Raw genomic sequence first — 56,768 nt, 5'->3', positions numbered from 1 at the left:
AGGAGAAGGGACTGCTCTCCCACCTGGGCACCCTCGACGTGGCCCGCGACCTCGACCGCATCCGCGAGGCGCTGGGGGAGAAGCGGCTGAACTACCTCGGCTACTCCTACGGCACGGTCATCGGCCAGATGTACGCCCAGCTGTTCCCCACCCGTATCCGCACGATGGTGCTCGACGGGGTGGTCGACACCCAGCAGACCGGTCTGCAGGCCGCCGACGGCCAGGCGGTCGGCTTCGAAGACGCACTGCAGGCCTACCTGCGCTCCTACCCCGCCTCGCCGGTCACCCAGCTCATCGCGAAGGCCGAGGCCCAGCCGATCCCGGCGGCCTCGGAGGACCGGCCGGCCACTCCCGGAGTGGTGCAGCTCGCCATCGGCGCAGCCCTGTACAGCAAGGGATCCTGGCCGACCCTGAGCCAGGCGATCGACGACGGCATGCAGGGCGACGGCAGCGGTCTCGTCGAGCTCGCCGACAGCTACCTCGACCGTCAGCCCGACGGCAGCTACGGCAACGGCTTCGACATCTACTTCGCCGTGAGCTGCCTCGACAGCGCCTGGCCGACGAAGCCGTCGACGGTGTTCGCCAACGCCAAGGCGATCGCCGCGAAGGCCCCGGTCCTCGGCGAGGGACTGGTCAACGACTACGTGCGGTGCGCGCTGTGGCCGGTCAAGCCGCAGCCGCTGCCGCGTCTGACGGCGACGGGATCGCCGCCCATCGTCGTCGTCAGCACCACCGGCGACCCGGCCACGCCCTACGCCGCCGGCGTCAAGGTCGCGAACCGGCTGCCGCAGGGCGTGCTGATCACCAACGTCGGCGACGGCCACACCGTGTTCGGCCAGGGGAAGGCGTGTGTGGACGACGCGGTCGCGCGCTACCTAGTGGACGCCACGCCCCCGCAGGACGGGTTGCGCTGCCCCTGAGAAACCGACAGGGTCGGGAGAGTTCTCACTCGGGAGGAGACCCTGATGTCCCGTCTTGCCACCAGCCATGTGGTCGGCCCTGCGCTGGCGCTGACGCTGTCGGTCTCCGGAGCCGCGCTGGCTCCGGCGTTCGGCGATGCCCACGACCGATCCGGGCAGCAGCGGCGTCACCACCCGCACTACAACGTCAAGACGGCCAAGCAGGTCGGCACCGGGGGAGCGGTCAGCTCGGTCGACCCGGAGGCCTCCAAGATCGGCCGCCAGGTGCTGCGGCAGGGCGGCAACGCCACCGACGCGATCATCGCGATGGCCGCAGCGCTCGGCGTCACCGAGCCCTACAGCTCCGGCATCGGCGGCGGCGGCTACCTGGTGGTCTACGACGCCAAGCACAAGAAGACCCACGTCATCGACGGTCGCGAGACGGCGCCCCGCACGATGCCGACCGACGCGTTCGTCGACCCCAGCACCGGCAAGCCCTACAACTTCACCCCCGAGCTGGTCACCAGCGGCGTCTCGGTCGGCACGCCCGGGACGCCGGCCACGTGGGCCACGGCGCTGCGCAAGTGGGGCACGCTCAGCTTCGGCCAGGCGCTGCGGCCGGCGATCAAGCTCGCGCGTCGCGGGTTCGTCGTCGACTCGACGTTCCACCAGCAGACCGAGGAGAACAAGGCGCGCTTCTCGGCCTTCGACTCCACTCGCGAGCTGTACCTGCCCAACGGCGACGCCCGCCCGGTCGGTGCGGTCCAGAAGAACCCCGACCTGGCGCGCACCTACCGGCTGCTGGCCCGCAAGGGCGTCGAGGCGTTCTACCGCGGCCCGCTGGCCCGGCAGATCGCCCGCACCGCGCAGAACCCGCCGAAGCGGGCCGACACCACGCTGCCGGTGCCGAAGGGCTACCTGAGCGCCGGCGACCTCAAGCGCTACCGCGTGCTGGTCAAGAAGCCGACGCACGTGAAGTACCGCGGACTCGACGTCTACGGCGCCCCGCCGTCGACGTCGGGCGGCACCACGGTCGGCGAGGCGCTGCAGATCCTGCGCAACTTCGACCTGGGCAAGGAACCCCGCGTCCAGGCGCTCCACGACTACCTGGAGGCTAGCGCGCTGGCGTTCGCCGACCGCGGCGCCTACGTGGGCGACCCGCGCTACGTGAACGTGCCGGTCAAGCGGCTGCTCTCGCGTTCGTTCGGCCGCTCCCGTGCCTGCGCGATCGACCAGACGAAGGCCTTCACCACCCCGACCGCCGCCGGCGACCTCGGCGCCACCGGCTGCAGCACCGCGTCGACCGGCCGCACGGCTCCTGACACCGAGAACCTCAACACCACCAACCTCACCGCGGTCGACCGGCACGGCAACATCGCCGAGTACACGCTCACGATCGAGCAGACCGGCGGCTCCGGCATCGTCGTGCCCGGGCGCGGGTTCCTGCTCAACAACGAGCTGACCGACTTCACCAACGCCTACGACCCGACCGACCCGAACCGCATCCAGGGCGGCAAGCGGCCCCGGTCGTCGATCTCGCCGACCATCGTGATGAAGAAGGGCCGGCCGTGGCTCGCGCTGGGCTCGCCCGGCGGTGCCACGATCATCACCACCGTGCTGCAGACGCTGGTGAACCGGATCGACTTCGGAATGCCGATCGAGAAGGCCCTGGCCGCGCCCCGCGCCTCGCAGCGCAACACCGCCTCGACCCAGGCCGAGCAGGCGTTCATCGACACCTACGGCACCGCCCTGGGCGCGTTCGGCCACAGCTTCGCGGTGCCGGGCGCCCCCGGCACCAGCGCCGCGGAGATCGGCGCCGCGACCGCCGTCGAGCTGCGAGCCAACGGCACCCTCATCGCCGTCTCCGAACCCACCCGCCGAGGCGGCGGCTCCGCCCTGGTGGTCAAGCGCCGCTAGGGCGGCCGGCCGAGGAAGTCCCGCAGCGACCGTCTCGAAACCCGCGAACGGTCGGGCAGGGGCTTGGCTTCGAGACGGTGCTGGCGCACCTTCTCAGCCAGCCCGGCGGCCCATCCGGGCCAGCAGCCTGGTCTGCCGGTCGGCGCCGTCGGGGGCCTCGAGCGGGTCGTGGCAGGCGCCCTGGGTGTAGAGCATGTCGCCGAGGGCGTCCAAGTTGGCCTCGACGCTGTCCAGCTCGGCGCCGGTGAGCTCGACGTCGAGGCCCGCGGCGCGGCCCAGGTCCCAGCGGTGGACGGCCTGGTCGAAGCCGTAGAAGGAGGCCAGCTGCTTCTCCGGCGTCGTGGGGCCCATGAAGCCGTCGTACTCCCTGCGTGCGAAGCCCTCGTCGGCGAGCACCGAGCCGGCCTGCTCGACGTGGGCGTGCCAGCGCTCGGCCGGTCCGTCGCCGGGCAGTTCCGCCAGGTCGGCGCCTTGCTCGCGCAGGAACTTCTGCTCACCGCTCACGACGTGCTCGACGACGTCGGCGGCGGTCCACTCCTCGCACGGGCTCGGCGCGGACCAGTCCGTCACCGCGTCGACGACGTCGGTGAACCGCCGGCAGGTGGCCAGGTACTGCTCGGTCAGCTCGCTCATGCCCGCCAGCCTTCCGCGCGGCGGCGAGGGCCGCTAGAAGGAACGCGTCAGGGGCGGACGGCCTGCTCCAGCGTCCGCGCCGGGTGGCCGCCGACCCGCTCGACGTCGTCGCTCACCCGTGCCACCTCGCCGTCGCGGATGGCGGTGTAGGTGCTCACCCATGCGTCGAGCTGCCACTGCTCGCTCGACCAGCGGCGGCGGCTCTCGTAGGCCTCGGTCAGGCTCTCGTCGCGGAACGAGAACGGCCGGCCCAGCGCCTCGGTGAGCCGCTGCGCCGCCTCGGTCAGCGTGAGCGCCTCCGGGCCGGTGAGCTCGTACGTCGCGCCGACGTGGTCCGCGGGCGAGCGCAGGACGACGGTCGCGACGTCGGCGACGTCGGCCCGGGCGACGGCGGCCACCCGGCCCCCGCCCGCGGGACCGGCGATGACTCCGTCGGTGGCGAACAGCGGCAGCACGTCGGCGTAGAAGTTGTCGCGCAGGAAGGTGAACTCCATCCCGCTGGCACGGATGGCCTGCTCGGCGTCGTGGTGGTCGCGGCCGAGCGTGAACAGCGCGTCGGGCGACGCTCCGGCGAAGCTGGTGTAGACGACGTGGCGCACGCCCGCCCCGGCGGCCGCCTCGATGGCGGTGCGGTGCTCCTCGCGACGAGTGGCCGACTCGGCCGCCGAGACGAGCAGCAGCACGTCGACCCCGTCGAAGGCACGCAGGCACGCCTCGCGGTCGCCGTATGTCGCCTCCACCACCTCGGCACCCTGCCGCGGCGCCCGCGAGGCATCGCGCACCACGAGCCGGTCGACCTCGGGCCCCAGAGCCGTCGCCACCAGCCCGCCCAGCGCCCCGGTGGCGCCGGTGAGGGCGAGCATCAGGTGCCCTTGCGACCCTCGCCGCGCTCGTCGGGCGCGGAGGGGTAGCCGTGCAGCCGGCTGTCGTGCCGCTTGTTCGGCGGGTCGGGCGGGTTCTCGTCGAGGTGGGTGTGTGCGGCGGACTGCTCCGGCGCGGCGTCGGGGGAGGGGGCGTCGTCGGTGAAGGTCGGGACCTCTCCCGACGTCGCCGGCTCCTGGGAGCCACGCACCTTGCCCACGCGCTCGCTGCTGGTGCCCATGCCGCCGGAGAGGTCCTCGCTGAGGTGCTCGGTCACCTCGGGCTCGTCATCGCTCATACCCACAGCAAATCACTGTGCTCCGCCGCCGTGCCCGCCTAGGCTGGCTCACGTATGACGAACGCACCCGACGACTTCAGCCTCGCCACCGAGCTCGCCGCCACCGACGCCTGGGACGACCAGCCCGACCTGACCACCGGTGAGCTCGACCTGGCCGAGCGCCACGAGCTGCGCCGCGCGGCCGGCCTGCGCACCGAGCTGCAGGACATCACCGAGGTCGAGTACCGCCAGCTGCGGCTCGAGCGCGTGGTCCTCGTCGGGGTGTGGACCGAGGGCAGCATCGCGGACGCGGAGAACTCCATGGCCGAGCTCGCGCTGCTCGCCGAGACCGCCGGCTCGGAGGTGCTCGACGCCCTCTACCAGCGTCGCGACCGTCCCGACCCGGCCACCTACGTCGGTCGCGGCAAGGTCGAGGGGCTGCGCGAGGTGGTGGCGGCCACGGGCGCCGACACCGTGATCTGCGACGGTGAGCTCGCCCCCGGTCAGCTGCGCAACCTGGAGGACCGGCTCAAGGTCAAGGTCGTCGACCGCACCGCGCTGATCCTCGACATCTTCGCCCAGCACGCGAAGTCCAAGGAGGGCCAGGCGCAGGTCGAGCTGGCGCAGCTGAACTACATGAAGCAGCGGCTGCGCGGCTGGGGCGGCAACCTGTCCCGCCAGGCCGGCGGCCGGGTCGCCGGCGGCGCGGGCATCGGCGGCCGCGGGCCCGGTGAGACCAAGATCGAGACCGACCGGCGGCGCATCAACACCCGCATCGCCAAGCTGCGCCGCGAGCTCTCCCACCTCAAGACCACCCGGCAGACCCAGCGCTCGGAGCGTCGTCGCAACGCCGTCCCGAGCGTCGCCATCGCCGGCTACACCAACGCCGGCAAGTCCTCGCTGCTCAACCGGCTCACCGACGCCGGGGTGCTGGTCGAGGACGCGCTGTTCGCCACCTTGGACCCCACCACCCGTCGCACCACCACCGGCGACGGGCGCGTCTACACCCTCTCCGACACCGTCGGGTTCGTGCGCCACCTGCCCCACCAGCTGGTCGAGGCCTTCCGCTCGACGCTGGAGGAGGTGGCCGACGCCGACCTCGTGCTGCACGTCGTCGACGGCTCCCACCCCGACCCCGAGGGCCAGCTCGCCGCCGTGCGCGAGGTGCTCGGCGAGATCGGGGCCCAGCAGGTGCCGGAGCTGGTCGTGGTCAACAAGACCGACGCCGCCGACCCGCTGGTGGTCTCGCGGCTGCTCTCCCGCGAGCCGCACAGCGTCCCGGTCAGTGCGCGCACGGGCGAGGGCGTCGACAAGGTGCTGGCCGCGATCGAGGCGGACCTGCCCCGTCCCGCGGTCGAGCTGACCGCGCTCGTGCCGTACTCGCGCGGCGACCTGGTCAACCGGATCCACGAGCACGGCGAGGTGCTCTCGCTCGACCACACCGCCGACGGCACCCTCGTTCACGCGCGCGTGAACGAGGGACTGGCCCAGGCGCTGGCGGCGTTCGTGGGTGTGGGGGACGCCACGAACCGGTAGCGTCGCGCCCATGAAGCGCCTGGTCGGGTCGGTGCTGGGGCTCGCCGTGGTGGTGCTGCTCGTTATCGCGCCCGCGCTGTTCAACGCCGACGGCGGCAGCAGCGACGCCACCTCCACGACGGACCCGGCGACGATCTCGAACTACCAGGCCCAGTTCCAGGTCGACCGCGACGGCACGCTGCGGGCCACCGAGACCCTGCTGGTCAACTTCTCGACCCCGCGTCACGGCATCTTCCGGTTCTTCGACACCGTCGACGCCGCGAACGACCGCGTCCGGCTGGTGCCGCACGACATCCGCGTCACCCGCGACGGCGAGGCCGACGGCCTGGAGCTCAGCCACGAGGACGGCGGTCGCTACGTCGTGGCCAAGATCGGCGACGCCGACCAGACGCTGACCGGTCAGCACACCTACGTCATCACCTACGAGGTGCCGAAGGTGCTGGCCGACGACGGCGACGCCTCGCAGTTCTACTGGAACCTGATCCCCAGCGGCTGGCAGATGTCGATCGGCGCCAGCCAGCTCACGGCGACGCTGCCGGCCGCACCCCAGCAGGTGCAGTGCGCGCGAGGCGTGGGCGCGTCGCAGGGATGCACCGCCACCGTCAGCGGCCGGACGCTGCGCGTGACGACGAGCTCGCTCGCACCGCACACCCCGGTCACGATCAAGACCACCGTCGCCGTGGCGCCGCCCGGGCAGGACACCCTGCCGTGGTCGCGTCGGCTCGAGCCGGTCCTCGGCCACTCGGTGGTCGCGCTGGTCCTCGTGCTGCTGCTGGCCGCAGCAGCGTTGGCGGCCGGGCTGGCGATGGGTCGCACGGCGCACGAGGACGACCCGGCGTTCCCGCTGATGTACGCCCCGCCGGAGGGCATCGGTCCGGCCGAGGGCGCCTACCTGCTGACCGAGAAGGTCACCGACGACATGTACGCGGCCTCGATCCTGCAGCTGGGTGAGAAGGGGCTGGTCAGTCTCGACGGCCGCGACGACGGTTGGACCATCACGGGCACCAAGGGCGGCGACTGGTCGAAGGCCGACGTCCTCACCCAGCAGGTCGCCGGCGCGCTCGGCATCACCGGGCAGGGCTCCACCTTCACCGCCCACAAGAAGGACACCGACGCCGGGGAGACGCTCAAGGCGGCCCGCCGCGGGTTCAACGGCGCGGTGAGCGGCTGGGCCATCAGCAACGGGCTCATGGTCCGCAGGGGCGTGGTGCAGCTCGGTGCCGTGCTGAGCCTCGTCGCCTTCGTGGTGCTGCTCTTCATGTGCTTCGCCAACCCCTTCGAGATGTCCGCGGTCGGCCTGCCGTTCGGTGCCTTCGCGGTGGCCGCGGCGCCGCTGCGTCGCACCGGTGCCTCCACGATCCGCACCGCCGAGGGCCGCGACGTCTGGTCGAAGGTGGGCGGCTTCCGTCGTGTGATCGGCACCCCGTCGAGCGAGCAGCGCTTCGACTTCTCCGGGCGCAAGGAGCTCTACACCCAGTACATCCCCTGGGCCGTCGCGTTCGGCGTCGCCGACGTGTGGGCCGAGAAGTACCGGGTGGAGATGCAGGCCGACCCGCCGGTGCCGGGCTACTTCCTGGGCGGCTACTACGCCGGCAGCGCCGGCGGGTTCTCCGGCGCCTCGTTCAGCGACAGCTTCAACAGCTCGATGCAGTCCGCGATCTCCTCCTACGAGGCCACCCAGAGCAGCTCGTCGGGTGGCGGCGGGTTCGGTGGCGGCGGCTTCAGCGGCGGCGGGGGCGGCGGCGGAGGCGGTGGTGGTTCATGGTGAGTCCGACGAAAGGTTCCCGATGGGTGCAGCAGTGATCGTCTTGATCGTGGTGGTGGTGATCGTCGTCGCGCTGGTCGCGTTCGGCGTCTCCGGCTTCAACAAGCTCCGCAAGTCCGACATCGCGGCCCAGGAGGCGCTCGGCGGGATCGACGTGCAGCTGCAGCGGCGCGCCGACCTGATCCCGAACCTGGTCAACACGGTGAAGGGCTACGCCGCGCACGAGGCCGGCGTGTTCGAGGCCGTCACGGCCGCCCGGGCGCGGGTGGCCCAGGCGGCCAAGGGCAACGACGTGCCCGAGAAGGCGGCCGCCGACCAGCAGCTGAGCAACGCGCTGGTCAACGTCATGGCCGTCGCCGAGGCGTACCCGGACCTCAAGGCCAGCGCCAACTTCGCCGACCTGCAAAAGCAGCTGGCCGACACCGAGAACCAGATCTCCTTCGCGCGGCAGTACTACAACGACGCCGTCACGCAGCTCAACAACGCCGTCTCGACCATCCCGACGATGTTCTTCGCCGGCGTCGCGGGCGTCTCGAAGCGGGAGTTCTACAAGGCCCCCGAGGGCGTCGAGGCCGCGCCGCAGGTCAGCTTCGACCCGCCGGCGCCACAGGTCGGCACCACGCCGGCCGCACCCCCGGCGGTCGAGCAGCCGCCGGCCGCGCCGCAGGTGGGTTCTCCACAGGCCGAGCCGCCGGCGTCCGGAGGGACCCCGCCCACCCAGTAGCGTCGCCTGCGTGCCGGAGCTGCTCGACGTCCTCGCCGCGGCTGTGGCCGCCCTGGGCGGCGAGGAGCGCCCGGGGCAGGTGCAGATGGCCGAGGCGGTCGCCGAGGCCTTCGAGCGACGCCGGCACCTCCTGGTGCAGGCCGGCACCGGCACCGGCAAGTCGTTGGCCTACCTGGTGCCGGCACTGCTGCACCGCGACCGGGTGGTGGTTGCCACCGCCACCTTGGCGCTGCAGCACCAGCTGGTCGAGCGCGACCTGCCCGCGCTGGTCGAGGCCACCACCGAGGTGCTGCCCGAGCCGCCGTCGTTCGCGGTCTTGAAGGGCCGCTCGAACTACGCCTGCCTGCACCGGGTGCGCGAGGGCGTGCCCGACGACCAGGGCACGCTGGTCGACCTGCCCGAAGGCTCGATCGGCGCCGAGGTCGTCGCGCTGCGCGAGTGGGTGGAGGGCGAGGCCGAGGCTCAGGGCACCGGCGAGCGCGACCACGCCCCGCGCCACACCGACCGCGTGTGGCGGCAGGTCTCGGTCTCCCACCGTGAGTGCCTGGGCGCTGCTCGCTGCCCCTACGGCACCGAGTGCTTCGCCGAGCGGGCCAAGGAGCGCGCGGCGCGCTCGCAGGTCGTGGTCACCAACCACTCGCTGCTGGCCATCGACGCCGTCGAGGGCATCCCGATGATCCCCGAGTACGACGCCGTCGTGGTCGACGAGGCCCACGAGCTGGTCGCGCGCGTCACCCAGGCCGCCACCGACGAGCTCTCGGCCGGCGAGGTCGACCGGGTGGCGCGACGCGGCGTCCGCCACGCCGAGGGGACCCAGGGCGAGGACCTGGCCGATGCCGGTGACGCCCTGCGCGCCGCCGTCGATGCCGCCCCCGCGGGCCGGCTCGACCGGGTCCCAGACGACCTCGCCGACGCGCTCGTCTTGGTGCGCGACGCCGCTCGCGCGCTGGTCTCGGCCCTGCCCAAGGAGAGCGACGACGCCGGCCTCACCCAGGTCCGGGGCTGGGCGCAGGAGGTGTTCGCCACCGCCGAGCGCATGGCTGCGGGCTCCGACGCCGACGTCTTGTGGGTCGCCCAACGAGACGAGCGGCGCGGCGGCAACCACCTGTGCGTGGCGCCGCTGTCGGTGTGGGCGCAGATGCGCGACCACCTGCTCACCGACAAGACCGCCGTCCTGACCTCGGCCACGCTCAAGCTCGGCGGCGACTTCGACGTCGTCGCCAGCTCGCTCGGGCTCAAGCACGCCGAGCGCGAGGACGGTTCGGCCGAGGTCGAGCGCACCGAGTCCGTGCTGCCGTGGGCCGGGCTCGACGTGGGCTCGCCCTTCGACTACCGCAGCCAGGGCATCCTCTACCTGGCGCGGAGGATGCCGCCGCCGAGCCGCGACGGGCTGGGGCAGGCCCAGCTGGACGAGATCGTCGACCTGGTCGACGCCCTCGAGGGCCGCACTCTCGGACTGTTCTCGTCGCGCCGAGCCGCCGAGGCCGCGGCCGAGCACGTCCGCGAGCGGCTGCCGCACCTGACGACCCTGGCCCAGGGCGATGCCCAGCTGCCGGAGCTGGCGCGACAGTTCGTCGGCGACCCGCACACCTGCCTGTTCGGCACCTTGTCGCTGTGGCAGGGCCTCGACGTGCCCGGCGACACCTGCCAGCTGGTGATCATCGACCGGATCCCGTTCCCACGACCCGACGACCCGCTGATGTCGGCGCGGCAGCGGGCCGCCGACGCCGCCGGCGGCAACGGCTTCATGCAGGTCGCGGCCACCCACGCCGCACTCCTGCTGGCCCAGGGCAGCGGCCGGTTGATCCGCTCGGTCACCGACCGCGGCGTGGTGGCCGTGCTCGACCCACGCCTGGCCACCGCCCGCTACGGCTCGTTCCTGCGCTCCAGCCTGCCGCCGATGTGGACCACCGAGGACCCCGAGGTGGTCCGCAAGGCGCTCAGGCGCCTCGCAGCCGGCTGAGCTCGGCCGCCACCTGCGCGCCCACGTGGGCGTTGTGGCGCACCAGCGCGACATTGGTGCGCAGGCTCTCCCCGCCGGTGATCTCCACGATCCGGCCGAGCAGGTACGGCGTGATGTCCTTGCCGCGGACCCCCAGCCGGTCGGCGTCGCCGAGCGCCTGGTCGATGACGGCGTCGATGCGCTCGGCGGGGATCTCGTCGCTCACCGGCACCGGGTTGGCCACCACCATCCCCGCCGTGATGCCCAGCGCCTGCTGGGCGTGCGCCATCGCCGCGACCTCGGCGGGCGAGTCGACCCGCAGCGGCACCGAGAAACCGCTGCGGCGGGTGTAGAACGCCGGGAACTCCTCGGCGCCCAGTCCCACCACCGGCACGCCGAGCGTCTCCAGCATCTCCAGGGTCAGCCCGATGTCGAGGATGGACTTCACCCCGGCGCAGACCACCGTCACCGGGGTCCGGGAGAGCTCGGTGAGGTCGGCGCTGACGTCGTAGCTGCTGCTGGCGCCGCGGTGCACCCCGCCGAGGCCACCCGTGGTGAAGACGCCGATGCCGGCCAGGTGGGCCAGCCGCATCGTCGCGGCCACCGTGGTCGCGCCGTGCTCGCCGCGCGAGACCACGTAGCCCAGGTCGCGCATGCTCACCTTGCGCACCCCGGGGTCGGAGGCCAGCAGCTCCAGCTGGGCCTCGTCCAGCCCGGCCAGCGGGACGCCGTCGAGCACCGCGACGGTGGCCGGCACGACGCCGTGGTCGCGGGCGATCTGCTCCACCTCGCGCGCCATCGCCACGTTGTCGGGATAGGGCATGCCGTGGCTGATGATGGTGCTCTCCAGCGCCAGCACGGGACGCCCCTCGGCCAGCGCGTCGGCGACCTCGGGACTGGTGCGCACGGGGGTGCTCGGCGGGGGGTTCAACGGCTCTCCTCCAGCGTCAGCGCGATCAGCTCGCGGGACAGGTCGGGTCGTACGGTCACCGGTGAGGCCACCGTGAGCGCGGCCGCGGCGGCGCCGCTCCACGCGGCGTGCACCAGGTCGGCCCCCTGCCACAGTGCGTCGACGTAGGCGGCGAGCATGGCGTCGCCGGCCCCGGTCACGTCGACCGCGCTCACCGGCGGCAGCCGTACCGTCTCGGGCGCGTGGCCGCGCCGGTACAGGGTGCTGCCCGCCTCGCCGCGTCGCAGCCACACCACCTCGACGTCGCGCTCGAGCAGCCACGCGGCGGCGGCGTCGGGGTCGTCGGGGTTGTCGGTGCCGTCGGTGCCGTCGGTGCCGGCCAGCGCGGTGAGCTCGTCGAGTGTGGGGGTCAGGGTATGGATCCGGCTCTGCCCGAGCAGCGGCCGCACCAGCGCCGCCTTCGGCGCGCTGACCGGGTCGAGCACGACCGGGATCTGCCAGGACTCCGCCAGCCGTAGCGCGTGGGCGAGTGTCGCGGCCGTCAGGTTGCCGTCGAGCACCAGCCAGGCGCAGTCGGCCAGCCAGCGGCGCGGCACGTGGTCGAGGGAGATGGACTCGGTGGCCGCCATGTCGGCCACGCCGGCCAGCAGGCTGCCGTCCTGGTCGAGGATCGCGGTGTAGCTGCCGGTCGGGCCGCGCCAGGGCACCTCGACCGTCTCCACGCCGGCGGCCTGGGTGAGGTCGAGGATCCGGGCGCCGGCAGCGTCGTCGCCGACCGCAGCGACCAGCCGCGTGTGCGCACCGAGTCGGGCCAGGTTCTCGGCCACGTTGCGCCCCACGCCGCCGGCGGTCTCCATCGCCGTGCCCGGGTTGCTCGTGCCCTGCTGCAGCGGCCCGGTGGTACGGGCCAGGCGGTCGAGGTTCGCCCCGCCGATGACCAGGACCGCGCCCGCGCTTCTCGCCACGGGAGAGGTTCTACACCTTGCGCAGCACCGCCGTGACGACGCCCAGCACCGTGGCCTGGTCGCCGTTGATGGGCTGGTAGCGCTCGGTGTCGGAGTTGTGGGGCAGCAGCCAGACGTGTCCGTCCTTGCGCTGCAGCGTCTTGACCGTGGCCTCGCCGTCGATCATCGCCGCGATGATCTCGCCGTTGCTGGCGGTCTGCTCCTGGCGGACCACGACGTAGTCGCCGTCGCAGATGGCGGCATCGACCATCGAGTCGCCCTTGACCTCCAACATGAACAAGGTGCCCTCACCGACCAGCGTGCGCGGCAGCGGCATGACCTCCTGCACCTGCTCCTCGGCCAGGATGGGGGCGCCGGCGGCGATGGTGCCCACCAGCGGCACGTGGGCCGGGGCGGGCATCGTGTTGCCGATGTCGGTGGCGTCGACCGACTCGTCGGGGTCGGCCGCGGAGATGGCGCGTCGGGCGGCCATCAGCTCGGGGATGAACACCTCGACCGCGCGGGGACGGTTGGGGTCGCGCCGGATGAAGCCCTTGGACTCCAGCTCGCGCAGCTGGTAGGCGACCGAGGAGGAGGAGGCCAGCCCGACTTTCTCGCCGATCTCGCGGATGCTCGGCGGGTAGCCGCGCTTCTCGATCGACTCCTTGAGGTAGCCGAGCACCTTCTGCTGGCGGGCCGTGAGCCCGGTGGCGTCGGGCGGGGCGTCGGGCAGCTCGCTGACCTTGCTGCGCCGGCCGGTGCTGCGCGTCGACTTCTTCGTCCCGGGCGTGGTGGGGGGCATCGGTGGCCTTTCTCGCGGTTCCCTCGGTGTTGCAGGGCAAACCTAGGCCACGTCGCCGGCTACTTCAAACACGTGTTCGAGCGTGTCGCAGCCGGACCGGGGCTCACCGCACCCGGATGCGCACCGCCGACCTGCTGCTGGCGTAGGCCCCGTAGGGCTTGAAGACCGCGCGGACCCGCTTGTTGCCCGGCGTGTCGAAGGCCAGCCGCAGGACGCGGGTGGACCGGCTGCTCGCCCGGAGCACGAAGGTGCGGACCTTGTGGCGCCCGACGTAGATCACGAAGCGTCCCGAGACGGCCTGGCCGTTGCTGGCCACGGCGCCCAGGCGCACGCCGACGTGGCGGTGGCGGCGCACCTTGTGGTGACTGACCGAGATCACGGTCCGGGTGGTCGTGCGGCCGGCGACGCCGCCGTCGGCGGGCAGCACCAGGTCCTGGGGTGCGGCGGTGGGGTCGAAGAGCCGCACGTAGTAGGTGTAGCTGGAGGCGGCGGCGCCGGAGATGCCGCTGACCGTGACGGTGTAGGTCGACGGGCTGCTCGAGCTGGTGCCCGCGACGCCCGAGACGTCCCAGGTCAAGGTGTTGTCGGCGTAGCCGTTCTCCGGTGCGTACTGGTGCACGGCGAGTGCGTTGCCGCCGGGGCCGGTCACCGAGACGTGGGCGTTGGCGAAGCTGCCGCCGCTGCTGGTCGAGAGCGACCAGCGACCCGCCGGCTCGAGCTGGGTCGGGAAGAACCCGGCGCTGGGCCAGGCGTAGAACGCCTTGGCCGGCGCGGCCGCGTTGTCGTCGCCGAAGGTGAAGACGTAGATGGAGTTGCCGAACCAGCTGCCGCTCTGGGCGTTGCCGCTGCCCATCGTGGTCGCCTCCGGGCGCAGCAGCCAGCGGCGGTGGCCGACGGCGGTGTTGGAGGCATCGGAGTCGTCGAGGTACAGCTTGGCCGTGCGTGCGGCCGAGGGGTTGTGCGTGCTGTCGATGAGGATGTTGGAGCGGCCCGCGGCGTCCTTGCCGGCCTGGGTCCAGCAGCTGAAGCTGCTGTCCGGGCTGTGCGAGAGCCGGCCGCTGGCCGCCATGATGAGGGCCGAGGACGCCGCGGCGGAGTTGTACCCGGCCTGCAGGCTGACGCCGTTCTCCCCGGCCAGGCCGCGGGCGAAGTTGATCGCGTTCTGGGTCGCGCTCTGGGCGGCGGCCGAGGTGGTGAACGTGGTGCAGCTGGAGGTGGAGCCGCCGGTCGGCACGATCGACGTGCTCGCGGCGGAGGCCCACAGCTGCTGGTAGGCGGTGCGGACGGCCGCCTCGGACGTGGTGTCGATCGGACCGGTGGGCGAGGCGACGGCGCTGCTGCGGACCAGCGGCGCGCCGACGGCGGCGGCGGTCGAACCCGGGACGACGCCGGGCAGCAGCCCGGCCAGGAGCAGAGCAGGCAGGCCGATCGTGGCCACCCGAGAACGTGCTGCAACGCGCATTGGATCCCCCGTTGAATCCCCCGTGCACCCGATGTGGCGAGTGCTTCCGAGAACAGATTGCGGGGCGACTTGAGGGTTTTGGGCCGTAATGCGAAGTTCAGGCGGTTCGGCGGGGGCGGCCTAGTTCGAACGGACCATGACGAGGTGGCCCGCGAGGGCCGGGTCCCCTTGCGGCGTTCGAACAGGTGCTCTATTCTCGTACGCGTGTTCGATTCGCGTGGCGGTCTCGCAGCGTCTGGGCGAGAACTGTCGGTGGGGCCGCGTAGACATCGGACATGACCAGCACGAGGCGCCGCGTCCCCTCCGGCGGACCGGCTCACCCGTCGCCCGTCAGCACCCTTCCCCCGCTCCCAGCACCGACCCCCAGGAGGCCCTCGATGAGCACCCTCTCCCTCTCGCCCAGCTTCGTGCGCACCCCCGCGACCGTCACCGCCCAGCCCGACCGCCAGCCCGGCCGCCGGCCGCGTCGCCGAGCCGCCTCGGCCCGACTGACCCGGCTGACCCGGCGGGGTCGCGTGGTCGTGGTGCTGAGCTTCCTGCTCGCCGCCCTCGTCCTCACCACGGCGCTCGGTGGCTGGGCGGCCGCCACCCACGACGTGGTCGGCGGCCACACCCACGCGGTGCGCGTCGTCACCGTCCAGCCCGGCGACACCCTCTACGACATCGCCGGCCGCGTCGCGCGGCCCGGGCAGGTCGCCGACATGGTGCACCGGATCCAGGAGCTGAACGCGCTGCCCGGCTCCACGGTGCAGGTCGGTCAGCAGCTCGCCATCCCGCGGTAGTCCCACGATCCCCGGCGGCCCCCTTCGACCCGGGGCCGCCGGTCCGCGTTCACAGCTCGACGGCCCGCTCCACGCCGATCTGGTCGAGGAAGGCGAGATCATGCCCGGCCACCACCAGCGCCCCGCCGTAGCAGGCGAGGGCAGAGACCAGCGCCTCCCTCGAAGCGAGGTCCAGGCTGTTGGTCGGCTCGTCGAGCAGCAGCAGCTGCGGGGCGGGATCGGCGAGCAGCAGGGCGGCCAGCGTCGCCCGGAACAGCTCCCCGCCCGAGAGCGAGGCGACGTGCTGGTCCGCGCGGTCGCCCCGGAACAGGAACCGGGCCAGACGCGCCCGGACCTGGTTGTCGTCGGCCGCCGGGGCGCGCCGGGCCAGGTTCGCGGCGATGCTGAGGTCGGGATCGAGCAGGTCCAGCCGTTGTGGCAGCAGTCCCACGGGCACCCGCACGTCCACGCGACCCGATCGCGGCGCCAGCCGTCCCGCCACGGTGTGCAGCAGAGTCGACTTCCCCGACCCGTTCGCACCGAGCAGGGCGAGCCGTTCGGGACCGCGCAGCTCCAGCTCGATCGCCCGCCCGGTGCGCAGCACCAGGCCCTCGGTGTGCAGCACCACCCGGGCGCCCGGCACCTGCGTGTCGGGCAGGTCCACCCGGATCTCGCGATCCTCGCGGACCTGCTGCTCGGCGTCGGCCAGCCGCTCGCGGGCCCGGTCCAACCGGTCCTGGTGGGTGCGGGTGTAGCCGGCAGCGGACTGCTGGGCCGCCCGCTGGCGCAGCTTCATGACCGCTCGCGGCTCGCGCTTGGTGGCGTACATCTTCTGGGCGTAGCGCCGACGCCTGGCCAGCACCTGCTCGGACTCCACCAGATCGGCGCGCTGTCGGCGCACGTCGGCCCGGGCGGAGGTGAGCGCCTGCTCGGCGGCCTCCTGCTCGGCCCGGACCTGCGCCGCGTAGGACGACCAACCGCCGCCGTACCAACGCACCCGCCCCTCGCGCAGCTCCGCGATCTGGTCCAAGCCCTCCAGCAGCTCGGGGTCGTGGCTGACCACGACGACGGTGCCGCGCAGCGTGCTCAGCGTCTCGGTCAGCCGCTCCCGGGCCTGCCGGTCCAGGTGGGTGGTCGGCTCGTCCAGCAGCACGACCGCCGGCCGGGCCAGCAGGATCCGCGCCAGGCCGAGGGCGGTGACCTCACCGCCGGAGAGCTCGCCCAGCCTCCGGTCCAGCACATTGGTGCCGGTGATGTTGCCGGTGCGCGGCAGCCCGGCACGGGCGAGCTCGGCGCGGGCGCGGTCCTCGACGTCCCAGCGCTCGCCGACCGCCGCGTAGTCGGCCGGGTCCACCGAGCCGGCCTCGATGCGTCGCAGCGAGGTGCGCACGCCGTCGATGCCCATGAAGCCGGCGATCGTCTGCTCGGTCTCCAAGGCGAGGTCCTGGGCCAGGTGGGCGACGTCCTCGACGCCGCTGACCTGCCCTGCCTGCGGCGTGAGCTCGCCGGCCAGCAGGCGCAACAAGGTGGTCTTGCCGCTGCCGTTGGCGCCGACCAGGCCGGTGCGCCCGGCCGGGAGCTGCAGGTCGAGGCGGTCGAAGGCGACGGTGCCGTCGGGCCAGGCCCAGGTCACGGCGTGCAGGGCGGGACTGGTGCGGGTCACGGTGTGCTCCCACGTGTCGTGCCGGGAGCCCACGAGGGCTCCACCGGCGACGGGCTCGGACACGGGTCAGATCAGCACGAGGGCGAGCCTAGGAGGTCGGCGTCGCCCACGCCACGGGTTTTGAGCGGGTGGGGCCCGGACGCGCTAGCGCCGCACGGCCCGCTTGCCGCTGGTCCGGCCGCGACGCTCGGAGCGCCCAGAGGTGGAAGCGGAGTCGGGAGCAGGAGCGGGTGTCGGGTGGGAGGTCGGGTCCGGTGCCGCCTCGAGGGCGGGTCCCGGCGCGGTCCGGACGTCGACCGGGGGTGGCACCAGCGCACCGGGGTCGCCGGTCTCCTCGGTCTCCTCGGTCTCCTCGGGCTCCTGCAGCGAGCGCGGCAGCGGCCGGGTCGAGGAGCGGGCGCTGAGCCGGATCATGTCCTGCATCCGGGCGGCGAGCACGATGGCCAAGAACATGCAGGCCACGGCGCCCACCGTGGCCAGGGCCAGCAGCCCCCAGTCGCCGGGATGCCCGTCGCGCGCCGTGCGTCCGAAGTCGATGGCGGCGAAGACCAGCACACCCCAGGCCACGACGGTCACGGTGGTCGCGGTCGAGAGCAGCAGCGCGCGGCCCTGTGGAAACGTGCCCGGTGCCTGTCGCTGCAGTCCCACGCGTCACAGTGTACGACCGCGACACGCACGTCCCGACCGGCCCGCACGGCGTCCTCGACGGCCTTCGGCACGGCCCTGACCTGCACCGATACGACCCTGTCCGGACGGCCGACCGACCGACACGCGCTCGACACACCGCAGACGTTGCGTCCCGGCCGTGGGCGGCGTACGGTTCCACTAGATCTAGTAGTTACACCGGTGTGGTTTTCCACATCTAGTCCCACAGGGATGGGTCGGTTTCCCACAGGGAGCGGCCCGCGAATCCACCGCCCGTCCACCGCAGGCCCCCGTCGATCCACCGGAGAGGAGGCGTTCGTGCACTGCCCGTTCTGCAAGTCCGAGGACACCCGGGTCCTCGACAGCCGCGTGGCCGACGACGGCGGCTCCATTCGTCGTCGCCGGGTCTGCCCCTCGTGCGAGCGTCGGTTCTCCACGGTCGAGCAGATGCAGCTCATGGTGGCCAAGCGCAGCGGCGCCACCGAGCCCTTCACCCGGGAGAAGGCGGTCGCCGGGGTCCGCAAGGCCTGCAAGGGCCGGCCCGTCTCCGAGGACGACCTGGCCCGGCTGGGGCAGGCCGTCGAGGACACTTTGCGCGCCGAGGGCTGGGCCGAGGTGCCCGCCCACGAGATCGGGCTGGCCATCCTGGGTCCGCTGCGCGAGCTCGACCCGGTGGCCTACCTGCGGTTCAGCAGCGTCTACAAGAACTTCGCCAGCGCCGACGACTTCGAGGCCGAGATCGCGCTGATGCGACTGGAGCGAGAGCCCGAGACCACGGGCTGAGCCCCACCTCAGTCTGCCCGGTGTACGTCGTGGGGAAGCGGCGTGCACCGGGCGCCCCACATCAAGCAGGACAGTCAGCACCACCATCAACCCCCTCGAGGAGAGGCACATGACCGAGACGGTGAGCGGAGCCCACCAGGCGAGCGCGAGCGAGGGCGACGGCGTGCGCATCGAGCGCGTGTTCTCCACCGAGGGGGTGCACCCCTACGACGAGCTGACCTGGGAGCGGCGCGACGTCGTCCAGACCAACTGGAAGAGCGGCGAGACCGTCTTCGAGCAGCGCGGGGTGGAGTTCCCCGAGAGCTGGTCGCTCAACGCCTCCACCATCGTCACCACCAAGTACTTCCGCGGCGCGGTCGGCACCGACGCCCGCGAGTGGAGCCTCAAGCAGCTCATCGACCGGGTGGTCTCCACCTACCGCAAGGGCGGCGAGGACCACGGCTACTTCGCCACCTCGGCCGACGCCGAGCTGTTCGAGCACGAGCTGACCTGGCTGCTGGTCAACCAGTACTTCTCCTTCAACTCCCCGGTCTGGTTCAACGTCGGTACCCAGAGCCCGCAGCAGGTCAGCGCCTGCTTCATCCTCTCCGTCGACGACTCGATGGACTCGATCCTCAACTGGTACAAGGAGGAGGGGTTCATCTTCAAGGGCGGCTCGGGCGCCGGGCTGAACCTCTCGCGCATCCGCTCCTCCAAGGAGCTCCTCTCCTCGGGTGGCACGGCCTCGGGCCCGGTCTCGTTCATGCGCGGCGCCGACGCCTCGGCCGGCACCATCAAGTCCGGCGGCGCCACCCGCCGTGCGGCGAAGATGGTCGTGCTCGACGTCGACCACCCCGACATCGAGGAGTTCGTCGAGACCAAGGCGCGCGAGGAGGACAAGATCCGCGCGCTGCGCGACGCCGGCTTCGACATGGACCTCGGCGGCGCCGACATCACCTCGGTGCAGTACCAGAACGCCAACAACTCCGTCCGGGTCAACGACGAGTTCATGCGCGCGGTCGAGGACGGCACGGGCTTCGGGCTGCGCTCGCGCAAGACCGGCGAGGTCATCGAGACCGTCGACGCCCGCGAGCTGTTCACCAAGATCAGCAAGGCCGCCTGGGAGTGCGCCGACCCGGGCCTGCAGTACGACGACACGATCAACGACTGGCACACCAACCCCGAGACCGGCCGGATCACCGCGTCCAACCCGTGCTCGGAGTACATGAGCCTGGACAACTCCTCGTGCAACCTGGCGTCGCTGAACCTGATGAAGTTCCTCAAGGACGACGACACGTTCGACGCCGCGCTGTTCGCGCAGGCGGTCGAGGTGATCATCACCGCGATGGACATCTCCATCTGCTTCGCCGACTTCCCGACCGAGGCGATCGGGAAGACCACCGTCGACTACCGCCAGCTCGGCATCGGCTACGCCAATCTCGGCGCGCTGCTGATGGCGATGGGCCTGGGCTACGACTCCGACGGTGGCCGCGCGATGGCTGCGGCCATCACCTCGCTGATGACCGGTACCTCCTACCGTCGCAGTGCCGAGCTGGCCGCCGTCGTGGGTCCCTACGCCGGCTACGCCCGCAACGCCGATGCGCACCGTCGCGTCATGCGCAAGCACCAGGCCGCCAACGACGCCGTGCGTCCGCTGCACGCCGCCGACCGCGACGTGCACGAGCTGGCCACGCAGGCCTGGGCCCAGGTGCAGACGCTGGGGGAGACCAACGGCTTCCGCAACGCCCAGGCCTCGGTGCTCGCCCCCACCGGCACCATCGGCTTCATGATGGACTGCGACACCACCGGCATCGAGCCGGACTTCTCGCTGGTGAAGTTCAAGAAGCTCGTCGGTGGCGGCTCGATGCAGATCGTCAACCAGACGGTGCCGCGCGCGCTGACCAAGCTGGGCTACCAGGCCGAGCAGGTCGAGGCGATCGTGGAGTACATCTCCGAGCAGGGCCACGTCGTCGACGCGCCGGGCCTCAAGCCCGAGCACTACGAGGTCTTCGACTGCGCCATGGGCGCCCGCGCGCTCAAGCCGATGGGTCACGTGCGGATGATGGCGGCCTGCCAGCCGTTCTTGTCCGGTGCGATCTCCAAGACCGTCAACCTGCCGGAGTCGGCGACGGTGGCCGAGATCGAGGACATCTACCTGCAGTCGTGGAAGCTGGGCCTGAAGGCCACCGCGGTCTACCGCGACAACTGCAAGGTGGGCCAGCCGCTGGCCGACGCGAAGGCCAAGAAGGCCGACACTGCCGCCGAGACGCCGGTCACCGAGGTCGAGAAGGTCGTCTACAAGCCCACCCGCAAGCGGCTGCCGAAGTCGCGGGTGGCTCGCACGACGAGCTTCACGGTCGGCGGCGCCGAGGGCTACATGACCTCCGGCGCCCACGACGACGGCACCCTGGGCGAGATCTTCCTCAAGCTGGGCAAGCAGGGCTCCACCCTGGCCGGCGTGATGGACGCGTTCTCGATCGCGGTCTCGATCGGCCTGCAGTACGGCGTGCCGCTGGAGACCTACGTCTCGAAGTTCGCCAACCTGCGCTTCGAGCCGGCCGGCCTCACCGACGACGCGGACGTCCGGATGGCGCAGTCGCTGATGGACTACGTCTTCCGCCGCCTGGCGCTGGACTACCTGTCCTTCGAGGACCGCGCCGCCCTGGGCATCTACTCCGCCGATGAGCGTCAGCGTCACCTGGAGACCGGCTCCTACGAGCCGCCCGTGGAGGACACCGGCACCAGCGACCAGCTGATCGGCGACCTCTCGGCACCCGACGCCAAGGCCGCTCCCACGGTCGAGGTCGACGCCCCCGATGCCGAGGAGGTGGCGGTCGCCAAGCCCGCCCCGGCCGGCGCCCACACCTCGGCCGAGCTCCTGGAGCAGATCACCGGCACCGCCGTCGACAGCCCGCTGTGCTTCACCTGCGGCACCAAGATGCGCCCGGCCGGCAGCTGCTACGTCTGCGAGGGCTGCGGCAGCACCTCCGGCTGCAGCTGAGTCTCGAACGCCGACAACGTCATACGCCCCGGTCGCTCCAGCGACCGGGGCGTATGACGTCCTTGCGCCCGCCTCAGCGCCAGGGCATGTACTGCAACGTCCAGGTGTTGCCATCGGGGTCGGCGAAACCGGCCAGCAGCATCCCGCCGCCCGCGTCGACGATCTCGGCCACCTCGACACCGCGGCCCACCAGCTCGGCGCGCGCGGCCTCGATGTCACGGACCACCAGGTAGAGCCGGCGGATCGAGCCGGGCTCGCCGTCGAGGTCGGCGATGCCCTCGGTCAACAAGATGGAGCACGCCGATCCGGTGGGGGTGAGCTGCACGATGCGGACGCCGTCGGCGGGGGCCACGTCGACGTCCACGTGGAAGCCCAGGCTGTCGGCGTAGAAGGACTTCGCGCGATCCAGGTCGCTCACCGGGATGGGGACGAGCTCGAGCAGGAAGCCGCCCGGCCGGACGCGGTCCGCCTCGTCCGGGGGCGGCGGGGCCTGGTCGGGCACCTCGGTCACGGTGTCGGGGCTGTCTCGTGCATCGTTCATCGTGTGCCACCTTCGGTCCGGGTGCGGCTGCCGCGAACCCATGATGGCGGGGTGGCAGGCTGCTCGCATGGTCGCCGACGCCAAGAGCACCCTGCTGGACTACCTGGGCCGTGCGCGCCGGGCGATGGTGTTCAAGACCGAGGGCTTGAGCGAGTACGACGTCAGGCGTCCGCTCACCGGCACCGGCACCAACCTGCTCGGGCTGGTCAAGCATCTCGCGAGCGTGGAGCTGGGCTACTTCGGCGACACGTTCGGCCGTCCGAGCGGCATCGCGCTGCCGTGGCACGTCTTGTCGGCCGACCCCAACGCCGACCTCTTCGCGACGGCCGAGGAGACCCGGGCCGACATCCTCGGGCTGTACGCGAAGGCCATCGCGCACGCCGAGGAGACCTGTGCGGTCCTCGACCTCGACACCGTCGGGCACGTGCCGTGGTGGGGTGACGACAACGAGGTGACGCTGCACCAGGTGCTGGTGCACATGGTGGCCGAGACCGGACGCCACGCCGGGCACGCCGACATCCTCCGCGAGGGCCTCGACGGTGCCGTGGGCCGCTTCCCGGCGGACGCCAACATGGACTCGATGACCGGCTACGACTGGCCGGCGCACGTCGCGCGCGTCGAGCGAGCGGCTCGCGACGCCGCAGCGTCCGCCTCGTCGTGAGGCTGGTGGTCGGCGCCGTGCTGGTCGACTCACTCGAGCGACCGACGCGGGTGCTGGCCGCGCGTCGCACCCGGCCGGCCGAGCTGGCGGGACGGTGGGAGTTCCCCGGCGGCAAGGTGGAGGCGGGAGAGACGCCGCCGCAGGCGCTGGCGCGCGAGCTGGGTGAGGAGCTGGCGATCGAGGTCGCCGTCGGCTCGGAGCTGGCTGCGCCCGACGGCAATGCCTGGCCGATCTCGGGGGCCTACGAGCTGCGGCTGTTCTACGCGGTCGTCGTAGCCGGCACGCCCACGCCGGGGGAGTCGCACGACCAGGTGCGCTGGTTGAGCTACGACCAGCTCGACTCCGTGTCGTGGCTCGAGAGCGACCGCGCGGCGCTGGGCCTGGTGCTCACCGGTCACCCCTGATCCCCCCGGTCGGGGGTCGTTTCGCGTCCACAGGGCGCGGCGAAGCCGGGTTCTCCACGGGCTGCCGGTCACCGGGTGCGGTGGCGCCGCCGTCGGGGTGTGCTGGGGGCATGAGCCACGCACCGGCCCCGCAGCAGTTCGACGAGCCCACCTGGGCGATCCAGGTGGTCTTCGACCCCGACGAGCCGTGGCGCGACTTCGCCTACACCGTCGGCCTGGTCGAGCGGGGCCTGCCCGAGCTGCACGCCTACGCCTACCCCAGTCTGGGCGAGGACGCCGCACCCGACTGGCGGTTCGGTGCCCGCGACCTCTGCGCGCTCCTCGACGCGGCGGCGGCCCGGCTGGTGGCCGGGGACATCGCCGTGGGCTCGGAGTGGCTGGCTCGCTACGACGACGGCCTGACCACGGTGAGCCTGCGGCTCGACCCACCCGGCGACCGCGATCAGCTGGAGGCCTGGCTGGTCGAGCCCGACGCGCAGGTGCTGCCGGTTCGGTGGTCGGTGAGCCGGGCGCCGCGCGGGCCCCGGCGCCGTCTGGACCCCGACGAGCACGCCGACCTCAAGCAGCGCTACCGCGCGCTGGCGGAGCTGGTCGACCCGATGGTCGACCTGCCGCCCGCCTGGCGGCTGCCGCGCCGCGCGTCGTACCAACCCGCGCAGCGTTACGGCCCGCGGACGCCGCTGGTGCTCGCCCGCGCCGCCCGACTCTGCAGCCTCGACCCGGTGCAGCTGGCCACGGTGCTCTCGCGCTCGGCCGCGGTCGAGCAGACCGGCTCGCTGACCTGGCCGATCGCGGTGGCCGCTGCGCTGGCCCGTCCGCTCGGTCTGGAGGACGCGCTCCACCAGCTCCACGCCGATGCCCACCACGTGCTGGCCCTCTTCGGGCAGGACGGCCGGCTGGCTCAGCGGTGGCGCGACGCGGTGGCGCTCTGCGAAGGTCCCGCCCAGGGCCAGGACACGCTGAGTCGTGAGTACCGACGGGCGTTGCGCGGGCTCTTCCACGACGCCGTGATCGCGGCGCTGGCCGCCGAGCTCCTCGGCCGCGACGCAACCCCGGCCGTCCGGCTGCACGCGCTGGGCCCGGTGCTGCGCCCCGAGCTGCCCGACGGGGCGCCGCCGGGGCCGGAGTGGGCGGCTGCGCCGGTGGTGGTCGCGGCGGTGGAGGGGCTGGTCGCCGACGTCGCCGCCCCGCGGCTGCGGCACCTGATGCTGCGGCACCTGGCTGCGCGAGAGGACGACGAGGCCTACGAGATGCTGCTGTGGCGTCTGGAGGGTCACGCCCTGAGCTCGGCGTGCAGCCTGCCCCTGCGAGAGCGTGCGCACCCCGAGCTCCAGGTGTGGCTGGGGGCGGTGGCCGCCGCGGTGGTGCACCGGGCCAGGCTGAGTGCCACCGAGGTGGAGCGGCTGTGCGCCCCGGCGGTGGGGCTGGTGCCGGGCCTGCGGCAGGTGCTGAACGACCCGCTGTGAGCAGCCGACGACGCGGGTGCCTCACATCGTGGCCCGTCGACGGCCGGGACAGGTCGCGACCGTAGGGTGAAACGGTGGGGATCCGTGGCCTGGTGGCCGACACGCGACCACTGCAGGACGCACCTTTCCGGCGACTGTGGACCGCCCAGATCATCACCGTCATCGGCGCCCAGCTCACCATCGTGGCGGTGCCGGCGCAGATCTACGCGATCACCGGATCCTCGGCCTACGTGGGCCTGACCGGCGTGTTCGGCCTGGTGCCGCTGGTGGTCTTCGGGCTGTGGGGTGGTGCGCTGGCCGACGTCTTCGACCGGCGCACGCTGATGATGATCAGCACCGTCGGGCTGATCGCGACCAGCGCGGTGTTCTGGCTGCAGGCCGCGCTGGACCTCGGCAGCGTCTGGCTGCTGCTGGTCGTCTTCGCCGTGCAGCAGGCGTTCTTCGCCATCAACCAGCCCACCCGGAGCGCGATCCTGCCGCGGCTGCTCGACGCCGAGCTGCTCCCGGCCGCGAACTCGCTGAGCATGACCGTCACCCAGGCGGGCGCGATCGGCGGCCCGCTGGTGGCCGGGGCGCTCATCCCGGTGCTGGGCTACTCCTACCTGTACCTGATCGACACCCTCACGCTGTTCGCGACGCTGTGGGCGGTGGTGAAGCTGCCCCGGATGCCGATCCAGGGTGCCCCGACCGGCACCCCCGGACTGCGGTCGGTGCTCGAGGGCCTGTCCTACCTGCGCGGCCAGCCGGTGCTGCTGATGTCGTTCCTGGTCGACATCATCGCGATGGTCTTCGGGATGCCGCGGGCGCTGTTCCCGCAGATCGCGCACGAGAGCTTCCACGGTCCGCAGGACGGCGGTCTCGCCTTCGCGCTGCTCTTCGCCGCGATCCCGGCCGGCGCCGTGGTGGGCGGCGTCTTCTCCGGCTGGGTCTCGCGGGTCAGCGCCCAGGGCCGCGCCGTCATCGTGTGCATCGTGGTGTGGGGGCTGGCGATGGTCGGGTTCGGCGTGGCGGTGGGCATCGCCGTCGACGGCTCGTCGGCCGTACGTCACCTGATGCTGTGGCTGAGCGTGCTCGCCCTGGTGGTGGGCGGCGCGGCCGACATGGCCTCGGCCGCCTTCCGCACCAGCATGCTGCAGTCGGCGGCCTCGGACGCCGTGCGCGGCCGGCTCCAGGGCATCTTCATCGTCGTCGTCGCCGGCGGACCCCGCATCGCCGACGTCGCGCACGGGGCGGCGGCGGCCAGCGCCGGCACGGCGGCAGCCGCGGCCGGCGGCGGCGTGCTGGTCGTCGTCGGCATCGTGGTGGCCACCCTCGCGGTGCCCGCCTTCGTCCGCTACCGGATCACCACACCCGCCCGATGACCCCGCTGCAGCAGCAGGTCCTCGCTGCTTTGCTGGCGCTGCTCGCGGTGACGGTCCCGGCGTCGTGGCGGATCACCCGCCACGTGGTGACCATCGCCCACGAGGGCGCACACGGCGTCGTCGCCGCCGTGTGCGGGCGACGGCTGGCCGGCATCCGGCTCCACCGCGACGGATCGGGCCTCACCGTCTCCCGCGGGCGTCCCACCGGCCCGGGGATGATCGCCACGGCGCTGGCCGGCTACATCGGGCCCGCACTGCTCGGGCTCGGCGCGGCGACGCTGGTGCAGGCGGACCTCGTCGGCGAGGCGTTGTGGCTCGCCGTCGTCCTGCTGGGGCTGCTGCTGCTGCAGATCCGCAACCTGCACGGATGGTGGGCGGTGCTGCTCGCCGGAGCCGCGGTGTTCGCCGTGACCTGGTGGGGGTCGATCACGGTGCAGCTGTGGGCGGCCAGCGTCGGTACGTGGTTCCTGCTGCTGGCCACGCCGCGCACCGTGGTGGAGCTCCAGCGGCTGCGTCACCGTGGCCGTGCGCCGGGCTCGGACGCCGACGTCCTGGCCCGGCTGACCCGGGTGCCGGGCCTGGTCTGGGTCGGGGTCTTCGTGCTGGTCGACCTCGCGGCCCTGGGGCTCGGGGGCCGGCTGCTGCTGTCGGGCTAAGGGCGATCCGGCCCTTTCCTTTCCTGGAAACCGGACATAGTGGACACTGGTACCGGGGGAGGAGGCTCGATGGCCCTGGACTACGCACCACCGACAACGCCGGCGCCGGCACCGGCGACGCTGCGGCGACGCCGCACGGAGCCCGCGACGGTGCAGCCTGCCGTGCCCGTGGAGCCGGCGGCCGCCGCCCCGATCCACAAGCGTGGTCCGGCTCGCCTGGAGCCCAGTGCCGACGCGCTCGACAACCTGCCGGCCTACACGTGGCGGGTCATGCACGACGTGCCGTGGCCGGGCCGCGAGGGACAGGTCATCGACCACGTCGTCATCGGTCCCGGCGGCATCTTCGTCGTCGACCTGCGTCACTGGGACGGACCGGTGGTGCTCGAGGACGGCATCCTGCGCGCCGAGGGGCGCCCGCGCGAGCGCGAGGTCGCCGAGGCGGCCGACGCGGCGCTCGACGTCGCCTCGGTGCTCGAGCGCGTCGACCCCCGGTGGGTCGTGCCGGTGCTGTGCCTGGTGCGCGACGAGCCCGTGGCCGGGATGACTCGTGGGGTCGTCTACTGCTCGAGCAACTTCTTGGAGCAGATGATCACCAGCCGTCGTGAGGTGATCGGCCCCGACCGGTCCCGGTTCATCGCGCAGCTGCTGGAGATCAAGCTCGCTCGCGGTCGCAGCGCCGACGACGACGTCACCGAGCTGCTCGCCGACCCGGCGCCGCGTCGGCGACGTGGCCGGCTGCTGGCCGAGCCGATGACGAAGATCGGACTGCGAGCCGGTGCCATCGGCGTCGCGATCGCGGTCCTGGTCGGCGACCCGAGCCTGATCGGCGACACCGGTCAGTGGCTCACCTCCCTGCTGACCGTGAGGTGACCTCACGCCGGTGCGCGCCGTAGCGTCTGCTGGTCGTGGCCCCGTTCGAGCAGGTGGTGGCGCGGCACGGTGCGACCGTGCTGCGGGTCTGCCGTGCCGTCGTGGGTCCGGTCGACGCCGAGGACGCCTGGTCGGAGACGTTCCTGGCCGCGCTGCGCGCCTACCCCGAGCTCGACGAGGGCGCCAACACCGAGGCGTGGCTGGTCACCATCGCCCACCGCAAGGCGATCGACCTGTACCGGGCTGGCACCCGGCGCGCCGTGCCCACCGACGAGGTGCCCGAGCACGGCGTGCTCGATCGCGACCCGACCGCCCACGACCCGGTCTACGCGGCGCTGCGGACGCTGCCCGACAAGCAGCGGCTGGCCGTGGCCTACCACCACCTCGGCGGACTGAGCCACCGCGAGGTGGCTCAGATCCTCGGCGGCACCGAGGCCGCCGCGCGCCGCGCGAGCGCGGACGGCGTGAAGAACCTGCGCACGCGGTTGGAGGCGTCATGAGCGAGCTCTTCCCCGACGGCGACGAGGCGCGCACGCTGGCCCGGTTGCACGAGCGGCTGGCCCGGGCCGCGGACCGCGACGCCCTGCTCGACGTCGGCTACCGGCTGGTCGACAGCCCGGTCGGCCCGCTGCTGCTGGCCGCCACCGAGGCGGGCCTGGTGCGGGTGGCCTTCGACGGGGAGGTCCGCGAGGACGAGGTTCTCCAGGAGCTGGCCGAGCAGGTGGGCGCGCGGGTGCTGGCCGCTCCTCGCCGGCTCGACCGGGCCGCCGCGGAGCTGGAGGAGTACTTCGCCGGACGGCGCCGCCGGTTCGACGTGGCCCTGGATCTGCGACTGGCCCGCGGCTTTCGCCGTGCGGTCGTCGAGCACCTCGCCGACATCGGCTACGGCCGCACCGCCAGCTACTCCGAGGTCGCCTCGCTGGCCGGCAGCCCCCGCGCCGTGCGAGCCGTCGGCACCGCGTGCGCCCTCAACCCGCTCCCGGTGGTGCTGCCCTGCCATCGCGTCGTGCGCGCCGACGGCTCCCTGGGCCAGTACGCCGGCGGCCCCGAGCGCAAGCGCGCCCTGCTGGACCTCGAGCAGCACTGATCACCTCNNNNGATCACCACTGAGCAGCACTGATCACCACTGAGCAGCACTGGGCAGGAGCCGGCGCGGGCCGTGACAATCCGCAGTGGTCGGGTGCTCGGGGGCTTCCTAGACTCGCGGCATGGACGAGGTGCAGATCCCGTGGGAGCGCTTCAGCAGCGACCCCCGCGCCGAGCGCAACGCCGGGCTGCGCTCCTCCGACCTGGACCGCAGCCTGGCCCTCGACGCGCTGGCCTCCGCGTACGGTGACGGCCGACTGGACCGTGAGGAGTACGACGAGCGGGCCGGTGCCGTCCAGGGCTCGAAGACCCTGGGGGAGCTGGTGCCGCCGCTGCGGGACCTGGCCCCCGAGCAGCCGAGCAAGGCCGTCGGGCTCTCCAGCGACGCCGCGCTGACCGAGCAGGCGACGGAGAGGTACTACCGCGCGCGCGGCGGGGCGCTCGGCACGTTCATGGCCCCGAGCCTGGTGTGCTGGGTCATCTGGGCCATCAGCGGCTTCGGGTTCCCGTGGCCGGTGTTCGTGATGTTCTCGGTGATCCCGCTGCTCAAGCTGATGCTCGACAAGCGCGGCTACATCGCCGAGGAGAAGCGGCGGCTGGCCCGGCGCGAGCAGCGCCGGATCGAGCAGCGACCGCGCTGAGCAGCTGGGCGGCTGGAGCGGCGGGTCAGCCGCGGTAGCCGCGGTGGGCCAGCGGCGCTTGGGCGTTGAACGCCCACAGAGTCCAGCTGTCGATCGCGCTGGCGAGGAGTCGGATGCGTGCCATGATGTCCCTTCCGGGTGGATTGGATCGTTCCATTTGAACGATCCAAAGATAACACGACGAGCTCAGATCACCCCAGCCGCGCGGGCCGCGGCCCCGTACGCCGCGGCCAGGCTGGCCACCGTGTCGTGGGCGTTGAGCCCCGAGGGGTTGGGCACCACCCACAGCTCCGCGCCGGCCAGCGGCTCGAGCTGGCGGCCCTGCTGGGCCCGGCGGACCCCGAAGGCGGTGCGGTACGCCGTCACCCCGGCGATCGCGACGACGCGCGGGTGGTGCTCGCCCACCACGCGCTCGAGCCGGCGAGCGCCCTCGACCAGCTGGTCGGTGCTCAGCTCGTCGGCGCGGGCCGTGGCCACCGGCACCAGGTTGGTGATGCCCAGACCTCGGGCGACGAAGGCGGTGCGGTCCTCCTCGGTCATGCCCGCGCCGGCGTCGACCGGGTCGGTGATGATGCCGGCCGCGAGCAGCGCGGGGTAGAAGCGGTTGCCCGGCCGGGCGAAGTGGGTCTGCACCGCGGCGGTCCACAGCCCGGGGTTGATGCCCACGAAGAGCAGGCGCAGGCCCGGTCCGATGAGGTCGGGCACCGTCGCCCCGTAGTAGTCCTGCAGCTGCTCGCGGGTGAACCGGGCCACGCGGGGAGCGTAGGGCGTCGCGGGTGCCTCAGCTGCAGGGCAGGCTGCCCAGGGCGGCGAGCCCGGCCAGGTCACCGGCCGCGTAGCTCGAGACGCGGCCGATGACGGGGTACATCAGCTGGTTACGGTCGCCGACGTGGGCCAGGCCCATGACGTGGCCCAGCTCGTGCTCGAGCACGGCGAGCTGTCTCGCGGCGCCGGCGTGCCGCAGCGCCGGGCCGTCCAAGGTGACGGCGCCGCGCACGTAGTGGCGCGAGCCGCCGGCCGGCTGGCGCCACCGGCTCGCGCCGAGCCCGACGATGGGCCCGGCCAGCGTCCGCTGGCGAGCGGGCGTGCTCCAGGCGACCAGCACGCCGTAGTGGCGCAGGAATCCCGGCGTGTGATGGGAGAGCCCGGCGTAGCGGATGTCGATGCCGGTGGCGGCGGCCACCTGGGTCAGCGCCTGCTGCACCACCCGGAGCGAGTGGCGCGGGGCGTGGGCCAGGTTGACCCGCACCGAGATGGCGCGGCACGGGTTCCAGCCCACCGCCTGGTAGGAGCCGCGCGCCTGGGTCGCCTCGAAGGCGTACGGCGCGATCGGTGCGGCAGTCTTTGGTGCGGCCTCGGCTACGGGCGGCGCCGTGACCGTGACCAGCGCCAGGAGCGGCGCCCACCAGGCGGTCAGGCGGAGAAGCAGGGCTCTGACACGAGGGGAGAGCATCGGGGGAGCATGTCAGCAAACGCCCGTTTTGTCACAAAATGTTATAGACCGTCAAAGCCCGACACGATGGGGTCACCGACAGGGCAGCTCGCCCAGCCGGGCCAGGCCGGTGAGGTCGCCGTGGGCCCAGTGGTGCAACCGGTAGCCCCAGGCGTCGGCGTTCATCAGCTCGGCGCCGGGAGCGTGGGCGAGGCCGACCGCGTGGCCGAACTCGTGGGCCAAGATGAGCAGCTGCTGGTCGTGGGTCGAGCGGTTGTAGGTGTCCGCGTTGAGGGTGACGGTCCCGCCGACGTAGTAGAGGGTCTGGTCCGGGTAGCCACTGGTGTAGGAGGAGCTTCCTCCCCGCCCGGCGATCGCGTCGTTCATGGAGGTGTCGTTGCTGGCGCGGGTGAAGGAGACCAGGATCCGTCCGCTCGGCGGCGCGAGGTGGGTGCGCTGGCTGGCGCCCACGTAACGCAGGTGCAGTCCGCTCACCTGGAGCATGTCGCGCGCGATGCGCTCGACGTCGGCCGCGATGGTGGGCGTGGCGTCGGCGTAGTTGATCTCGACCTCGATGAACCGGCACGGGTTGTAGCCGACGGGCTGCGTCGGGTCCAGTGGCTGGGTCCGCATGAAGCGGTAGGTGCCATCGGCGTAATGGGTCGGATGCGAGGGCAGGCCGGCCTCGCTGTAGGAGTCCGAGTCGTGATGGCTGTCGGTGAGGTACCCCACCGCACAGATCACGACGACCGCTGACCAGACCCTGACCGCCGCGCGGCGGATGCCGCCGGGTCGAGCACCACCCCCGTGCACAGCACCCATGGTGCGCCGTGCGGGGCCGCGCCGTCCGCGGAACCGACCGACTCGCCGGCGCGGTCAGGCCGAGGCGCCGGCGCAGGGCAGCCGACCCAGCAGCGCCAGCCCGGTGAGGTCGCCGTGCCCGAAGTGACGCACGCCCTGGTGCAGGTCGGTGCTCATCAGCTCGTGCCCGTTGATGTTGGCCAGGCCCACGGCGTGGCCGAACTGCCGCGCGAGCGAGAGCAGCTGGCTGTCGTGGCTCGCGGAGTTGTAGCGGTGGCGGTTCAGCGTCACGAAGCCGTGGGCGACGTAGGCGGTGCCGTCCTGCGTCGGCTGCCGGACCGAGAGGAACCCGCCGACCCCGATCATGGTGTCGTTCAGATGGGTGTCGGATGAGGGGTCCTGGAACGAGACCAGGATGACGTTCGTGGTGGAGCTGAGCGTCTCGCCGACGCCCAGCGTGGTCAGGTGCAGCCCGCTGACCTGGTCGATCGAGGCGACCACGCGCTCGACGTCGGAGCGGATCGTGGACGTGGCACCGTCGGTGTCGATCGCGACCTGGACGGTGGTGCAGGGGTCGAAGCCCACCGGCTCGTCCGAGGAGTCCGACTGCGTGAGCAGGAAGGCGTAGTGACCGTCGGCGTAGGTCCGCGGACCGGAGGGCAGCCCGCGCTCGCTGTAGTGGGGCCACCACCGCACCAGCACCAGGGCGGCGCAGATCACGAGCACGACGCTCACCGCGGCGCCGAGGTGACGCAGCCAGTCCAGGACCGACGAACCGCCTGCCGGCCCGGACACCAAGGACTGCTCCGCAGCGGGTCGGTCCACGGCGTGCCGGCCGCCGGCCGGCGGGGACGCCTCGCCGGCCGCGCTGTCCTCGGCCCGGATCAGGTCGCTGACCAGCGCGTCGATCTCGCGACGGCTCAGCCCCACGAGGCGGTTCTCGTCGTCCGGTTCGGGCACCGGTCCATGGTCCTCTCAGAAACCGACGTCGGGGACAGAACCACGCAATTCGCAAGCCTGTGGACGCGTGAGCAGACTGTCGGCGACCGACCGTAGGGTGGGCGGTGCGATGACGGTCCAGTTCCCGATCCCCGGTCTGCCGGTCGAGCCCACGGCACAGGAGCGGCCCGCGCGGGGCCGGGGGCCCAGCCGCGAGGAGCTGCTGGCCGGACTGAACGAGCCGCAGCGCGAGGCGGTGATGCACGAGGGCACCCCGCTGCTGGTGGTCGCCGGGGCCGGCTCGGGCAAAACCCGGGTGCTCACCCGCCGCATCGCCTGGCTGATCTCCCAGCGCGACGCCCACCCGGGCTCGATCCTGGCCATCACCTTCACCAACAAGGCCGCGGCCGAGATGCGCGAGCGCGTCACCGAGCTGGTCGGCAACCGGGCGAAGATCATGTGGGTCAGCACGTTCCACTCCTCCTGCGTGCGGATCCTGCGCCGCGAGGCCGACAAGCTGGGGTTCAAGAGCTCCTTCAGCATCTACGACGCCGCCGACTCCAAGCGGCTGATGACGCTGGTGTGCCGCGAGCTCGATCTCGACGTCAAGCGCTACCCGCCCGGCGCGGTGCTCCACTGGGTCTCCAACGCCAAGAATGAGCTGCTCGATCCCGAGGCAGCGGCCCAGGGCGCCGCCAACCAGCTGGAGCAGACCTACGCCACGGCCTACGCCGACTACCAGCGCCGGCTGGCCGCGGCCAACGCGATGGACTTCGACGACCTCATCGCCACCACCGTCCACCTGTTCCGCGCCTTCCCCGACGTCCGGGAGTCCTGGCGGCGCCGGTTCCGCCACGTCCTGGTCGATGAGTATCAAGACACCAACCACGCCCAGTACGCGCTGGTGCACGAGCTGTGCGCGCAGGCCTTGGAGGAGCAGGAGACCCAGGCGCCGGTCGCCCCGCCCGCGGAGCTGATGGTGGTCGGCGACGCCGACCAGTCGATCTACGCCTTCCGCGGCGCCAGCATCCGCAACATCCTCGACTTCGAGCTCGACTTCCCCGACGCCCGCACCATCTTGCTGGAGCAGAACTACCGCTCCACCCAGACCATCCTCACCGCCGCCAACGCGGTCATCAGCCGCAACGACGACCGCAAGCCCAAGAACCTGTGGAGCGACTCCGGCGACGGCAGCCGCATCGTGGGCTACGTCGCCGACGACGAGCGCGACGAGGCCAGGTTCGTGGTCGAGGAGATCGACCGGCTGAGCGACGAGAAGGAGGCGCGGGCCGGGGAGATCGCGGTCTTCTACCGCACCAACGCCCAGTCGCGGGTGTTCGAGGAGGTCTTCATCCGCTCCGGCATGCCCTACCGCGTGGTCGGCGGCGTCCGGTTCTACGAGCGGCGCGAGGTGCGCGACGCCCTGGCCTACCTGCGCACCCTGGCCAACCCCGACGACGAGGTGTCGCTGCGCCGCATCCTCAACGTCCCCAAGCGCGGCATCGGCGAGCGGGCCGAGGCGGCGGTGGCTGCGTTCGCGGCCCGGGAGCGGATCACCTACTTCGAGGCGCTGCGCCGCGCCGGCGAGGTGCCCGACCTGGCCACTCGCTCGCGGACGCAGGTCAACGGCTTCGTCGCCATGATCGAGCAGCTGCAGCAGATGGTGGCGGCCGGCGAGCGGGTCGACGTCGTGCTGGAGCAGATGCTCGCGCTCTCGGGCTACCTCGTCGCGCTCGAGGCCTCCGACGACCCCCAGGACGAGACCCGCGTGGAGAACCTCGGCGAGCTGGTGGCCGTCGCCCGCGAGTTCGCCGACGACCCGGTGCTCGGCCCGTCGGCCGACCCGGGCGACGACACCGCCCAGGCGACCGCCCCCGGGCTCACCGATTTCCTCGAGCGGGTGGCCCTGGTGGCCGACTCCGACCAGATCCCCGACGCCCCGGGCGAGGACGCGCCGGGCGTGGTCACCTTGATGACGCTGCACACGGCCAAGGGACTGGAGTTCCCGGTGGTCTTCCTGACCGGCCTGGAGGACGGGATCTTCCCCCACTCGCGCTCGCTGGGCGACAAGCAGGCGCTGGAGGAGGAGCGGCGGCTGGCCTACGTCGGCCTTACCCGCGCCGAGCAGCGGCTCTACGTCTCCCGCGCGGTCATGCGCTCGGCGTGGGGCGCGCCGTCGCACAACCCCGCCTCGCGCTTCGTCGACGAGCTGCCGGTCGACCTGGTCGACTGGCGGCGCACCGAGGCCGACCAGACGGTGTGGGCCCGCCCGAGCTTCGGGTCGAGCTTCGGGTCGAGCACTGGGTCGAGCACCGGGTCGGGGTCCTCGTCGTTCGGTGGCGGCCTCTCGGGCACCGTGCAGCGCCGCTTCGGCGCCGCCGCGGCCCGGGTCGACGCCGCCTCGAAGGCCAAGGCCGGCCGCGCCGTGCCGTCGCTCGAGCCCGGCGACCGGGTCACCCACGACACCTTCGGACTGGGCACCGTCGTGTCCTTGGAGGGCCAGGGCGACAACAGCGTGGCCTCGGTCGACTTCGGCAGCGAGGGCGTCAAGCGGCTGCTGCTGCGTTATGCGCCGGTGGAGAAGTTGTAGCTGCTGTAGGCAGCGGCAGCCTCTCCGGCGGGCCTAGATCTTGTGGCCGTGGATGATGACCTTCTTCGAGGTGCCCTTGGTCTTCCGGTCGCCCTTGAACTTGATGTAGTAGACCGACTTGCCGCTTCCGCCGAGGTGGAGCACCGCGTGGCCGGCGGCGTCGGTGCGGTGGCACTCACCGCGCAGCAGGCCGTGCTTGCCGAGCTTGACGTAGAGGCAGACCCGCTTGTTCGCGTAGGCGTGGCCCTTGCGCTTGAGCAGGAAGGTCACGTCGTAGATGGTGACGCCGGAGTACACCGAGTCCGGGTCGTAGACCTTGGAGACCAGCCGTAGGTGCGAGGGCGCCTTGGCCCGGGCCGCGTCGGGAGAGGCGGCGGTGGCCGGTGCGGCGAGGCCGAGCCCGAGCAGGGCGAGGGAGATCAGGACCGAGACGAGTGCGCTCGCACTCCGAGCAGGACGAAGAGCCATGGGAGGGTTCCTACCCGGCCGGGGCCCGGACAAACGCCGGGGCCGGTGAGGCGTCGGGTTCCTGCGTGTCTGGGGCGGTGAGGCGTCGCGTTGCCGTCGGTGTGCGGCGGTGAGGCGTCGCGTTGTCGTCGGTGCGCCGTGCCCGGGGTTTCAGGCCGACCCGTTGTTGCTGCGGTGGCGGGGCTTGTGGCGGTGGGTGGTGGTCTCGCCGAGACGTCGCATCCCGACGTCTATGACGTGCGCGCTTCGCGCGGCAAGCAGAGACATCGAGATGCGACGTCTCGGCTCCTGCGATGGTCTGCCACGGCTGCACCCCTAGCTCGCTGCGCGAGCTACGGGTGCAGACCGTGGTAGACCATCGCGGTGAACGGATCCACGGGGTCGCCGCCGCCGGGGCGGACCTCGATGTGCACGTGGGGACCGGTGGTGTTGCCGGTCGAGCCGATGGCGCCGATGGTCTCGCCGCCGGTGACCTGCTCGCCGACGGTGACGTCGATGGCCGACTGGTGGGCGTACCAGATCTCGGTGCCGTCATCGAGGGTCTCGACGGTCTTGTTGCCGTAGGAGCCGTCGAAGCCGGTGGAGGTGATGACGCCGTTGGCCACCGCGTAGATCGGCGTGCCCGTGGGGGCGGCGAAGTCCAGGCCGGTGTGGTTGTTCGCCCACAGGCCGCCGGCGCTGCCGAAGCGGGCGGTGAGGTGGTAGCCCTCGGTGGGCAGGTGCCACATGTTGGCCTTGATGATCCCGGCCTGCTTCTCCGCCGAGCGGGCCAGGTTGGTCAGTGCCGCGTTGCGCTGGGTGGCCTGGGTGTCCAGCGCGCTCTGCACCCGCCTGCCGGCGGCGTCGCCGCGCGCGTCGCGCTCGGAGTCGCGGGACAGCGTCACCCGGCGGTCGGCGTTGACGTCGCTGCTGCGGCGGCTGCTGCGGCTGTGGCGCGTGGTGTCGATGCCGGCGTCGGTGCCGTTCTGCTGGTGCCCGCTGGCGGTGACGACGTCGTCGGCCGCGGCCTGACCCGGCCCGGCCGCGACGGTGCCGCCGGCCGCGACGGTGACCGCGACGGCGCCGGTGATGGTGGGGATCATCGGCAGCGCGCCCAGGGCGCGCCCGGCCAGCGGACCGGCGACGGATCCGGGCTTCCCGGCCGCCCGTCGGCGACCGCCCGCGGCCCGCCTGCCCGGGGTTTGGGCAGTGGTCGGAACCGTGCTGCGCACTGGCGTGCGGCGGTTCGCTCGGTGGTTGCTCATACCAGTCCCTACGAGTTGGCTCCCGATGCCGGGCGCCACAGTAACGGAAGGGTGAACAGTGGCGAAACCGAACCTGGCAACCGCCGAGACCGCCCTTCGGGTGGGGCCGATCGAGGTCCTCCGGCCCGGTCCCGAAGGCCCTGACCAGACCGGGGGAGCGGCCCCCGCGAACGGTCGGCGAGGCTCCGCCAAGCCGTCTATACCGCTGCCTGCCGGCTCACCCCAGCGAGAGCGAGGAGGTCAGCGGCAGGTCGAGGTAGCTCGGCGCCGTACGGCTGGTGGAGACCGTCTGCACGACCGGCACCAGGTTCCCGCCGTACGCCGCGTCGCTGGCGGCGACGACCAGCCGCAGCTGGTGGCCGGCCGCGAACCGCTGGACCACCCCCGGCAGCGCGATGTGCACCGGGTGCGAGACGTCGGTGACCCGCACCGGCGAGATCAGCCGGTTCTGCAGCGTCTGGGTGCCGTCGGGTGCCACGTCGTAGAGCTTCGCGAACAGCACTGCCGGCGCCGAGAGGTGCAGTGTCGCCTGCGGTGAGCCCACCAGGTCGGCGTCCTTGGTCAGCGGCGCGGTGGTGAAGGAGACGAAGCTGCCCGCGCCGTCGGTGGCCGGCAGATTCACCAGGCTGCCCTCCACCCCCGACGTCTCCGAGTACGACGTCGGCACGGGTCCGGCGTTGGCGTAGGTCGCGGCCCCCGGGGCGACCGAGGAGCGCGAGGCGACCAGGGCGGAGGTGCCGCTCAGCCACAGCCGCGCGGTCGGGCTCTCGCTGAAGCTGCTCGCGGTGGCGTACGCCTTCGCGACGTCGGTGCCGGCGTAGGAGACCCACGGCCGGAAGTAGCTGAACTGGGGGCCGACGGGCGCGGAGGAGTCGCCGCGGACGTAGTGGTTCATCCAGTTCAGGAACCGGGTGCCGAGGTAGGAGTGCTGGAGCCCGGCGGTCAGGTCGAGCTCGCCCGGTGCCGGGGTGCCGTCGGAGTGGCCCCAGGACTGCCACACCATGCGCACCGGGGTGTGGGCGGCCCGCAGCTGGTGGTAGGTGGCCACCGCCTCCTGCAGGTTGAACAGCGTGTCCTTCTCGCCCTGCACGAGCAGGGTCGGCGCGGTCACCTTCGAGGCGTAGGAGGAGACCGACGCGTGCCGGGTCAGCGCCAGCGCCTGGGCGTTCGGGGCGCCGGTGGCGTTGAGCGCGAGCACCGCGGTGCACGCCGCGTCGGTGAAGTTGGGGCAGCCCACCAGCGTCTCGGGGTCGTGGGCGACGGTGACGTTCTGCACGCCGGAGGCGATGCCGTCGGCGAAGAACAGGTCGACCCACTCGCGCTTGGCGACACCGGGCACCGCGTAGCTCACGCCGCGCGTGGTGGTGGCGTTGTTCGGGGCCAGCGAGTACGACAGGTCGTTCCAGGTGATGATCGGGATGATCGCGTCGACGCGCTTGTCCTGGGAGGCGACGGCGTACTGGATCTGGCCGCCGTAGGAGCCGCCGACCATGCCCACCTTCGGGTCGCCCGGTGCGTTGGTGGCGACGTAGTCCAACCCGGCCAGGTAGGTCACCAGCTGCGAGCCGGCGCGGCCGTCGTAGTCGGGGTCGTCGAGGCTGATCTTGCAGGTGGTCGCCCCGAAGCCGAGCCCGGAGTAGCTGAGCACCACGTATCCAGCCTTGGCGAAGGAGGTGCCGATGCCGGCGGTGCTGGTGTCGTCCTTGCTGCCGCCGAAGCCGTTCGTGGTGAGGATCGCGGCGTCGGGGTGCGACGCGGTGGCGTCGGCCGGCCGGTACAGGTCGGCGTCCACGGTGCAGGACTGGTCGCCGTTCGGGCCGACCTTCACCGGGATGCTGACCGCGGTGACGGTGTAGGCCTGGTCGGTCGCGTGCGCCGGGGCGGCCATGAGGGTGGCGCAGGCCAGACCGAGGCTGACGAGCAGGGCGGTGCGCTTCACGAGGGCTCCTTGTCTCGTTGTTACCGAGCAGTACAACGAGCGAGTGTGTCCGCGGTCACGCGGAACCCGTGGTCAGCGCGTCCGGAGCCGGGTCTAGGGTCGCCTCGACGTCTGCGAAAGGTGAGTCAGTGGACCTGATGGAGTACCAGGCGAAGGAGCTCTTCGCCGCGCACGGAGTCGCCACCACCCTCGGCAAGGTCGTCGAGACCGCCGAGGAGGCCCGGTCGGCGGCCGAGGAGATCGGCGGCACGGTCGTCGTCAAGGCGCAGGTCAAGGCCGGAGGTCGCGGGAAGGCGGGCGGCGTCAAGCTGGCCACCTCGCCCGACGAGGCCTTCGAGCACGCCTCGGCCATCCTCGGCATGCAGATCAAGGGGCTGACGGTGCACCGGGTGCTCATCACCCCGGCCACGCCGCCGGTGGAGGAGTACTACTTCTCCTTCCTGCTCGACCGCTCGCACCGCTCCTACCTGTGCATCGCCAGCGTCGAGGGCGGCGTCGAGATCGAGGAGGTCGCGAAGACCAACCCCGACGCGGTCAAGCAGATCCCGGTCGACCCCGGCGCCGGCGTCGACGACGCCAAGGCGGCCGAGATCGTCGACGAGGCCGGCTTCCCGGCCGAGCTGCGCGACCAGGCGATCGCCATGGTCAAGGCGCTCTACGCGACGTTCGTCGAGGAGGACGCCACCTTGGTGGAGGTCAACCCGCTGGCGCGGCTGGAGGGCGACAAGCTCGAGGCGCTCGACGGCAAGGTGAGCCTCGACGACAACGCCGACTTCCGCCACGAGGACCACGCGAAGTTCGAGGACAAGAGCGCGGCCGACCCGCTGGAGGCCAAGGCCAAGGCGAAGGGGCTGAACTACGTCAAGCTCGACGGCGAGGTCGGCATCATCGGCAACGGCGCGGGCCTGGTGATGAGCACCCTCGACGTCGTCGCCTACGCCGGTGAGGACCACGGCGGCGTCAAGCCGGCCAACTTCCTCGACATCGGCGGCGGCGCGAACGCGCAGGTGATGGCCGACGGTCTCGACGTCATCCTCGGCGACGACCAGGTGAAGTCGGTCTTCGTCAACGTCTTCGGCGGCATCACCGCCTGCGACGAGGTGGCCAACGGCATCAAGGGCGCGCTGGAGATCCTGGGCGACCAGGCCACCAAGCCGCTGGTCGTGCGGCTCGACGGCAACAACGTCGACAAGGGCCGGGCGATCCTCGACGAGCTGAACCACCCGCTCGTGACGCAGGTCCCGACCATGGACGGCGCGGCCGACAAGGCCGCCGAGCTCGCCGGCGCTGCGAAGTAAGGGGACAGCGATGTCGATCTACCTGACCAAGGACAGCAAGGTCATCGTCCAGGGCATGACCGGTGGGATGGGCTCCAAGCACACCACCCTCATGCTCGACGCCGGCACCAACATCGTCGGCGGCGTCAACGCCCGCAAGGCGGGCACCAGCGTCGAGCTGGGTGGCCAGGAGCTGCCGGTCTTCGGCAGCGTCGAGGAGGCGATGAAGGAGACCGGCGCCGACGTGTCGGTCGTCTTCGTGCCCCCCGCCTTCACCAAGGACGCCTGCATCGAGGCGATCGACGCCGGGATCGGCCTGCTCGTCGTCATCACCGAGGGCGTGCCGGTGCAGGACACCGCCGAGGTGTGGAGCTACCTGCAGGGCAAGACCACCCGCATGATCGGGCCGAACTGCCCGGGCATCATCACGCCCGAGGAGTCGCTGGCCGGCATCACGCCGCACACCATCGCCGGCAAGGGCCCGATCGGGCTGGTCTCGAAGTCCGGCACGCTGACCTACCAGATGATGTACGAGCTGAAGGACCACGGCTTCTCCACGGCCATCGGCATCGGCGGCGACCCGATCATCGGCACCACCCACATCGACGCCCTCGAGGCGTTCGAGGCCGACCCGGACACGCAGGCGATCGTCATGATCGGCGAGATCGGCGGCGACGCCGAGGAGCGTGCGGCGGCCTACATCAAGGAGCACGTCACCAAGCCGGTCGTCGGCTACGTGGCCGGGTTCACCGCGCCCGAGGGCAAGACGATGGGCCACGCCGGCGCCATCGTATCCGGCTCTTCGGGCACCGCGCAGGCCAAGAAGGAGGCGCTCGAGGCGGCCGGGGTCAAGGTCGGCAAGACGCCGAGCGAGACCGCCGCCCTCATGCGCGAGATCCTCGCGGGCCTGTAGGCACGAGACGACGAACGCCGCCGCCCCCCCGAGGGGGACGGCGGCGTTCGTGCGTGTGATCAACGCCAGGTCAGCGGCAGGTCAACGGCAGGGCGCGCGGAACTTGCGCGAGTTGCCCTCGGCCGAGTTGCGGTCGCCGTTGAAGTGCACCCGCAGGACCGGGTTGTAGGCCCGGCCGTAGACCTTGTGCACGCAGATGCCCGCCGGGTAGGCCGCGGCACCGTTGGCGTCGGTGCGGATGGCGCTGGAGCGCACCTTCTTCCACTTGCCGTTCACCTTCGACTGCACGATCAGCACCTTGCCCGCGTAGGGGGCGCCCCTGCGCTTGAGCGAGACCTGGATGTCCCAGCCGTACGTCGCGTCCTTGACCACGCTGACGCCCACGTGGGTGTGGGCCTTCTTGCGTGCGCCGTTGTCGGAAGCCGCCTGTGCCGGACCGGCGGCGAGGCTCCCGGCCAGAGTGACCGCGCCGATGACAGCGAGGATCCTCTTGGTGATCATGTGCACCCCTTGCGTTCGCGTCCCCTCCCCGTGAGGTGACGTCGTCCGAGGGGTGTACCACCGCACACCGGTGGCTAAACGTGACCGGTCGGTGCCGTTACGTGACCGTGCTCCGCACCGCGTACCGCGGGTCGCGGTGCTCGCCGGCCTCGAGGACCGCGACCAGGTGGTCGACGGCGTCGAGGACGTCGACGTGGCGTACGTAGAGCGGCGCGAAACCGAACCGCGCGATGTCGGGATCGCGGAAGTCGCCCACCACGCCGCGCGCGATCAGCGCCTGCACGATGCCGTACGCGTCGGCGTGGCGCAGCGAGACCTGGCTGCCGCGCCGCTCGTGCTCGCGCGGGGTGACGATCTCGACGTCGGGCAGCCGGTCGGCGACCAGCCGTATGAACAGGTCGGTGAGCGAGAGCGAGACGGCTCGGAGGTCAGCCACGGTGACGCCGTCGAAGGCGTCCAGGGCGGCGTCGAGGGCCGAGAGCGCGAGCACCGGCGGCGTGCCGGAGGCCATCCGCCGCATGCCGTCGGCCGGCTCGTAGTCGCGCTGCATCGCGAAGGGCGAGGCGTGGCCCATCCAGCCCTGCACCGGTTGGTCGAGATCGGGTTGCAGGGCCGGGGCGACCCAGGTGAACGCCGGCGCGCCGGGCCCGCCGTTGAGGTACTTGTAGCTGCAGCCGACGGCCAGGTCGGCGCCGGCCGCGGTGAGGTCGACCGGCACGGCACCGGTGGAGTGGCACAGGTCCCACTGCACCAGCGCGCCGGCCTCGTGGGCGGCGGCGGACAGACCCGGCAGGTCGTACATCGCACCGGTGCGGAAATCGACGTGGGTGAGCGAGAGCAGCGCCACATCGTCGTCGAGCGAGGCGGCCGGGTCGGCGGGGTCGCACCAGCGCAGCTCGGCCCCGGTGAGCCGGGCGACGCCGGCGGCCACGTAGCCGTCGGTGGGGAAGGTGGAGGGCTCGACCACGAGCACCCGCCGGCCCGGTCGCAGCCGCAGCGCGGCCACCATCGTCTTGAACAGGCTCACCGAGGTGGAGTCGCCGACGTGGACGTCGCCCGGCGCAGCACCGATCAGGGGCGCGATGCGCATCCCAACGCGGCGGGCCAGGGAGATCCAGTCGCCACCGGCGGCCGTGGGGTTCCAGGAGGTGATCAGGTCGCGGCCCCACTCGTGCGTGGCGACGCGCACCAGCCGGTCCGCGACGCCCACGGGCAGCGCGCCCAGCGAGTTGCCGTCGAGGTAGACGACGCCCTCGGGCAGCGCGAACCGCTCGCGCCAGCCGGTCGCCGGCCCCGCCGCGTCCAGCCGGGCAGCCTCCTCGCGCGTGGTCACTGGCCGTTGCCCGGCAGCTCGAGGAGCCGGTCGCGGGCGCGCTCGACCAGGGACTGGAACCCGGCCGCGGTGAGGTCCTGGCCGTCGTTGCCCGGCACGAACCCGACCTGCACCACGTTGACCCCGTAGCGCGCGATCCCCATCCAGAAGGTCACCGAGCGCTTGGCGCTGATGTCGCTGGTGACCCGCCACAGGTACCACGAGGTGCCGTGCGGGCCCTTCACCTGCTGGGCGGTGGGGCCGACCTTGGCGCCCGGGTCGCGGTTCTGGCAGGTGGCCAGCCGGTCGACCACCTGCGCGACCAGGCCCTTCGCGCCGGCCGGGGTGGGGAACCGGCCCAGCGTCTCGGTGACCCCGAACCGGGTCGGCACCTTGGCGCCGGGCGTCAAGAAGGTGCGCGCGGTGGTGCGGGTGGAGCCGGCGCTGGCGAAGTTGGTGCGGTCGCACGTCGTGGCCGCGGCGTTGGTGGTGGTGGCCTGGGCGTCGGTGCCCCGCCACGCCGAGCTCACCCCCGGCACGCTCGGCAGGTCGGCGGTGGTGAGCATGCCCGGCGCCTCGCCGGACTCCAGGTCGCTGACCTCCTTGGCGACCGGGTGCTCGCGGCAGCTGCCGGCGGCCGAGCTGGCGCAGGCCCGCCGGATCGAGGTGGCCAGCGAGGTCACGACCGCGGTGGTGGCCGGCGCCTGGGCGCCGCGCACCGTCAGGGCGGTCCAGGTCAGGATGTGGCCGGTGCGAGCGATCCCGACGGCGTAGCTGGAGAGCCGGGAGCCCGTGGCCGTCTGCTGCCGCAGCCGCAGCACGGTGGCGTCGTCGCCCAGGCCGCTGACGTCGTAGGCCGAGAGCACCTGCAACCGGCCGCTGGAGCAGTCGTCGAACCAGTCCAGCGCCCGCCGGTACGCCGCGCGGGCCTGTCGTTCGGTACGGGAGAGCTGCAGGGTCTGGGTGGCCGCGCGCTGTCCGGAGCCGAAGCGGAACGTGCGGGCGTAGGCCCGTAGGCCGTCGGGATCGGCCAGCCGGCTGGTCTGGCAGACGCTGCGGGCGCCGGAGGAGCCGGTGACCGCCCCGGTGGCCACCACGGTCCAGCGGGCGGCCGTGCCGAGCGGGGCGAGGTCCGAAGCCGAGAGCAGGAGCTTGGTCGAGACCTCCGGTCCCACCGCCGGCGGCAGCGTCTCGGCCGGTCCGGAGTCCGCGTGGACGTACAGCCCGCCCAGCACCGTGAGCACCAAGGCGGCCACCACGCCGCCGCCCAGCCACGCGCGGCGGCGCCGCCTGCCGTGCTCGCGCAGCCGCGAGGGCACCGGCCGCTGGGCCGAGCGCGCCGCGCCGGCCAACCCGTGGAGGCGGGTCGCGACCATCTCGGCGGGAACGCCGAGGGCGCTCGCCACGCCCTCGCGGCCCGCGGCCACCAGGGCGGTGGTGCGCTCGAGCGTCTCGCCGGTCTCGTGGGCGATCCGGGCCGGGTCCAGGGTGCTCAGGCTGCTCAGCACCACCGCGCGCCGCGCGGGCAGGGAGAGCGTGTCCAGCGCCTGCAAGGTGGAGCGCTGGTCGCGTGTGAGCCGCTGCGAGCGGTGGAAGGGGTGGGTACGGATGCGCCAGGCCGCGCGCCGCAGCGCGGCCTGGCGGACGTAGCTCTCAGGGCCCTGCCAGGTGGCCCGCGGCCAGTGGTGCCACGCGTCGACGAGGGCTCGCTCGAGTGAGTCCCGGGCGACGGCCAGGTCGCCGCAGGCCGCGAAGGTCTGCAGCAGCAACGGGTCCCAGGCGCCGTCGCAGAACGCGTCGAAGTCGGCGGTCGCGGAGGTCATGACGAGGATCGAGCGTACGGGTCCGCACCGCCCCTCCGGGCGTGGCACCACCGAACGACGTCGTGGTTCTGGTGGGGTAGGAGTGATGACCGAGCTGCTGAGCCGTCCCCGCGTGGGCGCGCGCGCCGCGACCACGGCCGCCGCCCCCGTGACGCGCCCGCTGACGGTCTCGGCGACGTTGGCCGGCTTCGGGTCCGCCCTGGGCGGCCTGGCGGTGTTCCTGGCGGTCGCGGTGACCGGCTGGTTCCTGGCCGACGCGGGCGCCCACGGCGACACCACCGACGCGCTGCGGGTGGGGGCCGACGCCTGGCTCGTCGGGCACGGCTCGCACCTGAGCTTCGGCGGCACCGACTACACCCTGGTGCCGCTCGGGCTGACCGCCCTGCTCGCCTGGGCCGCGTTCCGCGGCGGTCGCTGGGCCGGGCGGGTCTCGCCGCCGGGCCGCGATCGCGACCTGGTGCACGGCGTCGGCCTGTTCTGCTGCGGCTACGTGGTCGTGACCGTGGCGACCAGCGTGCTCGCGGCCACCGCGGAGATCCGAGGTGAGCTGGTGCTCACCCTGGTCGGCGCCGTGCTGGTCGCCGGCATCGGCGGCGGCTGCGGCGTGCTCACCGGCGCCGACGCGTGGCCGGCGGCCGCCCGGACGCTGCCGGCCGGCGTGCGTCCGGTGGTGCGGGCCGCCCTGGCCGCCTGGGCCGGGGTGATGGCCGCCGCCGCGCTGCTGGTGACCGCGATGCTGGTGGTCGGCCTGGGCTCCTCGGCTTCGCTGGTCTCCCGACTCGGCCTGCACGGCGGCGACGCGGTGATGCTGGTGACCGTGACGGCGTTGCTGGCCCCCAACGCGGTGGCCCTCGGCGGTGCCTACCTGCTGGGCCCCGGCTTCGCCGTCGGCACGGGCACCACGGTCTCCCCGGCCGTCGTCGTGCTGGGCCCGGTGCCCTCGTTCCCGCTGCTCTCGGGGCTGCCCGACACCGGCGCCACCCCGTGGTGGACCACCGCGCTGATGGCCTCGCCCGCGGTGGTCGCGGCGCTCGCGGTCGTGCTCGTGCAGCGTCGCCACCCGGTGCTCGGCTGGCGCGACGCCCTGCTGCGGGGTCTGGCCGCCGGTGTGGCGGCCGGGGTGCTGACGGGCGTGGCCGCCGCGCTCGGCGGCGGCGCGGTCGGCACCGGCCGGATGGCCGAGGTCGGGACGCCGCTGCTGCCCGTGCTGGGGGCCGGGGCGATGGCCATGGGCCTGGGCGGCGTGGTGGGCGCGGTGGTGGCCACCGTGCTGCAGCGCCGGGGCCTGCTCCGCGTCGAGCCCGACCTGGCCGAGGAGCCCACGGTCGAGATCGTGCGCCAGTACCGCACCGACCGGCCGCCCCCGCCGCCGGCGTCGCAGCGCGAGCGCGAGGCCACCGACCTGCTGCAGCGGCTGGTCCGCCAGGCCGACGACGACGAGGACACCATCCGGCTGATCTGACCGGCCGATCTGAGAGGGTCGCTGTCGTGACTGCGCGGCTCGTCGTCCTGGTCTCCGGGGCGGGCACCAATCTCCAGGCCCTCCTCGACGCCTGCGCCGACCCGGCGTACGGCGCGCAGGTGGTGGCGGTGGGTGCCGACCGCGACGGCATCGAGGGCCTCGCCCGTGCCGAGCGCGCCGGGGTGGCGACGTTCGTGCTGCGGGTCGAGGACCACCACAGCCGCGAGGACTGGGACGCCGCGCTGAGCGAGGCCGTCGCCGGCTACCGGCCCGACGTGGTGGTGCTGGCCGGCTTCATGAAGCTGGTCGGCTCCTCCTACCTGCCGCGCCTGGGCGCGCGGACCGTCAACACGCACCCCGCGCTCTCGCCGTCGTTCCCCGGGATGCACGGCCCGGCCGACGCGTTGGCCTACGGCGTGAAGGTCACCGGCGCCACGCTCTTCGTCGTCGACGACGGCGTGGACACCGGCCCGATCGTGGCCCAGACGGCGGTGCCGGTGGCCGACGACGACAGCGTCGAGTCGCTGCACGAGCGGATCAAGACCGCCGAGCGGGGGATGCTCGTCGAGGCGGTCGGTCGCATGGCGCGCGAGGGCTTCGCGGTCGAGGGGCGCCGGGTGCGGTTCGGTGGGTAGGGTGCCACCACACGACTGGCGCGGGTGGGCGACCACCGGGGAGTGACGTCGAGGGGCATCGACCGCCTGGGTGCCCTCATCGGATCGACGATGAGGAGTGCGCGGTGACCGACCGCATCGCCATCACACGGGCCCTGGTGTCCGTCTACGACAAGACCGGCCTGGAGGACCTCGTCCGCGGCCTGCACGAGGCCGGCGTCGCGCTGGTCTCCACCGGCGGCTCGGCCGCGCTGATCGAGGGCCTCGGCGTGCCGGTGACCAAGGTCGAGGACCTCACCGGGTTCCCCGAGTGCCTCGACGGCCGCGTTAAGACGCTGCACCCCAAGGTGCACGCCGGGATCCTGGCCGACCGCCGGCTCGAGAGCCACGTCGAGCAGCTCGCCAACCTCGGCGTGGAGCCGTTCGACCTGGTGGTCTCCAACCTCTACCCGTTCCGGCAGACCGTGCTCTCCGGAGCGTCGCCGGACGAGTGCGTCGAGCAGATCGACATCGGCGGCCCCTCGATGGTCCGCGCGGCCGCGAAGAACCACCCGTCGGTGGCCATCGTGACCTCGCCCGCCGCCTACGACGAGGTGCTGGCCGCCGTGGCCGACGGCGGGTTCACGCTCGGCCAGCGTCAGCGGCTGGCCGCGGAGGCGTTCGCACACACCGCCGCCTACGACGTGGCCGTCGCCTCGTGGATGGGCAGCGTGCTGGCCGACACCTCCGAGGGCACCGGTTTCCCCGCCTTCACCGGCGCCACCTGGGAGAAGCAGGCCGTGCTGCGCTACGGCGAGAACCCGCACCAGTCGGCCGCGCTCTACCGCCACTGGCGCGGGGGGCTGGCCACCGCCGAGCAGCTGCACGGCAAGGAGATGTCCTACAACAACTACGTCGACGTCGACGCCGCCCGTCGCGCGGCCAACGACTTCGACCAGCCGGCCGTGGCGATCATCAAGCACGCCAACCCGTGCGGCATCGCGGTGGCCGACGAGGTGGCCGCCGCCTACGTCAAGGCCAACGCCTGCGACCCGACGTCGGCCTTCGGCGGCGTGATCGCGGTGAACCGGCCGGTGAGCGTGGCGATGGCCGAGGCGATGCGCGAGACCTTCACCGAGGCCATCGTCGCGCCGGCCTACGACGACGGCGCCGTCGAGGTGCTGACCTCGCTGCCGCGCGGCGGCAAGAACATCCGGATTCTGCTCTGCGGCGCGGACGAGCACCCCGACCCGGTGGAGTTCCGCGGCATCTCCGGCGGCGTGCTGATGCAGCGCGTCGACCACGTCGACGCACCCGGCGACGACCCGGCCTCCTGGACGCTGGCCACGGGCGAGGCGCTCGACCAGGCCGGGCTGGCCGAGCTGGCCTTCGCCTGGAAAGCCTGCCGGGCGGTGAAGTCCAACGCGATCCTGCTGGCGAAGGACGGCGCGTCCGTCGGCGTCGGCATGGGACAGGTGAACCGGGTGGACTCCTGCAAGCTCGCCGTCGAGCGGGCGGGGGAGCGGGCGGCCGGTGCCTTCGCCGCCTCCGATGCCTTCTTCCCCTTCGAGGACGGACCGCAGGTGCTCATCGACGCCGGCGTGGCGGCCATCGTCCAGCCGGGCGGGTCGGTGCGCGACGAGCTGACGATCGCCGCGTGCCAGGCGGCCGGGGTGACGATGTACGTCACGGGGACGCGCCACTTTTTCCACTGAGGCGCCCGCTGGGGGTTGTCTGTACCACCACACCCTTTGGGCCGGTTTGTGAGCCGTGATCCTCGGGTGGGGCCTACGTTACTCATGTGCCGCGTGAGGGAGCGCGGCCACCATGCGTCGTCGCGGTCGGAGGCAGAGGGAGGCCTCCGCCCGCGACGGAAATCGATTCGGCCACCGTCGGTGGACGGTGGTTGACTCACCGGCCGTGAGGATCCCGCACTCGGTGCTGCCGGCCGACCCGCTGGTGCGCAGCCTCGTCACCCAGTCCGTCCTGTCCGCGTTCGGGACGGGCACGTTCCTCACCGGCACCGCGGTGTTCTTCACCCAGATCGTCGGACTCACCGGCGCGCAGGTGGGGCTGGGACTCTCCTTCTCCGCGATCGTCACGGTCGTGCTCTCGATCCCGATCGGCCGCTTCACCGACCGCGTCGGCGCCAAGCGGCTCTGGATCGCCGCCGCCACCTGCGAGGCGCTGCTCTACCTGGCCTGGCCGGCCATCTCCGGCTTCGTGCTGTTCGTGGCCATGCTCTCCGTGCTCGCCGTGGTGGAGGCCTCGGGCCAGTCGGCGCGCAACGTGTACCGGATCGCGGTCTTCCCGCGGGAGACCCGGGTCAACGCGCTGGCGCGCATGCGGGCGGCGCGCAACGTCGGCTACACCCTCGGCGCGGGCGCCAGCGGCGTCGCGCTCGGCATCGGCACCCACGCCGCGATCATCGCGGTGCCGCTGCTCACCGGCTGTCTGCTGCTGGTCAACGCCGGGATGGTCACCCGGCTGCCGCAGCTGCCGCAGGTCGAGCAACCGGCCGCGACGGTGGGGGAGGAGCTGCACGTCGGCGGCCCGGCCTGGCGCAACCTCGGCTTCGTCGCCCTCTCCTTCACCAACGGCGTGCTGACCTCCAACCAGGTGCTGCTCAACGTGGTGGTGCCGCTGTGGCTGGTCGAGCGCACCGACGCCCCGAAGGTGCTGCTGGCCTGGCTGTTCGGCACCAACACCGTGCTCGCCGTGCTGCTGCAGGTGCGCGCCAGCCGGGGTGCGGAGACGGTGCCCGGTGCGCTGCGCGCCGTCCGCCGCTCCGGCTGGGCGTTCGTGATCTCGTGCGGGGTCATCGCCGTCACCCACGACACCGTCGGCTGGGTCTCGATCGTGCTCATCTGGGCCGGCCACGTCACCATCACCGGCGCCGAGCTGTGGCAGTCGGCCTCGGACTGGGGCTTCACCTCCGAGCTCTCCGACCCGCGCCGTCTCGGCGACTACCAGGGCATCTGGAGCCTGGGTCACCAGGTCGAGCCCATCGTCTTCCCCGCCCTCTACACCTTCCTGGCGCTGCAGGTCGGCGCCGTGGGCTGGGCGGTCATCGCCGCCATCGGCGTCGCCGCCGCCGTCGCCTCGCACCCGGCCGCCCACGCCGCCCAGCGCTACGCCGAGCGGTTCGTGGCGCAGCCGAGCCCGACGTAGCGCCGCGGGCCGCGCAGCGCCACGTCGCCGGCGTCCCTACGATGGCCTCGTGATGACCAAGTGACGGCACAGCTCCTCGACGGCAAGGCCACCCTGGCCACCATCAAGGCCGAGCTCACCGAGCGCGTGGCCAAGCTGCGCGAGCAGGGCATCGTCCCGGGCCTGGGCACCGTGCTGGTCGGCGACGACCCCGGCTCGCACTGGTACGTCGGCGCCAAGCACAAGGACTGCGCGGCCATCGGCATCACCTCGATCCGCCGTGACCTGCCGGCCACCGCCACCCAGGCCGAGGTCGAGGCCGTCATCGACGATCTCAACGCCGACCCGGCCTGCACGGGATTCATCGTCCAGCAGCCCACCGGGCTCGACGAGTTCGCCCTGCTGTCGCGCGTCGACCCGGCCAAGGACGTCGACGGCCTGCACCCGACCAACCTGGGCAAGCTGGTGCTCGGCGAGCCCGGCCCGCTGCCCTGCACCCCGGTCGGCGTCGTGGAGCTGCTGCGGCGCTTCGAGGTGCCGCTCAACGGCGCCGAGGTGGTCGTCGTCGGCCGCGGCATCACCGTCGGCCGGCCGCTGGGCCTGCTGCTCACCCGGCGATCGGAGAACGCCACCGTGACGCTGTGCCACACCGGCACCCGTGACCTGGCCGCGCACACCCGCGAGGCCGACGTCGTCGTCGCCGCCGCCGGGGTACCCGACATCATCACCGGCGACATGCTCAAGCCCGGTGCCGCCGTGCTCGACGTCGGCGTCTCGCGAGTCGACGGCAAGATCGCCGGCGACGTCGCCGCGTCCGCCTACGAGGTGGCCGGCTGGGTCTCGCCCAACCCCGGCGGCGTCGGCCCGATGACCCGCGCGATGCTGCTCTCCAACATCGTCCAGATCGCCGAGCAGTCGCTCTGAGCGGCCTCGAGGTGGTCCGCTCGCTCCCGCCGCTGCAGCGGCCGAAGACGATCGGCGGCCTGCTCTACTTCGGCGTCCTCGCCCTCACCGTCGTCGGCCTGGTCGTTGTCGGCGTCTCCAGCTGGCGCCGCGGCATCACCTTCCTGGGCGCCGGCCTGCTGCTCTCGGCCGTGGCCCGCCTCGTGCTCGGCGAGTACGACGCCGGCATGCTCCGCGTGCGCCGCAAGTGGTTCGACGTCCTGCTCCTGGCGCTGACCGGCGCCGTGCTGATCTTCCTCGCCGCGACGATCCCGAACCAGCCCGGGCAGTAGTGGCCGCCGGAGTCCGTTCACCAGGGTGCCTTGGTGAACGGACGGTTCCCACGAGCAACTCATCGCGGGAACCGTCCGTTGGTCGTGGGAACCGTTATCCACAGCTCGCGCAGCAGGTGTTGTCGACCGTCCGTGGGTCCATGAGGCTCTCGGCATGGACCGAACGGGGCTGCTGGACCGCCTGGCCGGCGACTTCGGTGTGTTCACCACGGCGGAGGCGAAGGCGTCCGGGATGGACGGTCGCAGCATCGCGACGGCCGTACGCCGGGGTGACTGGCACCGCATCAGGCGAGGCGCTTTCGTCTCGGGCCCGGACTGGCGGGCGGCCGATGCGCGGACCCGTCACCTGATCACTGCCGCAGCGATCCACCGTTCCTACGGCGACCGGGTCGCTTTCACGCACGCCACCGCTGCCTTGATCCACGGCGTCGACATCTGGGACGTCGACCTCGGCCGGGTCCACGTCACTCGGCTCGATCGTGGGTCGGGCCGCACCGAGCGCGACATCAAGCACCACGAGGGTTTCCCGGCCGGCAACGACGACGTCGTCCGCGTGGGCGGCTGGCTGGTGGTTCCACCGGCGCGCGCCGCTCTGGAGACCGGGATGTTCGCCGGCGCCGAGTCGGCGCTGGTGACCCTTGACTCGGTGCTGCACCTCGGCCTGGCCTCGATGGAGGAGTTGGAGAACCTGTTCGAGGTCGTCGAGCACTGGCCGAAGACGCAGCACCTCCACGTGCCGATCCGGCTCATGGACGGGCTAGCCGAATCGGTTGGAGAGTCGCGATGCCGCTGGATGTTCTGGTGGGGCGGGGTGCCGCGGCCCGTGCTGCAGTACGTGGTGCGCGACGAGCGCGGCGAGATCATCGCCAGGACCGACTTCGCCTGGCCCTTGCGCCGGCTGCTGGGCGAGTTCGACGGCAAGGTCAAGTACGGCAGGACTCTTCGCCCCGGTCAGGACCCGGGCGACGTCGTCTTCGGTGAGAAGGTCCGCGAAGACGCTGCACGCGCCGCGACCCGCTCGCTGATGGTGCGGTTCACCTGGCCCGATCTGGCTCGTCCGGATGAGTCGTGCCGCCGCGTGACACGCCTGCTCGACGCCGTCGCCTGAGCCGCGCTTCCCACGACGGACGAACGGTTCCCGCGGTCAGTTCACCGTGGGAACCGTCCGTCCACCATGGTGCCTTGGGGAACGGACGCCGGGGCCGGCGCCTCAGATCAGGCCCAGCCCCTTCACCGCGTCCCGCTCCTCGGTGAGCTCGGCGACGGAGGCGTCGATCCGGCCGCGAGAGAAGTCGTTGACGTCGAGGCCCTCGACGATGGTCCAGTCGCCGCCGGAGGTGGTGACCGGGAAGGAGGAGACGATGCCCTCGGGGACGCCGTAGGAGCCGTCGGAGACGACGGCCATGGAGACCCAGTCGCCCTCGGCGGAGCCGGTCAGCCAGTCGCGGGCGGCGTCGATGGTGGCCGAGGCGGCCGACGCGGCCGAGGAGGAGCCACGGGCGTCGATGATGGCGGCGCCGCGCTTGGCGACGGTCGGGATGAAGGTGCTCTCCAGCCACTCCTGGTCGCCGACCGCCTCGGCGGCGTTGGTGCCGCCCACCGTGGCGTTGAAGATGTCGGGGTACTGGGTGGCGGAGTGGTTGCCCCAGATCGTCATCTGCTTGATGTCGGTGACGGCCGCGCCGGTCTTCGCCGCGAGCTGGGAGATGGCGCGGTTGTGGTCGAGCCGGGTGAGCGCGGAGAACCGCTCGTGCGGGATGTCGGGGGCGTTGGAGAGCGCGATGAGGGCGTTGGTGTTGGCCGGGTTGCCGGTGACGCCGATGCGGACGTCGTCGGCGGCCACCTCGTTGAGCGCCTTGCCCTGGGCGGTGAAGATCGCGCCGTTGGCCTCGAGCAGGTCGCCGCGCTCCATGCCCGGTCCGCGCGGTCGGGCGCCGACGAGCAGCGCCAGGTTGACGCCGTCGAAGACCTTGCGCGGGTCGGAGCCGGTGACGACACCGGCCAGGCCCGGGAAGGCGCAGTCGTCGATCTCCATGACGACGCCCTCGAGGGTCTTCAGGGCCGGCTCGATCTCCAGCAGTCGCAGCTCGATCGGGGTGTCCTTGCCCAGCAGGTCGCCGTTGGCGAGGCGGAAGAGCAGGCTGTAGCCGATCTGACCGGCGGCGCCGGTGACGGCGACCTTGACGGGGCTGGTGCTCACGAGATTCTCCTCGAGGGTTCGGGTGGGACCGACGCTAGCCCAGCGCCCGCCAAAGCCTCACGGAGCCCCTCACCTCCTCGGCCTACTCCTGCGCCTACTCCTTGACCGCGCCCGAGGTGGTGTTGGTGATCCGCCGCTGGAACACGAAGAACACCACCGCCAACGGCAGCGTCATCAAGGCGGCGGCCGCGAGCTTCACCGGGTACTGGGTGCCCTGGCTCAGCGCCCCGGAGGCCAGCTGGGCGACACCCTTGGTGAGCGTGTACAGGGAGGGGGACTGGCTGGCCACGATGAAGTGGTTGAGCTCGTTCCAGGAGCCCTGGAACGACAAGATCACCGTGGTCATCACTGCGGGCCTGGCCATCGGCAGCACGACGAACCAGAACAGCCGGAAGGTGCCGGCGCCGTCGATGCGGGCCTGCTCCTCGACGCTGCTGGGGATCGACTCGAAGAAGTTCTTCATGATGAAGACGCCGGCCGCGTCGGCCAGCAGCGGGATGATCATGCCGGCGTAGGAGTCGTAGATGTGCAAGGTGTTGATGACCAGGAACTTCGGGATCAGCAGCACCACGTTCGGCACCGCCATCACCGCGACCAGTCCGGCGAAGATGGCCGCCCGGCCGCGGAACGGGATGCGCGCGAGCGCGTAGCCGGCCAGCGACTGGAACAGCACCCGCCCCAGCGTGACCACCACCGTGACCAGCACGGAGTTGGCGAACCACAGCGGCAGCTGGGAGTTCACGAACAGGGTGCGGTAGGCGGCGGTGGTGGGCGTCGCCGGTATCAGCGAGAGGGGGCTGCTCGCGGCCTCGGGGTCGGTCTTGAAGGAGGTGGCGACCTCGATGAGGAAGGGCGCGATGTAGCCGATCGCCAGCACCGCCAGCACCAGGTACGCCCACCAGGCGCCGCGCCGGCGCCTCACGAGCGCTCCCGTAGCAGCCAGCGCTGGCCCAGCGTGAGCACGACGATGATGGCGAAGAGGATGAACGCGATCGCCGCGCCCTGTCCCCACTGCTGGTTGTTGAAGGCCGAGGAGAAGGAGAGGTACGCCGGCGTCAGTGTCGTCTTGGCCGGACCGCCCTGCGTGCCGGTGTAGATCTGGTCGAAGACCTGCCAAGTACCGATGAGGCCGAGGGTGACGACGGTGAACACCGTGGGCCGCAGCTGGGGCAGCGTGAGGTAGCGGAAGCGCTGCCAGGAGTTCGCGCCGTCGATGAGGCCGGCCTCGTCGGTCTCCTCGCCGATGTTGCGCAGCGCGGCGATGAACAACAGCATGAACGTGCCCGAGGTGGTGAAGATCGCCATCGCGACGAACGCGGTCATGGCCACCGAGGGCCCGGCCAGCCAGTCCCACCAGGTGATCCCGATCGCGCCGTGGTCGGCCAGCGCGCCCGGCGCGCTGTCGACGCCGAGCCGCCCCAGCAGCAGGTGCACCAGGCCGTCGGGGTCCTGGAACCAGTTCGGTCCGTGGATCCCGACGAAGGAGAGCAGCCGGTTCACCGCGCCGGTGGTGCTGAACAAGAACAGCCACAGCACCGTGATGGCCACCGAGCTGGTCACCGACGGGAAGTAGAACGCCGTACGCCAAAAACCCCTCGCCCGCAGGGCGCGCTGGTTGACCAGGACCGCCAGGAACAGGGCCAGCGCGGTCTGCAGCGGCACCACCAGCACCACGTAGTAGAGGTTGTTGCGCAGCGACGTGCCGAAGTCGCGCTCGGCCAGTCCGCCGCCGGAGAGGATCGAGCGGTAGTTGTCCAGCCCCACGAAGCCCACGCCGGAGGCGAACGGACTCCCGTTGCCGTGCCAGTCCGAGACGCTGACCCAGGCCGCCATCAGCACCGGCAGCACCAGGAACAGCCCGAGGATGAGGAGCACCGGCGCCACGAACAGCCACCCGTCGCGGGTGTGGTGCAGCTGGATCCGCCGCCGGCCCGATCCGCGCGTCACTGCGTCATCACTGCGTCATCGTGGCCGCGAGGCTCTTCTGCACCGAGGCCAGGATCGTCTTCGGGTCGGACTTGGCCAACGTCTCCAGCTGGGAGTTGAAGTCCGAGACGACGTCGGCCGAGCCCTGGGTGGAGGGCGTGTTCTGGGCGTAGTCGGCCCCGGCGATGAACGGTGCGTAGCCGGGCTGCTGCTGCTGCCACTGCTCGGCCGCGGACTTCACCGAGGGGATGACGCCGAACTCGTCGGCGAACCGGATCTGCTGCTGGGCGGTGGTCAGGTAGTCCACCAGCTTGACCGTGTCGGACTTGTGGCCGCTCTTGGCCGCGATGCCCCAGCAGTTGGTGAAGGCCAGTGTGCCCGGACCCTTCGGCCCGGCCGGCAGCGCGACGACGCGGTACTTCACGTCGGGGTAGTCGCTGGCCATCGCCCCGATCAGCCAGTTGCCCTCGATGGTCATCGCGGCCAGGCCCTTGCCGAAGGCCTCGCCGCCCCAGCCGGCCCCCAGCGTGGAGGAGTACGCCGCGGCCCCGTCGGTGAGCAGCTTCTTGACGTAGTCGAGCGCGGTCACGTTGGCCGAGCTGTCCACCGTGGCCTCGGTCTGGTCGGCGTTGGTCATGCCGCCGCCCGCCTGCGCCATGAAGGAGCCGATGCGCGCGTACTCGGGACTGAAGGTCAGCCCCGCCTTCGCGCCGGAGGAGGCGGCCAGCTTCTTGGCCACGGCGTCGAGCTGGTCCCAGGTGGTGGGGACGTCGGCGTCGGTGAGGCCCGCCTTCTGCCACATCTCGGTGTTGATGACCAGCTGCAGGGTGGAGAAGTCCTTGGGCGCGCAGTAGAGCTTCTTGTCGACCGTGAACGCCTGCACCAGGTTGGGGTAGAAGTCCCCGGTGTCGGAGAGCTTGTCGCCGTAGGCGTACAGCGAGCCGTTGCCCGCGTAGCCGGCGAGCTGGTCGGTGCTGACGTAGAACAGGTCCGGCGGCTTGCCCGAGGCGAAGCCCTGACTCAGCTGCTGGGCCAGGTCGTTGGCCACCGAGACGCTCGCCTTCTTGCCGGTCTGCTTCGACCACGCCGCGACCGCCTTCTTGACCGCCGCGGTCTCGGCGTCCCCGGAGCTGCCGATGAGCACCTTGATCGCGCCCGAGGAGCTCGCGGTGCTGTCGAAGCCGGAGCCCCCGCCGCAGCCGGCGAGAGCGGCCAGGGCCAGGCCGCCGGCGAGGGCGGCGGCGAGGGCCGGACGACGGATCGGACTCATGAGAACTCCTTCATCGGGTGCTCGACCCGCGCACGACCAGCGTCGGCGCGAGCAGGGTGTGGGCGTCGCCGGAGCTGCCGGGGACGTCGCCTCGCAGCTGGCTGTCGACCAGCCGGAGCAGCTCGGCCGCAATGGCCGCGAGGGGCTGCTCCAGGCTGGTCAGTCCGGGGGTGGTGAGGGCGGCGGTGGGGGTGTTGTCGAAGCCGGTGACGGCGACGTCGGCACCGGCGCGCAGCCCCAGCTCCGACAGCGTGCGCAGCACGCCGAGCGCGAGCGTGTCGGAGGCGCAGACGACGGCGGTCGGCACCGGCCCGCCGCGGCGCGGGTGCAGGAGGCGGTGCGCGGCGTCGCGGCCCGCCTCGAACTCGTCGACCACGCCCGCCTGCCGGCGCGCGGGCAGGCCGAGCTCGTGACAGGCCTCGGCCCAGCCGCGGCGCCGGTCGCGGCCGACGTCGGACTCCTCGGGCCAGCCCAGGAAGGCGATCTCCTCGTGACCCTGGGCG

53 protein-coding genes and 1 riboswitch (2 of these 54 cut by a window edge) are annotated in these 56,768 nt (G+C 72.3%); of the genes, 28 read left to right on the top strand and 25 right to left on the bottom strand.

The window, feature by feature from the left end; translation table 11 throughout:
- On the top strand, positions 1-920 hold the 3' portion of the coding sequence (locus D9V37_RS09445; protein WP_121805837.1) for an alpha/beta hydrolase. The gene continues 529 nt to the left of window position 1, outside the view; the window shows 920 of its 1,449 coding nt (coding positions 530-1,449); the start codon falls outside the window, past its left edge; its stop codon occupies positions 918-920.
- Positions 921-965: 45 nt separating this feature from the next.
- Positions 966-2,816: a gamma-glutamyltransferase gene (gene ggt, locus D9V37_RS09440; protein WP_121805836.1), complete on the top strand. Its 1,851-nt coding sequence runs from the start codon at positions 966-968 to the stop codon at positions 2,814-2,816.
- 93 nt (positions 2,817-2,909) lie between these two features.
- Here ggt and D9V37_RS09435 read toward each other — a convergent pair whose 3' ends face one another.
- Genes D9V37_RS09435 through D9V37_RS09425 form a run of 3 tightly spaced genes read right to left on the bottom strand, consistent with a single transcriptional unit; the run spans position 2,910 to position 4,608 of the window.
- Entirely contained in the window at positions 2,910-3,449 is a 540-nt protein-coding gene (locus D9V37_RS09435; RefSeq protein WP_121805835.1) for a TIGR03086 family metal-binding protein, read from the bottom strand.
- Between the two features lie 47 nt (positions 3,450-3,496).
- Positions 3,497-4,312 carry an SDR family oxidoreductase gene (locus D9V37_RS09430; RefSeq protein ID WP_121805834.1) on the bottom strand — a complete coding sequence of 272 codons (816 nt, stop codon included), beginning with the start codon at positions 4,310-4,312 and terminating at the stop codon, positions 3,497-3,499.
- The gene (locus tag D9V37_RS09425) at positions 4,312-4,608 is read right to left on the bottom strand and encodes a hypothetical protein (protein ID WP_121805833.1); all 297 of its coding nucleotides are present in this window, start codon (positions 4,606-4,608) and stop codon (positions 4,312-4,314) included. Before D9V37_RS09425 ends, D9V37_RS09430 begins: the two co-directional genes overlap by 1 nt.
- Positions 4,609-4,662: 54 nt before the next feature.
- Between D9V37_RS09425 and hflX the strand changes: the two genes are divergently transcribed.
- From hflX to D9V37_RS09405, 4 genes are all read left to right on the top strand, one after another.
- Positions 4,663-6,123 carry a GTPase HflX gene (gene hflX / locus D9V37_RS09420; RefSeq protein WP_121805832.1) on the top strand — a complete coding sequence of 487 codons (1,461 nt, stop codon included), beginning with the start codon at positions 4,663-4,665 and terminating at the stop codon, positions 6,121-6,123.
- Positions 6,124-6,133: 10 nt separating this feature from the next.
- On the top strand, positions 6,134-7,891 hold the full coding sequence (locus D9V37_RS20440) for a DUF2207 domain-containing protein (protein WP_198412454.1): 1,758 nt from the start codon (positions 6,134-6,136) through the stop codon (positions 7,889-7,891).
- A gap of 19 nt (positions 7,892-7,910) precedes the next feature.
- Positions 7,911-8,612 (top strand): LemA family protein, encoded by a 702-nt coding sequence (locus D9V37_RS09410; protein ID WP_121805831.1) that lies wholly within the window; start codon positions 7,911-7,913, stop codon positions 8,610-8,612.
- Positions 8,613-8,697: 85 nt separating this feature from the next.
- Positions 8,698-10,575, top strand: a complete 1,878-nt coding sequence (locus D9V37_RS09405) for an ATP-dependent DNA helicase (RefSeq protein ID WP_121805930.1) — start codon at positions 8,698-8,700, stop codon at positions 10,573-10,575.
- On the opposite strand, the gene D9V37_RS09400 is transcribed toward D9V37_RS09405, so the two are convergent.
- The 4 genes from D9V37_RS09400 to D9V37_RS09385 all read right to left on the bottom strand — a co-directional run bounded on the left by D9V37_RS09400 (position 10,553) and on the right by D9V37_RS09385 (position 14,648).
- Positions 10,553-11,485 carry a pseudouridine-5'-phosphate glycosidase gene (locus D9V37_RS09400; protein ID WP_121805830.1) on the bottom strand — a complete coding sequence of 311 codons (933 nt, stop codon included), beginning with the start codon at positions 11,483-11,485 and terminating at the stop codon, positions 10,553-10,555. The two genes, D9V37_RS09405 and D9V37_RS09400, sit on opposite strands and share 23 nt — an antisense overlap.
- Positions 11,482-12,429, bottom strand: coding sequence for a carbohydrate kinase family protein (locus D9V37_RS09395; protein WP_121805829.1), 948 nt, complete (start codon positions 12,427-12,429; stop codon positions 11,482-11,484). The genes D9V37_RS09400 and D9V37_RS09395 overlap by 4 nt, the downstream gene beginning before the upstream one ends.
- A 10-nt stretch (positions 12,430-12,439) precedes the next feature.
- Complete coding sequence (gene lexA, locus D9V37_RS09390) at positions 12,440-13,210, bottom strand: transcriptional repressor LexA (RefSeq protein WP_121805828.1); 771 nt, start codon at positions 13,208-13,210, stop codon at positions 12,440-12,442.
- Between the two features lie 103 nt (positions 13,211-13,313).
- The gene (locus D9V37_RS09385; protein ID WP_121805827.1) at positions 13,314-14,648 is read right to left on the bottom strand and encodes a CAP domain-containing protein; all 1,335 of its coding nucleotides are present in this window, start codon (positions 14,646-14,648) and stop codon (positions 13,314-13,316) included.
- Between the two features lie 401 nt (positions 14,649-15,049).
- Between D9V37_RS09385 and D9V37_RS09380 the strand changes: the two genes are divergently transcribed.
- On the top strand, positions 15,050-15,454 hold the full coding sequence (locus D9V37_RS09380; protein ID WP_121805826.1) for a LysM peptidoglycan-binding domain-containing protein: 405 nt from the start codon (positions 15,050-15,052) through the stop codon (positions 15,452-15,454).
- 49 nt (positions 15,455-15,503) lie between these two features.
- Here the strand turns inward: D9V37_RS09380 and D9V37_RS09375 are convergent, their stop codons facing one another.
- Together D9V37_RS09375 and D9V37_RS09370 are read right to left on the bottom strand one after the other, a co-directional pair.
- Positions 15,504-17,096 (bottom strand): ABC-F family ATP-binding cassette domain-containing protein, encoded by a 1,593-nt coding sequence (locus D9V37_RS09375; RefSeq protein WP_121805929.1) that lies wholly within the window; start codon positions 17,094-17,096, stop codon positions 15,504-15,506.
- 144 nt (positions 17,097-17,240) lie between these two features.
- Positions 17,241-17,744: a hypothetical protein gene (locus D9V37_RS09370; RefSeq protein WP_121805825.1), complete on the bottom strand. Its 504-nt coding sequence runs from the start codon at positions 17,742-17,744 to the stop codon at positions 17,241-17,243.
- Between the two features lie 315 nt (positions 17,745-18,059).
- Between D9V37_RS09370 and nrdR the strand changes: the two genes are divergently transcribed.
- The gene (gene nrdR / locus D9V37_RS09365; RefSeq protein WP_121805824.1) at positions 18,060-18,524 is read left to right on the top strand and encodes a transcriptional regulator NrdR; all 465 of its coding nucleotides are present in this window, start codon (positions 18,060-18,062) and stop codon (positions 18,522-18,524) included.
- Between the two features lie 109 nt (positions 18,525-18,633).
- Positions 18,634-21,504: a vitamin B12-dependent ribonucleotide reductase gene (locus D9V37_RS09360; protein ID WP_121805823.1), complete on the top strand. Its 2,871-nt coding sequence runs from the start codon at positions 18,634-18,636 to the stop codon at positions 21,502-21,504.
- A 73-nt stretch (positions 21,505-21,577) separates the two neighbouring features.
- Here D9V37_RS09360 and D9V37_RS09355 read toward each other — a convergent pair whose 3' ends face one another.
- On the bottom strand, positions 21,578-22,045 hold the full coding sequence (locus D9V37_RS09355) for a VOC family protein (RefSeq protein ID WP_121805822.1): 468 nt from the start codon (positions 22,043-22,045) through the stop codon (positions 21,578-21,580).
- 67 nt (positions 22,046-22,112) lie between these two features.
- Here D9V37_RS09355 and D9V37_RS09350 point away from each other — a divergent pair, with 67 nt between their 5' ends.
- The 9 genes from D9V37_RS09350 to D9V37_RS09310 all read left to right on the top strand — a co-directional run bounded on the left by D9V37_RS09350 (position 22,113) and on the right by D9V37_RS09310 (position 29,190).
- Positions 22,113-22,706: a DinB family protein gene (locus D9V37_RS09350; RefSeq protein ID WP_121805821.1), complete on the top strand. Its 594-nt coding sequence runs from the start codon at positions 22,113-22,115 to the stop codon at positions 22,704-22,706.
- A complete protein-coding gene (locus tag D9V37_RS09345) occupies positions 22,703-23,110 on the top strand; it encodes a (deoxy)nucleoside triphosphate pyrophosphohydrolase (RefSeq protein ID WP_121805820.1) in 408 nt (135 codons plus the stop codon). Before D9V37_RS09350 ends, D9V37_RS09345 begins: the two co-directional genes overlap by 4 nt.
- Before the next feature lie 110 nt (positions 23,111-23,220).
- A complete protein-coding gene (locus D9V37_RS09340; RefSeq protein ID WP_121805819.1) occupies positions 23,221-24,576 on the top strand; it encodes a hypothetical protein in 1,356 nt (451 codons plus the stop codon).
- A 74-nt stretch (positions 24,577-24,650) separates the two neighbouring features.
- Positions 24,651-25,937, top strand: coding sequence for an MFS transporter (locus D9V37_RS09335; protein WP_198412453.1), 1,287 nt, complete (start codon positions 24,651-24,653; stop codon positions 25,935-25,937).
- On the top strand, positions 25,934-26,593 hold the full coding sequence (locus tag D9V37_RS09330) for a M50 family metallopeptidase (RefSeq protein WP_121805818.1): 660 nt from the start codon (positions 25,934-25,936) through the stop codon (positions 26,591-26,593). Before D9V37_RS09335 ends, D9V37_RS09330 begins: the two co-directional genes overlap by 4 nt.
- Positions 26,594-26,662: 69 nt before the next feature.
- Entirely contained in the window at positions 26,663-27,463 is an 801-nt protein-coding gene (locus tag D9V37_RS09325) for a nuclease-related domain-containing protein (protein ID WP_121805817.1), read from the top strand.
- Positions 27,464-27,498: 35 nt separating this feature from the next.
- Positions 27,499-27,963, top strand: coding sequence for an RNA polymerase sigma factor (locus D9V37_RS09320; protein ID WP_198412452.1), 465 nt, complete (start codon positions 27,499-27,501; stop codon positions 27,961-27,963).
- Positions 27,960-28,550, top strand: a complete 591-nt coding sequence (locus D9V37_RS09315; protein ID WP_121805815.1) for a methylated-DNA--[protein]-cysteine S-methyltransferase — start codon at positions 27,960-27,962, stop codon at positions 28,548-28,550. The genes D9V37_RS09320 and D9V37_RS09315 overlap by 4 nt, the downstream gene beginning before the upstream one ends.
- 121 nt (positions 28,551-28,671) lie before the next feature.
- Positions 28,672-29,190 (top strand): DUF1707 SHOCT-like domain-containing protein, encoded by a 519-nt coding sequence (locus D9V37_RS09310; RefSeq protein ID WP_121805814.1) that lies wholly within the window; start codon positions 28,672-28,674, stop codon positions 29,188-29,190.
- A 186-nt stretch (positions 29,191-29,376) separates the two neighbouring features.
- On the opposite strand, the gene D9V37_RS09305 is transcribed toward D9V37_RS09310, so the two are convergent.
- The 4 genes from D9V37_RS09305 to D9V37_RS09290 all read right to left on the bottom strand — a co-directional run bounded on the left by D9V37_RS09305 (position 29,377) and on the right by D9V37_RS09290 (position 32,383).
- Positions 29,377-29,943, bottom strand: a complete 567-nt coding sequence (locus D9V37_RS09305; protein WP_121805813.1) for a mismatch-specific DNA-glycosylase — start codon at positions 29,941-29,943, stop codon at positions 29,377-29,379.
- A gap of 28 nt (positions 29,944-29,971) precedes the next feature.
- On the bottom strand, positions 29,972-30,643 hold the full coding sequence (locus D9V37_RS09300) for a matrixin family metalloprotease (protein WP_121805812.1): 672 nt from the start codon (positions 30,641-30,643) through the stop codon (positions 29,972-29,974).
- A 72-nt stretch (positions 30,644-30,715) separates the two neighbouring features.
- Positions 30,716-31,435, bottom strand: a complete 720-nt coding sequence (locus D9V37_RS09295) for a zinc metalloprotease (protein WP_158604428.1) — start codon at positions 31,433-31,435, stop codon at positions 30,716-30,718.
- Positions 31,436-31,498: 63 nt separating this feature from the next.
- Positions 31,499-32,383 carry a hypothetical protein gene (locus tag D9V37_RS09290; RefSeq protein WP_121805810.1) on the bottom strand — a complete coding sequence of 295 codons (885 nt, stop codon included), beginning with the start codon at positions 32,381-32,383 and terminating at the stop codon, positions 31,499-31,501.
- Positions 32,384-32,492: 109 nt separating this feature from the next.
- Here D9V37_RS09290 and pcrA point away from each other — a divergent pair, with 109 nt between their 5' ends.
- The gene (pcrA, locus tag D9V37_RS09285; protein ID WP_121805927.1) at positions 32,493-34,952 is read left to right on the top strand and encodes a DNA helicase PcrA; all 2,460 of its coding nucleotides are present in this window, start codon (positions 32,493-32,495) and stop codon (positions 34,950-34,952) included.
- 33 nt (positions 34,953-34,985) lie between these two features.
- Here pcrA and D9V37_RS09280 read toward each other — a convergent pair whose 3' ends face one another.
- The 3 genes from D9V37_RS09280 to D9V37_RS09270 all read right to left on the bottom strand — a co-directional run bounded on the left by D9V37_RS09280 (position 34,986) and on the right by D9V37_RS09270 (position 38,603).
- The gene (locus D9V37_RS09280; RefSeq protein ID WP_121805809.1) at positions 34,986-35,420 is read right to left on the bottom strand and encodes a hypothetical protein; all 435 of its coding nucleotides are present in this window, start codon (positions 35,418-35,420) and stop codon (positions 34,986-34,988) included.
- A 332-nt stretch (positions 35,421-35,752) separates the two neighbouring features.
- On the bottom strand, positions 35,753-36,502 hold the full coding sequence (locus D9V37_RS20435; RefSeq protein ID WP_198412451.1) for a M23 family metallopeptidase: 750 nt from the start codon (positions 36,500-36,502) through the stop codon (positions 35,753-35,755).
- Positions 36,503-36,881: 379 nt separating this feature from the next.
- Positions 36,882-38,603: a CocE/NonD family hydrolase gene (locus D9V37_RS09270; protein ID WP_198412450.1), complete on the bottom strand. Its 1,722-nt coding sequence runs from the start codon at positions 38,601-38,603 to the stop codon at positions 36,882-36,884.
- 128 nt (positions 38,604-38,731) lie between these two features.
- Between D9V37_RS09270 and sucC the strand changes: the two genes are divergently transcribed.
- Both sucC and sucD read left to right on the top strand, forming a co-directional pair.
- A complete protein-coding gene (gene sucC, locus D9V37_RS09265; protein ID WP_121805808.1) occupies positions 38,732-39,901 on the top strand; it encodes an ADP-forming succinate--CoA ligase subunit beta in 1,170 nt (389 codons plus the stop codon).
- Positions 39,902-39,911: 10 nt separating this feature from the next.
- Entirely contained in the window at positions 39,912-40,793 is an 882-nt protein-coding gene (sucD, locus tag D9V37_RS09260; RefSeq protein ID WP_121805807.1) for a succinate--CoA ligase subunit alpha, read from the top strand.
- Positions 40,794-40,874: 81 nt separating this feature from the next.
- Here the strand turns inward: sucD and D9V37_RS09255 are convergent, their stop codons facing one another.
- The 3 genes from D9V37_RS09255 to D9V37_RS09245 all read right to left on the bottom strand — a co-directional run bounded on the left by D9V37_RS09255 (position 40,875) and on the right by D9V37_RS09245 (position 44,429).
- Positions 40,875-41,294 carry a hypothetical protein gene (locus tag D9V37_RS09255; RefSeq protein ID WP_147455909.1) on the bottom strand — a complete coding sequence of 140 codons (420 nt, stop codon included), beginning with the start codon at positions 41,292-41,294 and terminating at the stop codon, positions 40,875-40,877.
- Between the two features lie 97 nt (positions 41,295-41,391).
- Positions 41,392-42,627, bottom strand: coding sequence for a kynureninase (gene kynU, locus D9V37_RS09250; protein WP_121805805.1), 1,236 nt, complete (start codon positions 42,625-42,627; stop codon positions 41,392-41,394).
- The gene (locus D9V37_RS09245) at positions 42,624-44,429 is read right to left on the bottom strand and encodes a hypothetical protein (RefSeq protein WP_121805804.1); all 1,806 of its coding nucleotides are present in this window, start codon (positions 44,427-44,429) and stop codon (positions 42,624-42,626) included. The genes kynU and D9V37_RS09245 overlap by 4 nt, the downstream gene beginning before the upstream one ends.
- An 85-nt stretch (positions 44,430-44,514) precedes the next feature.
- On the opposite strand from D9V37_RS09245, the gene D9V37_RS09240 reads away from it, so the two are divergent.
- The 7 genes from D9V37_RS09240 (at position 44,515) to D9V37_RS09210 (ending at position 51,977) form a co-directional block, all read left to right on the top strand.
- Positions 44,515-45,891, top strand: a complete 1,377-nt coding sequence (locus D9V37_RS09240; RefSeq protein ID WP_121805803.1) for a cell division protein PerM — start codon at positions 44,515-44,517, stop codon at positions 45,889-45,891.
- A 26-nt stretch (positions 45,892-45,917) separates the two neighbouring features.
- On the top strand, positions 45,918-46,526 hold the full coding sequence (gene purN / locus D9V37_RS09235) for a phosphoribosylglycinamide formyltransferase (protein WP_121805802.1): 609 nt from the start codon (positions 45,918-45,920) through the stop codon (positions 46,524-46,526).
- A 1-nt stretch (position 46,527) separates the two neighbouring features.
- Positions 46,528-46,605: riboswitch (ZMP/ZTP riboswitch) on the top strand.
- 25 nt (positions 46,606-46,630) lie between these two features.
- Positions 46,631-48,199, top strand: a complete 1,569-nt coding sequence (gene purH, locus D9V37_RS09230) for a bifunctional phosphoribosylaminoimidazolecarboxamide formyltransferase/IMP cyclohydrolase (RefSeq protein WP_121805801.1) — start codon at positions 46,631-46,633, stop codon at positions 48,197-48,199.
- Positions 48,200-48,404: 205 nt separating this feature from the next.
- On the top strand, positions 48,405-49,655 hold the full coding sequence (locus tag D9V37_RS09225; protein ID WP_232524828.1) for an MFS transporter: 1,251 nt from the start codon (positions 48,405-48,407) through the stop codon (positions 49,653-49,655).
- 60 nt (positions 49,656-49,715) lie between these two features.
- Entirely contained in the window at positions 49,716-50,558 is an 843-nt protein-coding gene (locus D9V37_RS09220; protein WP_121805799.1) for a bifunctional methylenetetrahydrofolate dehydrogenase/methenyltetrahydrofolate cyclohydrolase, read from the top strand.
- 11 nt (positions 50,559-50,569) lie between these two features.
- Positions 50,570-50,869: a DUF3017 domain-containing protein gene (locus D9V37_RS09215; RefSeq protein ID WP_121805798.1), complete on the top strand. Its 300-nt coding sequence runs from the start codon at positions 50,570-50,572 to the stop codon at positions 50,867-50,869.
- 154 nt (positions 50,870-51,023) lie between these two features.
- Positions 51,024-51,977: a type IV toxin-antitoxin system AbiEi family antitoxin domain-containing protein gene (locus D9V37_RS09210; protein WP_121805797.1), complete on the top strand. Its 954-nt coding sequence runs from the start codon at positions 51,024-51,026 to the stop codon at positions 51,975-51,977.
- 102 nt (positions 51,978-52,079) lie between these two features.
- Here D9V37_RS09210 and D9V37_RS09205 read toward each other — a convergent pair whose 3' ends face one another.
- From D9V37_RS09205 to D9V37_RS09185, 5 genes are all read right to left on the bottom strand, one after another.
- Positions 52,080-53,069: a malate dehydrogenase gene (locus tag D9V37_RS09205; protein ID WP_121805796.1), complete on the bottom strand. Its 990-nt coding sequence runs from the start codon at positions 53,067-53,069 to the stop codon at positions 52,080-52,082.
- A 94-nt stretch (positions 53,070-53,163) separates the two neighbouring features.
- A complete protein-coding gene (locus D9V37_RS09200; RefSeq protein ID WP_198412449.1) occupies positions 53,164-53,991 on the bottom strand; it encodes a carbohydrate ABC transporter permease in 828 nt (275 codons plus the stop codon).
- Complete coding sequence (locus D9V37_RS09195) at positions 53,988-55,016, bottom strand: carbohydrate ABC transporter permease (protein ID WP_198412448.1); 1,029 nt, start codon at positions 55,014-55,016, stop codon at positions 53,988-53,990. The genes D9V37_RS09200 and D9V37_RS09195 overlap by 4 nt, the downstream gene beginning before the upstream one ends.
- 7 nt (positions 55,017-55,023) lie before the next feature.
- Entirely contained in the window at positions 55,024-56,265 is a 1,242-nt protein-coding gene (locus D9V37_RS09190) for an extracellular solute-binding protein (RefSeq protein WP_121805795.1), read from the bottom strand.
- Positions 56,266-56,275: 10 nt separating this feature from the next.
- Positions 56,276-56,768, bottom strand: partial view of a LacI family DNA-binding transcriptional regulator gene (locus D9V37_RS09185; RefSeq protein ID WP_121805794.1) — the 3' end only. 584 nt of this gene lie beyond the right edge of the window; only the last 493 of its 1,077 coding nucleotides appear in the window; its start codon lies off the right edge, out of view — the gene reads right to left on this strand; its stop codon occupies positions 56,276-56,278.

Origin of the sequence: Nocardioides mangrovicus, assembly GCF_003674065.1 — a bacterium.
Classification (GTDB): domain Bacteria; phylum Actinomycetota; class Actinomycetes; order Propionibacteriales; family Nocardioidaceae; genus Marmoricola; species Marmoricola mangrovicus.
The sequence above is the reverse complement of the archived record's forward strand: the minus strand, read 5'-3'. Positions and strand labels throughout refer to the sequence as shown.

Excerpts from the sequence above, each read along its gene's own strand:
- ggt (WP_121805836.1), top strand. The coding sequence starts at position 966 with ATGTCCCGTCTTGCCACCAGCCATGTGGTCGGCCCTGCGCTGGCGCTG.
- D9V37_RS09435 (WP_121805835.1), bottom strand. The coding sequence starts at position 3,449 with ATGAGCGAGCTGACCGAGCAGTACCTGGCCACCTGCCGGCGGTTCACC.
- D9V37_RS09430 (WP_121805834.1), bottom strand. The coding sequence starts at position 4,312 with ATGCTCGCCCTCACCGGCGCCACCGGGGCGCTGGGCGGGCTGGTGGCG.
- D9V37_RS09425 (WP_121805833.1), bottom strand. The coding sequence starts at position 4,608 with ATGAGCGATGACGAGCCCGAGGTGACCGAGCACCTCAGCGAGGACCTC.
- hflX (WP_121805832.1), top strand. The coding sequence starts at position 4,663 with ATGACGAACGCACCCGACGACTTCAGCCTCGCCACCGAGCTCGCCGCC.
- D9V37_RS20440 (WP_198412454.1), top strand. The coding sequence starts at position 6,134 with ATGAAGCGCCTGGTCGGGTCGGTGCTGGGGCTCGCCGTGGTGGTGCTG.
- D9V37_RS09410 (WP_121805831.1), top strand. The coding sequence starts at position 7,911 with ATGGGTGCAGCAGTGATCGTCTTGATCGTGGTGGTGGTGATCGTCGTC.
- D9V37_RS09405 (WP_121805930.1), top strand. The coding sequence starts at position 8,698 with ATGGCCGAGGCGGTCGCCGAGGCCTTCGAGCGACGCCGGCACCTCCTG.
- lexA (WP_121805828.1), bottom strand. The coding sequence starts at position 13,210 with ATGCCCCCCACCACGCCCGGGACGAAGAAGTCGACGCGCAGCACCGGC.
- D9V37_RS09380 (WP_121805826.1), top strand. The coding sequence starts at position 15,050 with ATGAGCACCCTCTCCCTCTCGCCCAGCTTCGTGCGCACCCCCGCGACC.
- D9V37_RS09360 (WP_121805823.1), top strand. The coding sequence starts at position 18,634 with ATGACCGAGACGGTGAGCGGAGCCCACCAGGCGAGCGCGAGCGAGGGC.
- D9V37_RS09355 (WP_121805822.1), bottom strand. The coding sequence starts at position 22,045 with ATGAACGATGCACGAGACAGCCCCGACACCGTGACCGAGGTGCCCGAC.
- D9V37_RS09350 (WP_121805821.1), top strand. The coding sequence starts at position 22,113 with ATGGTCGCCGACGCCAAGAGCACCCTGCTGGACTACCTGGGCCGTGCG.
- D9V37_RS09340 (WP_121805819.1), top strand. The coding sequence starts at position 23,221 with ATGAGCCACGCACCGGCCCCGCAGCAGTTCGACGAGCCCACCTGGGCG.
- D9V37_RS09330 (WP_121805818.1), top strand. The coding sequence starts at position 25,934 with ATGACCCCGCTGCAGCAGCAGGTCCTCGCTGCTTTGCTGGCGCTGCTC.
- D9V37_RS09325 (WP_121805817.1), top strand. The coding sequence starts at position 26,663 with ATGGCCCTGGACTACGCACCACCGACAACGCCGGCGCCGGCACCGGCG.
- D9V37_RS09315 (WP_121805815.1), top strand. The coding sequence starts at position 27,960 with ATGAGCGAGCTCTTCCCCGACGGCGACGAGGCGCGCACGCTGGCCCGG.
- D9V37_RS09310 (WP_121805814.1), top strand. The coding sequence starts at position 28,672 with ATGGACGAGGTGCAGATCCCGTGGGAGCGCTTCAGCAGCGACCCCCGC.
- D9V37_RS09300 (WP_121805812.1), bottom strand. The coding sequence starts at position 30,643 with ATGCTCTCCCCTCGTGTCAGAGCCCTGCTTCTCCGCCTGACCGCCTGG.
- pcrA (WP_121805927.1), top strand. The coding sequence starts at position 32,493 with ATGACGGTCCAGTTCCCGATCCCCGGTCTGCCGGTCGAGCCCACGGCA.
- D9V37_RS09280 (WP_121805809.1), bottom strand. The coding sequence starts at position 35,420 with ATGGCTCTTCGTCCTGCTCGGAGTGCGAGCGCACTCGTCTCGGTCCTG.
- D9V37_RS20435 (WP_198412451.1), bottom strand. The coding sequence starts at position 36,502 with ATGATCCCCACCATCACCGGCGCCGTCGCGGTCACCGTCGCGGCCGGC.
- sucD (WP_121805807.1), top strand. The coding sequence starts at position 39,912 with ATGTCGATCTACCTGACCAAGGACAGCAAGGTCATCGTCCAGGGCATG.
- D9V37_RS09255 (WP_147455909.1), bottom strand. The coding sequence starts at position 41,294 with ATGATCACCAAGAGGATCCTCGCTGTCATCGGCGCGGTCACTCTGGCC.
- D9V37_RS09245 (WP_121805804.1), bottom strand. The coding sequence starts at position 44,429 with ATGACCTCCGCGACCGCCGACTTCGACGCGTTCTGCGACGGCGCCTGG.
- D9V37_RS09240 (WP_121805803.1), top strand. The coding sequence starts at position 44,515 with ATGACCGAGCTGCTGAGCCGTCCCCGCGTGGGCGCGCGCGCCGCGACC.
- D9V37_RS09210 (WP_121805797.1), top strand. The coding sequence starts at position 51,024 with ATGGACCGAACGGGGCTGCTGGACCGCCTGGCCGGCGACTTCGGTGTG.
- D9V37_RS09190 (WP_121805795.1), bottom strand. The coding sequence starts at position 56,265 with ATGAGTCCGATCCGTCGTCCGGCCCTCGCCGCCGCCCTCGCCGGCGGC.